General features: G+C 59.8%; 53 protein-coding genes, 1 other RNA gene and 1 riboswitch (1 of these 55 only partly in view). Of the genes, 36 read left to right on the top strand and 18 right to left on the bottom strand.

The window, feature by feature from the left end; translation table 11 throughout:
- Window positions 1-644 precede the first annotated feature (644 nt).
- Window positions 645-878 carry a hypothetical protein gene (locus tag FBY12_RS22840; RefSeq protein WP_092278113.1) on the bottom strand — a complete coding sequence of 78 codons (234 nt, stop codon included), beginning with the start codon at window positions 876-878 and terminating at the stop codon, window positions 645-647.
- 205 nt (window positions 879-1,083) lie between these two features.
- Here FBY12_RS22840 and FBY12_RS22835 point away from each other — a divergent pair, with 205 nt between their 5' ends.
- Window positions 1,084-1,668, top strand: coding sequence for a YajG family lipoprotein (locus FBY12_RS22835; RefSeq protein WP_092278115.1), 585 nt, complete (start codon window positions 1,084-1,086; stop codon window positions 1,666-1,668).
- Window positions 1,669-1,862: 194 nt separating this feature from the next.
- Here FBY12_RS22835 and FBY12_RS22830 read toward each other — a convergent pair whose 3' ends face one another.
- Window positions 1,863-2,069: a hypothetical protein gene (locus FBY12_RS22830; RefSeq protein WP_092278117.1), complete on the bottom strand. Its 207-nt coding sequence runs from the start codon at window positions 2,067-2,069 to the stop codon at window positions 1,863-1,865.
- A gap of 174 nt (window positions 2,070-2,243) precedes the next feature.
- Here FBY12_RS22830 and FBY12_RS22825 point away from each other — a divergent pair, with 174 nt between their 5' ends.
- The gene (locus FBY12_RS22825) at window positions 2,244-2,528 is read left to right on the top strand and encodes a hypothetical protein (protein ID WP_121733318.1); all 285 of its coding nucleotides are present in this window, start codon (window positions 2,244-2,246) and stop codon (window positions 2,526-2,528) included.
- Between the two features lie 318 nt (window positions 2,529-2,846).
- Here FBY12_RS22825 and FBY12_RS22820 read toward each other — a convergent pair whose 3' ends face one another.
- The gene (locus tag FBY12_RS22820; protein ID WP_178111793.1) at window positions 2,847-4,010 is read right to left on the bottom strand and encodes a 1-acyl-sn-glycerol-3-phosphate acyltransferase; all 1,164 of its coding nucleotides are present in this window, start codon (window positions 4,008-4,010) and stop codon (window positions 2,847-2,849) included.
- Between the two features lie 142 nt (window positions 4,011-4,152).
- Here FBY12_RS22820 and FBY12_RS22815 point away from each other — a divergent pair, with 142 nt between their 5' ends.
- The 4 genes from FBY12_RS22815 (at window position 4,153) to FBY12_RS22800 (ending at window position 6,246) form a co-directional block, all read left to right on the top strand.
- Window positions 4,153-4,335 carry a CPXCG motif-containing cysteine-rich protein gene (locus FBY12_RS22815; RefSeq protein WP_145256105.1) on the top strand — a complete coding sequence of 61 codons (183 nt, stop codon included), beginning with the start codon at window positions 4,153-4,155 and terminating at the stop codon, window positions 4,333-4,335.
- Window positions 4,336-4,344: 9 nt separating this feature from the next.
- A complete protein-coding gene (locus FBY12_RS22810) occupies window positions 4,345-4,605 on the top strand; it encodes a putative signal transducing protein (RefSeq protein WP_092278125.1) in 261 nt (86 codons plus the stop codon).
- A 35-nt stretch (window positions 4,606-4,640) separates the two neighbouring features.
- Window positions 4,641-5,264, top strand: coding sequence for an SOS response-associated peptidase (locus FBY12_RS22805; RefSeq protein WP_121733316.1), 624 nt, complete (start codon window positions 4,641-4,643; stop codon window positions 5,262-5,264).
- Between the two features lie 163 nt (window positions 5,265-5,427).
- Complete coding sequence (locus tag FBY12_RS22800) at window positions 5,428-6,246, top strand: M48 family metallopeptidase (RefSeq protein ID WP_121733315.1); 819 nt, start codon at window positions 5,428-5,430, stop codon at window positions 6,244-6,246.
- A 343-nt stretch (window positions 6,247-6,589) separates the two neighbouring features.
- Here the strand turns inward: FBY12_RS22800 and FBY12_RS22795 are convergent, their stop codons facing one another.
- The 3 genes from FBY12_RS22795 to FBY12_RS22785 all read right to left on the bottom strand — a co-directional run bounded on the left by FBY12_RS22795 (window position 6,590) and on the right by FBY12_RS22785 (window position 9,434).
- Window positions 6,590-7,174, bottom strand: a complete 585-nt coding sequence (locus FBY12_RS22795) for a TMEM165/GDT1 family protein (RefSeq protein ID WP_109502507.1) — start codon at window positions 7,172-7,174, stop codon at window positions 6,590-6,592.
- 89 nt (window positions 7,175-7,263) lie between these two features.
- A riboswitch (yybP-ykoY riboswitch) is annotated at window positions 7,264-7,386 on the bottom strand.
- Window positions 7,387-7,436: 50 nt separating this feature from the next.
- On the bottom strand, window positions 7,437-8,435 hold the full coding sequence (locus FBY12_RS22790) for a class I SAM-dependent methyltransferase (RefSeq protein WP_101206478.1): 999 nt from the start codon (window positions 8,433-8,435) through the stop codon (window positions 7,437-7,439).
- Between the two features lie 33 nt (window positions 8,436-8,468).
- Window positions 8,469-9,434 (bottom strand): 2-hydroxyacid dehydrogenase, encoded by a 966-nt coding sequence (locus FBY12_RS22785; RefSeq protein WP_121733313.1) that lies wholly within the window; start codon window positions 9,432-9,434, stop codon window positions 8,469-8,471.
- A gap of 144 nt (window positions 9,435-9,578) precedes the next feature.
- On the opposite strand from FBY12_RS22785, the gene FBY12_RS22780 reads away from it, so the two are divergent.
- From FBY12_RS22780 to FBY12_RS22760, 5 genes are all read left to right on the top strand, one after another.
- Window positions 9,579-10,208 (top strand): LysE family translocator, encoded by a 630-nt coding sequence (locus tag FBY12_RS22780; protein ID WP_145256102.1) that lies wholly within the window; start codon window positions 9,579-9,581, stop codon window positions 10,206-10,208.
- Between the two features lie 157 nt (window positions 10,209-10,365).
- A complete protein-coding gene (locus FBY12_RS22775) occupies window positions 10,366-12,048 on the top strand; it encodes a fatty acid--CoA ligase (protein WP_145256099.1) in 1,683 nt (560 codons plus the stop codon).
- Between the two features lie 346 nt (window positions 12,049-12,394).
- Window positions 12,395-14,284, top strand: coding sequence for a DUF1302 domain-containing protein (locus tag FBY12_RS22770; RefSeq protein ID WP_145256096.1), 1,890 nt, complete (start codon window positions 12,395-12,397; stop codon window positions 14,282-14,284).
- Between the two features lie 28 nt (window positions 14,285-14,312).
- Complete coding sequence (locus FBY12_RS22765; RefSeq protein ID WP_121733309.1) at window positions 14,313-15,677, top strand: DUF1329 domain-containing protein; 1,365 nt, start codon at window positions 14,313-14,315, stop codon at window positions 15,675-15,677.
- 555 nt (window positions 15,678-16,232) lie between these two features.
- A complete protein-coding gene (locus tag FBY12_RS22760) occupies window positions 16,233-18,980 on the top strand; it encodes a LuxR C-terminal-related transcriptional regulator (RefSeq protein WP_145256094.1) in 2,748 nt (915 codons plus the stop codon).
- 40 nt (window positions 18,981-19,020) lie between these two features.
- Here the strand turns inward: FBY12_RS22760 and FBY12_RS22755 are convergent, their stop codons facing one another.
- On the bottom strand, window positions 19,021-19,791 hold the full coding sequence (locus FBY12_RS22755; protein WP_145256091.1) for a protein phosphatase 2C domain-containing protein: 771 nt from the start codon (window positions 19,789-19,791) through the stop codon (window positions 19,021-19,023).
- A gap of 141 nt (window positions 19,792-19,932) precedes the next feature.
- On the opposite strand from FBY12_RS22755, the gene FBY12_RS22750 reads away from it, so the two are divergent.
- Window positions 19,933-20,589, top strand: a complete 657-nt coding sequence (locus tag FBY12_RS22750) for an MBL fold metallo-hydrolase (RefSeq protein ID WP_145256088.1) — start codon at window positions 19,933-19,935, stop codon at window positions 20,587-20,589.
- A gap of 98 nt (window positions 20,590-20,687) precedes the next feature.
- Window positions 20,688-21,419, top strand: coding sequence for an OmpA family protein (locus FBY12_RS22745; RefSeq protein WP_145256086.1), 732 nt, complete (start codon window positions 20,688-20,690; stop codon window positions 21,417-21,419).
- A gap of 418 nt (window positions 21,420-21,837) precedes the next feature.
- Here FBY12_RS22745 and FBY12_RS22740 read toward each other — a convergent pair whose 3' ends face one another.
- A complete protein-coding gene (locus tag FBY12_RS22740; RefSeq protein ID WP_092278153.1) occupies window positions 21,838-22,272 on the bottom strand; it encodes a YhcB family protein in 435 nt (144 codons plus the stop codon).
- Window positions 22,273-22,416: 144 nt separating this feature from the next.
- Here FBY12_RS22740 and FBY12_RS22735 point away from each other — a divergent pair, with 144 nt between their 5' ends.
- The 3 genes from FBY12_RS22735 (at window position 22,417) to zapE (ending at window position 25,612) form a co-directional block, all read left to right on the top strand.
- Window positions 22,417-23,046, top strand: a complete 630-nt coding sequence (locus FBY12_RS22735; RefSeq protein WP_145256084.1) for an alpha/beta hydrolase — start codon at window positions 22,417-22,419, stop codon at window positions 23,044-23,046.
- Window positions 23,047-23,070: 24 nt separating this feature from the next.
- Window positions 23,071-24,426 (top strand): tryptophan--tRNA ligase, encoded by a 1,356-nt coding sequence (locus FBY12_RS22730; RefSeq protein ID WP_121733304.1) that lies wholly within the window; start codon window positions 23,071-23,073, stop codon window positions 24,424-24,426.
- A 91-nt stretch (window positions 24,427-24,517) separates the two neighbouring features.
- Window positions 24,518-25,612 carry a cell division protein ZapE gene (gene zapE / locus FBY12_RS22725; RefSeq protein WP_092278159.1) on the top strand — a complete coding sequence of 365 codons (1,095 nt, stop codon included), beginning with the start codon at window positions 24,518-24,520 and terminating at the stop codon, window positions 25,610-25,612.
- A 195-nt stretch (window positions 25,613-25,807) separates the two neighbouring features.
- On the opposite strand, the gene FBY12_RS22720 is transcribed toward zapE, so the two are convergent.
- The 5 genes from FBY12_RS22720 to FBY12_RS22700 form a co-directional block, all read right to left on the bottom strand.
- Window positions 25,808-26,785, bottom strand: a complete 978-nt coding sequence (locus FBY12_RS22720; protein WP_145256081.1) for an asparaginase — start codon at window positions 26,783-26,785, stop codon at window positions 25,808-25,810.
- Window positions 26,786-26,862: 77 nt separating this feature from the next.
- Entirely contained in the window at window positions 26,863-28,065 is a 1,203-nt protein-coding gene (locus FBY12_RS22715) for a threonine/serine exporter family protein (RefSeq protein ID WP_145256077.1), read from the bottom strand.
- Between the two features lie 16 nt (window positions 28,066-28,081).
- Window positions 28,082-28,969: a nitrilase family protein gene (locus tag FBY12_RS22710; RefSeq protein WP_121733301.1), complete on the bottom strand. Its 888-nt coding sequence runs from the start codon at window positions 28,967-28,969 to the stop codon at window positions 28,082-28,084.
- 153 nt (window positions 28,970-29,122) lie between these two features.
- Window positions 29,123-31,066 (bottom strand): FAD-dependent oxidoreductase, encoded by a 1,944-nt coding sequence (locus FBY12_RS22705; RefSeq protein ID WP_145256074.1) that lies wholly within the window; start codon window positions 31,064-31,066, stop codon window positions 29,123-29,125.
- Window positions 31,067-31,357: 291 nt separating this feature from the next.
- Window positions 31,358-32,254: a GlxA family transcriptional regulator gene (locus tag FBY12_RS22700; protein WP_178111799.1), complete on the bottom strand. Its 897-nt coding sequence runs from the start codon at window positions 32,252-32,254 to the stop codon at window positions 31,358-31,360.
- 244 nt (window positions 32,255-32,498) lie between these two features.
- Here FBY12_RS22700 and FBY12_RS22695 point away from each other — a divergent pair, with 244 nt between their 5' ends.
- Entirely contained in the window at window positions 32,499-33,635 is a 1,137-nt protein-coding gene (locus tag FBY12_RS22695) for an acyl-CoA dehydrogenase family protein (protein ID WP_145256071.1), read from the top strand.
- Between the two features lie 102 nt (window positions 33,636-33,737).
- Here the strand turns inward: FBY12_RS22695 and FBY12_RS22690 are convergent, their stop codons facing one another.
- Entirely contained in the window at window positions 33,738-34,778 is a 1,041-nt protein-coding gene (locus FBY12_RS22690; protein ID WP_145256068.1) for an NADP(H)-dependent aldo-keto reductase, read from the bottom strand.
- A gap of 248 nt (window positions 34,779-35,026) precedes the next feature.
- Between FBY12_RS22690 and rplM the strand changes: the two genes are divergently transcribed.
- From rplM to FBY12_RS22655, 7 genes are all read left to right on the top strand, one after another.
- Entirely contained in the window at window positions 35,027-35,455 is a 429-nt protein-coding gene (gene rplM, locus FBY12_RS22685; protein WP_092278175.1) for a 50S ribosomal protein L13, read from the top strand.
- A gap of 14 nt (window positions 35,456-35,469) precedes the next feature.
- Window positions 35,470-35,862, top strand: coding sequence for a 30S ribosomal protein S9 (rpsI, locus tag FBY12_RS22680; RefSeq protein WP_003216038.1), 393 nt, complete (start codon window positions 35,470-35,472; stop codon window positions 35,860-35,862).
- A gap of 267 nt (window positions 35,863-36,129) precedes the next feature.
- A complete protein-coding gene (gene petA, locus FBY12_RS22675; RefSeq protein WP_007905300.1) occupies window positions 36,130-36,723 on the top strand; it encodes a ubiquinol-cytochrome c reductase iron-sulfur subunit in 594 nt (197 codons plus the stop codon).
- Window positions 36,723-37,934 carry a cytochrome bc complex cytochrome b subunit gene (locus FBY12_RS22670; RefSeq protein WP_092278179.1) on the top strand — a complete coding sequence of 404 codons (1,212 nt, stop codon included), beginning with the start codon at window positions 36,723-36,725 and terminating at the stop codon, window positions 37,932-37,934. The genes petA and FBY12_RS22670 overlap by 1 nt, the downstream gene beginning before the upstream one ends.
- On the top strand, window positions 37,934-38,713 hold the full coding sequence (locus tag FBY12_RS22665; protein WP_092278181.1) for a cytochrome c1: 780 nt from the start codon (window positions 37,934-37,936) through the stop codon (window positions 38,711-38,713). Before FBY12_RS22670 ends, FBY12_RS22665 begins: the two co-directional genes overlap by 1 nt.
- A 148-nt stretch (window positions 38,714-38,861) precedes the next feature.
- Window positions 38,862-39,479, top strand: coding sequence for a glutathione S-transferase N-terminal domain-containing protein (locus FBY12_RS22660; RefSeq protein ID WP_047303097.1), 618 nt, complete (start codon window positions 38,862-38,864; stop codon window positions 39,477-39,479).
- Between the two features lie 16 nt (window positions 39,480-39,495).
- Window positions 39,496-39,909, top strand: a complete 414-nt coding sequence (locus FBY12_RS22655) for a ClpXP protease specificity-enhancing factor (RefSeq protein ID WP_092278183.1) — start codon at window positions 39,496-39,498, stop codon at window positions 39,907-39,909.
- Window positions 39,910-39,965: 56 nt separating this feature from the next.
- Here the strand turns inward: FBY12_RS22655 and FBY12_RS22650 are convergent, their stop codons facing one another.
- From FBY12_RS22650 to FBY12_RS22635, 4 genes are all read right to left on the bottom strand, one after another.
- Entirely contained in the window at window positions 39,966-40,544 is a 579-nt protein-coding gene (locus tag FBY12_RS22650) for a BON domain-containing protein (protein WP_092278185.1), read from the bottom strand.
- Window positions 40,541-41,134 (bottom strand): phosphoheptose isomerase, encoded by a 594-nt coding sequence (locus FBY12_RS22645; protein WP_003216190.1) that lies wholly within the window; start codon window positions 41,132-41,134, stop codon window positions 40,541-40,543. The genes FBY12_RS22650 and FBY12_RS22645 overlap by 4 nt, the downstream gene beginning before the upstream one ends.
- A gap of 104 nt (window positions 41,135-41,238) precedes the next feature.
- A complete protein-coding gene (locus tag FBY12_RS22640; protein WP_092278187.1) occupies window positions 41,239-41,601 on the bottom strand; it encodes a YraN family protein in 363 nt (120 codons plus the stop codon).
- Entirely contained in the window at window positions 41,601-43,418 is a 1,818-nt protein-coding gene (locus tag FBY12_RS22635) for a penicillin-binding protein activator (protein ID WP_145256065.1), read from the bottom strand. Before FBY12_RS22635 ends, FBY12_RS22640 begins: the two co-directional genes overlap by 1 nt.
- A gap of 177 nt (window positions 43,419-43,595) precedes the next feature.
- On the opposite strand from FBY12_RS22635, the gene rsmI reads away from it, so the two are divergent.
- From rsmI to murG, 12 genes are all read left to right on the top strand, one after another.
- A complete protein-coding gene (gene rsmI, locus FBY12_RS22630; protein WP_178111792.1) occupies window positions 43,596-44,501 on the top strand; it encodes a 16S rRNA (cytidine(1402)-2'-O)-methyltransferase in 906 nt (301 codons plus the stop codon).
- A 76-nt stretch (window positions 44,502-44,577) separates the two neighbouring features.
- Window positions 44,578-44,932: RNase P RNA component class A (gene rnpB / locus FBY12_RS22625), an RNA gene on the top strand.
- 409 nt (window positions 44,933-45,341) lie between these two features.
- Window positions 45,342-45,797: a division/cell wall cluster transcriptional repressor MraZ gene (gene mraZ, locus FBY12_RS22620; protein WP_092278191.1), complete on the top strand. Its 456-nt coding sequence runs from the start codon at window positions 45,342-45,344 to the stop codon at window positions 45,795-45,797.
- On the top strand, window positions 45,794-46,741 hold the full coding sequence (gene rsmH / locus FBY12_RS22615; RefSeq protein ID WP_371927520.1) for a 16S rRNA (cytosine(1402)-N(4))-methyltransferase RsmH: 948 nt from the start codon (window positions 45,794-45,796) through the stop codon (window positions 46,739-46,741). Before mraZ ends, rsmH begins: the two co-directional genes overlap by 4 nt.
- Window positions 46,738-47,031 carry a cell division protein FtsL gene (ftsL, locus tag FBY12_RS22610; RefSeq protein ID WP_092278193.1) on the top strand — a complete coding sequence of 98 codons (294 nt, stop codon included), beginning with the start codon at window positions 46,738-46,740 and terminating at the stop codon, window positions 47,029-47,031. Before rsmH ends, ftsL begins: the two co-directional genes overlap by 4 nt.
- The gene (locus tag FBY12_RS22605; protein WP_178111798.1) at window positions 47,031-48,770 is read left to right on the top strand and encodes a penicillin-binding protein 2; all 1,740 of its coding nucleotides are present in this window, start codon (window positions 47,031-47,033) and stop codon (window positions 48,768-48,770) included. Before ftsL ends, FBY12_RS22605 begins: the two co-directional genes overlap by 1 nt.
- Window positions 48,770-50,233 carry a UDP-N-acetylmuramoyl-L-alanyl-D-glutamate--2,6-diaminopimelate ligase gene (locus FBY12_RS22600; protein ID WP_145256063.1) on the top strand — a complete coding sequence of 488 codons (1,464 nt, stop codon included), beginning with the start codon at window positions 48,770-48,772 and terminating at the stop codon, window positions 50,231-50,233. Before FBY12_RS22605 ends, FBY12_RS22600 begins: the two co-directional genes overlap by 1 nt.
- Complete coding sequence (murF, locus tag FBY12_RS22595) at window positions 50,226-51,593, top strand: UDP-N-acetylmuramoyl-tripeptide--D-alanyl-D-alanine ligase (protein WP_145256060.1); 1,368 nt, start codon at window positions 50,226-50,228, stop codon at window positions 51,591-51,593. Before FBY12_RS22600 ends, murF begins: the two co-directional genes overlap by 8 nt.
- On the top strand, window positions 51,593-52,675 hold the full coding sequence (gene mraY, locus FBY12_RS22590; protein ID WP_092278202.1) for a phospho-N-acetylmuramoyl-pentapeptide-transferase: 1,083 nt from the start codon (window positions 51,593-51,595) through the stop codon (window positions 52,673-52,675). Before murF ends, mraY begins: the two co-directional genes overlap by 1 nt.
- Window positions 52,676-52,680: 5 nt before the next feature.
- Window positions 52,681-54,027 (top strand): UDP-N-acetylmuramoyl-L-alanine--D-glutamate ligase, encoded by a 1,347-nt coding sequence (gene murD / locus FBY12_RS22585; protein WP_145256057.1) that lies wholly within the window; start codon window positions 52,681-52,683, stop codon window positions 54,025-54,027.
- Window positions 54,024-55,241: a putative lipid II flippase FtsW gene (gene ftsW, locus FBY12_RS22580; RefSeq protein WP_092278206.1), complete on the top strand. Its 1,218-nt coding sequence runs from the start codon at window positions 54,024-54,026 to the stop codon at window positions 55,239-55,241. The genes murD and ftsW overlap by 4 nt, the downstream gene beginning before the upstream one ends.
- Window positions 55,231-55,858: the 5' portion of an undecaprenyldiphospho-muramoylpentapeptide beta-N-acetylglucosaminyltransferase gene (murG, locus tag FBY12_RS22575; protein WP_092278208.1), read on the top strand. Its footprint extends 443 nt past the window's final position; only the first 628 of its 1,071 coding nucleotides appear in the window; it begins with the start codon at window positions 55,231-55,233; its stop codon lies beyond the right edge, outside the window. The genes ftsW and murG overlap by 11 nt, the downstream gene beginning before the upstream one ends.

The following is a 55,858-nucleotide window of genomic DNA, read 5'->3' as shown; positions in this document are numbered from 1 at the left end:
AGAATCGCCATGTCCGAATCTTCGCAATTTTTCGCAACTTCGACGGACGCTACCGGCCGGGTCAATGAGGTCCATGAACTCACTTCAACGCGCGACTGGCAATTCGACTTATGGTCGAGACATCCGTTTGTGCAACCAAATCCGTAGCGGACAGGCTTCAGGCTCCGGTATTCGAGGCGTACCCGGTCCTGTGTCGTTGGGCTGTTTCAGACGCTAATGGTGCATGTTCAGACGCAAAACTATTCATTTGCTCGCCACACTCTTGTGAAGTTGTGAAAACCCGTTTTTTTCACGCTCTTTTGAAGACGTGAACCTCAAAAAGGGCTGTCCCAGCCTGGCACCGTGCCCGGATGGATTGCCGCCATGTAGTACATGACAGGCAAAACGGGCAAACAGCTCAGTGACCGAGCGTATGACAGCTCTGCAGATGCGCGAAAAGTGGGGGTTTTGCTCAGGGAACAGCAAGCACGCCAGCTTCACTCGATCTGTGTGGGCGGCTCTCTGTGGGCGATTCGGGGTGCCAATGCCTGGGCATTGACGATGCTGCGAGGCCCGATCAGGAGACGTCCTTATAATCGGGGGGAGATTGTATCTAAGAAACGCAGGGAAATGGTCGCGATTAATGACTTTTATTAGGCGTCCGGTCAGATGGACAACAGCGCGTGCACTCGTGAACGGGGCTGACGCTGGCGCACACGGGCGCTTGGGGGCAGGGGATGGTGCAACCAGTTGAGGCGGATTTCTTCGATTTCGACCCAGCCATCGCCCATCGGCTGCAGGCTGCATTGTTTGAATGCCTGGCAATGACCGTTGCGATCGAGCAGGGCAAAGCTGCGGTGCAGCGGGCGTGGCGCGAACAGCGAGATCAGATAACGCATGGCGAAGTACCTTGTGGGGTGACTGCTGTGAAGGTTGCCAGTGCGCGATGACGTCAAGGTGTATGGGCGGTGACAGATGTGTGACAGGAACCGCTTTGCGCGGGGCTTGTCAGAGTTTGGGTTATTCGTTGAAGTCCCCTAGTTCGCTGCAGTGGCCCACCGCTATACTGCGGGCCTGTTTGTGCCTGATTCTGGAGAGAAGAGCATGTTGCAACGCCTGTTGTTCGGTTTGATCACTGTGACCAGTTTGACCCTGGTTGGCTGCGCCCACAGCCCGCAACAACTGAACCCGGAACCGAAGCTGACCACTCAGCTGGCACCGGTTGGCCACGGCCAGCAAGTGGTGGTGCGGGTGGTCGACGGTCGTCCATCGCCAACCCTCGGCACCCGTGGCGGTCTGTACCCGGAGACCAGCGCAATCACCGTGCAGGGCGCGCAGATCCTGCCGAAATTGCAGGCTCAGGCTGAAGCGGCCGTGCGTTTGCTCGGTTTCACACCGGTGTCCAACGGCATGAATGCGCCGCAGTTGACCGTGACCCTGGCCGAGCTGAAATACCAGTCGCCTAAAGAAGGCATGTACGTGACCGAAGCGACTATCGGCGCCACCTTCCGCTCCGACGTGCAAAACGCCAACCGCCGCTACAGCGGTCGTTACGGCGCTTCCCTGGACCAGCGTTTCGGCATGGCGCCGAACCAGGAAACCAACACCAAGCTGGTCAGCGACGTGTTGAGCGACGCACTGACGCGCTTGTTCAAAGACCCGACGGTCAGCCAGATCCTCGGCGAATAACTTTTCCGCCGATGTGAAAAAAGCCCGGTGCCAGTGATGGTCCCGGGCTTTTTCATGCCCGCTGGTTTCGCGAATACCTCCGATCCCTTGTAGGAGCGAGGCTTGCCCGCGAAAGCGGTGTGTCAGCCAACATCAATGTTGAATGTTCTGCCGTCTTCGCGGGCAAGCCTCGCTCCTACAATCCGAAAAAGGGCTCAGGCGGCTTGGGAGTAGAAATCCAGCACGCTCACCCCGGTCAGCAAATCCATCTCGGGCAAGTCCGCATGTTGGTGTCCGCCCAGCGCGCAATACACCAGCCAGTGGCGATCCTGCACATTGAAGGCGAGGCTGCCGACGAGGTTTTGCTGTTCTTCGCTTTGGGCGATGAGGTAGAGGCGGTCCTGGTTTTCGGCGTGCAGCATGGCGGGCTCAGTGTCGGTTTCGAGGGGCGACAGACTGGCGCATACAGATGACGATGACGTGACACCGATCAGCAATCGGCCAAGTGGTTCGTTATTTGTCGCAGGCTTTCGGTAGAATCCGCGACGCGGTCGTCGGTCCGGCGCCTGTCATCTCAAGTTTTGCCGAGGTCCGTGATGTCGTTGCATTTGATTTCGTTGTTCACCAACCATCCCGCCAAGTTGATCAACCTGCTGGCCTTGCTGCTGGCGTTCCCCGGCAGTTGGCTGCTGCACGCCACGCGCCGCCGCGAACAGCGCGCCCAGGCAGTGCTTGAAGCCGCCGCGCAAAACCGCCGCGTCGATGACGCGACACTGATGCACGATGGCGCGACCCAACGCATGAACCGGTTTTTCTACCGATTCGGCTTCGCCTGCCTGGGCGTGGCGCTGATCATCTCGTGGATCAGCACACAGTTCTGAATCGCTGATAACAAATTCAGCAACGCCCATTCATTTGTGGTGAAAGTCTTGCCCATGGCAAGGCGGGCTTGCCTGTGGAGAGTGGGGCTTTCCTGTGGAGGGTGGAACTTTCCTGTGGAGAGTGGGGCTTTCCTGTGGAGGGTGGAACTTTCCTGTGGCGAGCGAGCTTGCTCGCGTTCGGCTGCGCAGCAGTCGCAAGATTCTGGGGTCGCTGCGCAACCCAGCGCGAGCAAGCTCGCTCGCCACAGAAAGTCACCTGCCACGAAAGCACCTCTGCCACAGAAGCCCCTTCCCACAGGTGTAGCGCTTGACCACTGATTACAACGGCAACCCAGCCTTCACCCGATATTGATTTCTCACCGGCGTCGCATATTGCAGCACCAGGTACGGGCGATGCTCTTCCGGACAGGCCTGCAATCGGCGTTGCCATTCTTCCTGAGCCTTGGCCAGTTCGTCCGCCGCGAACACCTCGGCGGCTTTCGGCACTTGCAGCTGCGGGTCGGCGTCCTGCCATTGCGCGTAGGCCAGGTAATGCACCGGGAACAACCGGTAGCCGCCGAGAATCTGCTTGTCCATTTCGATCGCCAATTGCTTGGTGTCGTCGAACAGCTCGGTGATCGGCGCAGCAAAGTTCACGTGGACCCGGCCCTTGTAGCCGGTAATGCCCTTGGCAATGCTGACGTCATCTTCGCCCGGCGCCTTGTTGTACGTGCCGGTGGTGGCGAGGATGAACAATTCGCGGGCCTTGGCCTGATCGCACGGGTCGTATTCATAGCTGATCGACACCGGGGTCAGGTTCAGCGACTGAATGACTTCGCCGAATGGCTCGTCCTTGCGGCTCATGTGGAACATCTTGAGGATCGCCGACTCGGTACGGTCGTCGCCATCCTTGGCCCGACCTTCGGCCTGGGCGATCCAGATCGACGCGCAATCGTTGCGGATCGAGTGATTGATGTAAGCCGACAGCAACTGGTACGCGGCCATTTTCTCGCGGCGCCCGGTGATCGAGCGGTGCACGATAAAACTCTTGTTCAGACGCATCAGGTCGCTGACAAAAGGCTTTTGCAGCAAGTTGTCGCCGATGGCAATACGCGGCGTCGGCAGGCCGGCGTGGTACACCGCATAGTTGACGAAGGCCGGGTCCATGACGATATCGCGGTGGTTGGCGATAAACAGATAGGCGCTGCCGGACTTGAATTGCTCGACCCCGGTGTACGTCACGCCGTCGGTGGCGCGCTCGATGGTGTGGTCGACGTAGACTTCGACTTTGTCTTGCAAAGAGGCCACCGAATTGACGCCAGCGAACTCACGGCGCAGTCGATGAGCTATAAGAGGTTTGAGCATCCAGCCGAAAGCACCGGCATAACGCGGGAAACGGAAATGAATGAGGATATCTAGAAGCGCCTTGTCGCCGAGCAGCCGCGCCAGCACTGCTGGGACTTCGCTGTCGTCGTAAGGTCGGATGGCATCGAATTCGCCCATCATGCTCTCTTGTTGGAAACGGCTAGGGTAAGTAAAGGTTTTGATCGAAAACCAACGGGGCACGGTCTGAAAAAGTAGTCAGACAAAAATAGCCCTGCAAACAGACCGGCGATTATACGCACAAGTCACCTGGGAGACCGCGATGCTGGAAAGCGCTGAGTATGAATGTCCGTATTGTGGGGAAGCGGTAGAGACAACGGTGGATTTGTCCGCAGGTGATCAGACCTATATCGAGGACTGTCAGGTGTGCTGCCGGCCGATAACCTTTGTGCTGCAGGTCCATAGCGAGGAATGGCACCTCGAAGTGTTCAGCGAAAACGAATAAGGGGCGCCCATGCAGCGAATCTACGAGCCGGAAAACCTGATGGAAGGCGAGCTGCTGCAAGGCATGCTCGCCAGCGAGGGCGTCGAAGCGCATCTGGTGGGGCGCGATTTGCTGGGCGGCACCGGGGAATTGCCGGTGTTCGGCTTGCTCGGTTTGTCGGTGGATAACGACCAGGCCGACTACGCCCGCGAGTTGATCGCCGCGTACAATGCCGCGCTGCCGATGCCCGGCGATGAACCGGAAAGTTTTCCCGGCACGCTGGTCTGTTAGGCTGGCGTTCGTTTTATTGAGAGTCGTGTTGCCCCATGTGTGGACGTTATGCCCTGTTTCGCTGGAACCCCGCCTTCGCGGCCCTGCCTGGCTTCCCCGCCGATCAGCAGGCCCAGTGGAATATTTCCCCCAACGATTCGGTGTTAATGCTGCGCGCTGGCGCCGACGGCCAGCGTGAATTGGCCCGTGCGCGCTGGGGCTTGACGCCGCCGTGGCTGACCGACCTGTCGCGTACCCCGGCGCATGCCCGCGCCGAAACCGTGGCCGAACAACCGATGTTTCGCCAAGCCCTGCGCGAACGCCGTTGCCTGCTGCCGGCGAATGGCTTCTACGAATGGCGCGGCAACCAGCGCAAACGCCCGTACTGGCTGACGCCGGGGGAGGGCTCGGCGCTGTTTTTTGCGGCGATCTGGGAAGCCTATCCGGTGCAGGAGCAGGTGTGGCTGAGCACGGCGGTCATCACTCAAGCGGCGGCCAGTCAGCGCCGGCCGTTGATTCTGGACGAGGCGGGGCAAGCCGCGTGGCTCGATCCTGAAACCCCGTTGCACGTGCTGCAAGGCTTGCTCGCGGGTGAGCCGGCGCCGTTGCGCGAACGCGTGCTGGCGAATCTGGTGAATGATCCGAAACTCAACGGCCCGGAGTGCCTGACCCCCGGTTAGCCATTGATCGTTGCCGCGTGGGAACGAACGGCGGGGCGTAGACGTCTGAGATTTCCTGATCCTTGCGGTGCCTTTTCTGAAACTGCGTGTTACACGTCTGTTGTATCTGGCGCCGATACAATTCAACCCCTACGATACGCGGCATCTTTCAGGGAGATTTTTGATGAACAAGATTTTGGTTGTAAGCGCACTCGGCGCAGCCTTGCTGCTGGCCGGTTGTCAGTCGGTCAACACCACCAGCGGCGGCGCCGTCGGGGTGGAGCGCAAGCAGTACATGTTCAGCATGCTGTCGAGCCAGGAAGTCGACCAGATGTACGCGCAGTCTTATCAAAAGACTGTCGGCGAAGCGACCACCGCCGGTGTACTCGACAAGACCAGCACTGATGCCAAACGCATTCAGGCGATTGCCAACCGGCTGATTGCCCAGGCACCGAACTTCCGCCCGGATTCGGCGCAGTGGAAGTGGGAAGTCAACCTGATCAAAAGCGATGAGCTCAACGCCAACTGCGGTCCTGGCGGCAAGATCATTTTCTACACCGGTTTGATCGACAGCCTGAAACTCACCGACGATGAAATCGCCGCGGTGATGGGCCATGAAATCGCCCACGCCCTGCGCGAGCACGGTCGTGAAGCGATGTCGAAAGCTTATGGAATGGAAATGGCCAAGCAGGGCGCGGGTGCCTTGTTCGGTCTGGGCAAGGACAGCCTGGCGCTGGCCGATACCGTTGCCAACTATGGCATGACGTTGCCCAACAGCCGTTCCAACGAGAACGAAGCCGACCTGATCGGCCTGGAACTCGCAGCACGCGCCGGCTACAACCCGAACGCCGCAATCACCTTGTGGAACAAGATGAGCAAGGCCTCGGAAGGTTCGCCACCGGAGTTCATGAGCACTCACCCGGCGTCGACCAGTCGCATTGCCTCGTTGCAGGCAGCTATTCCGAAGGTCATGCCGCTGTACGAAAAAGCGCCGAAGTCCTGATGGTTTTGTAGCGAGGCTGCTGACGCCATCGCGAGCAGGCTCACTCCTACAAATGACCGGGTTGTCGTGAAGGACACGATCTAATGTGGGAGTGAGCCTGGATGGTTTTGTAGTGAGGCTGCTGACGCCATCGCGAGCAGGCTCACTCCTACAAGTGACCGGGGTGTCGTGAAGGACACGGTCTAATGTGGGAGCGAGCCTTGATGGTTTTGTAGTGAGGCTGCTGGCGCCATCGCGAGCAGGCTCACTCCTACAAGTGACCGGGGTGTCGTGAAGGACACGGTCTAATGTGGGAGTGAGCCTGCTCGCGATGAACGATAACGCGGTCTACCGACTTACCCCGTCAAACCCACCCACTGCTCTGCATCGCCTTGTACACCGCGACAATCGCCAGCACCAGAAACGCAGACGCCGCCAACCGGCGAATCAACGTCAGCGGCAATTTGTCCGCCGCAAAATTACCCGCCAATACCACCGGTACGTTGGCAATCAACATGCCCGCCGTGGTGCCGATAATCACCAGCCACAAATCCGGATATTGCGCCGCGAGCATCACCGTCGCGACTTGCGTCTTGTCGCCCATTTCGGCGAGGAAAAACGCAATCAACGTGGTCAGGAACGGCCCGAACTTGCGCGCGGTACTCGCTTCGTCATCGTCCATTTTGTCCGGCACCAGGGTCCACAGCGCCGTCGCGGTGAAACTCGCAGCGAGGATCCAGTGCAGCGTCGCATTCGAGAAGAAACTGCCAAACCAGGCACCTACCGCACCGGCTGCCGCGTGGTTGGCCAGGGTAGCGGCAACGATGCCGGCAATGATTGGCCAGGGTTTGCGGAAGCGCGCCGCCAGAATCAGCGCGAGCAATTGCGTCTTGTCGCCGATTTCGGCCAAGGCAACGATCGCGGTGGGAACGAGAAGAGAATCCAGCATCAGGGTTTTCCTAAGGGGCGGGTCGACACGGCTATGACACGTACGACCTCCCCGCCCCGGGTAAGGTGTTCGTGTCATAGGTCTTGTCAAACCCTGGCGATCCGTCTGTGCGGACGCTTGGGTCGCATACGCCATGGTCTGTTGACCAAGTATGTTGACGTATGCCGGACGAGCATGGCGCTCGTGGGAGACTACTCCCCTAGGACGGAGCGGATTCTGCCTAGGCAAATCCGTTTGGGCAAGCCTCTTTTTCAAAGAGTTTTTAGCTGCGTTTGGCCCGGTAGATGCGGAAACCCTGACCTTCAGCCTTGATCGCGCAGACCCCCAGGTGCTCCTCGATCAGCGGTTGATACTTCAAGAAGCTGTTGGCGACTAGCCGCAGTTCGCCACCTTTTTTCAGATGTTTGGCGGCTTTTCGCAGCAAGTTCTCTGTGGCGAAATAATCGGTGTGCACACCGACATGGAACGGCGGATTGCTCAGGATCGCGCTCAAATCCATCGGCGCTGCATCAATTCCGTCACCGGTAATCACCTCGGCTTCCAGGCCGTTGGCAGCCAACGTCAGACGGCTGCTGGCGGTGGCAAACGCATCAACATCCAGTAACGTCACCTGATTGTGTGGATAACGCCGTTTGACCACAGCGCCCAACACCCCTGCGCCGCAACCGAAGTCGAGCAAGTGGCCGCTGGGCAACTTATCCAGGTGTTCCAGCAACAATGCGCTGCCACGATCCAGCCGACCGTGACTGAATACCCCCGGCAGGCTGACGACTTTCAGCGGACCTTCGGCCAGTGGCAATTCATATTCCTGCGCCAGACTTTCCAGCGATTTGGCTACCGGAGCGTTGGCCACGGTGACCAGCCACAGTTGGCAATGGCGTGCGCTGTCGAGTTTGCGCGGTTTACCGAACGGGTTGAGTTGCTTGGCGGCGCCTTCGATGCCGCTGCGTTTTTCCCCGACCAGGTACAGCTCGCGTCCGGCCAGCCGCGAGGCGAGGGCGTTGAGAATGTAATCGGTAAGGTCTTTGGACTTGGGCAGAAACACCACCGCCGCGTCGAACTCGCGTTCCGGCGCGTTCACGCCAAAGTGGCTGCGCTCGGCGAAACGTGCGTCCAGCGCGGCTTGATCGCCGGCATGCCAGCACCAGCCGTGAGCATCGGGCAGGCGGCCGAGCAAATCGTCGGCGGGCAAACCGGCGAGCAACAGCGAACCTTGAAACAACTCGGCCTGACGAAGCAGTACTTCACTGCGCGGATCCATACTCTGCTCCTTGAAAAAAAGTGCGGCAGTTTATCAACTGACGACCCGCAGCGCTGTACCGCTGAAGAACGCTTGGGTGTTTTCGGTCAACTGACCCACGATCCGCTGCCGCGCTTCGCGACTGCCCCAAGCGTTGTGCGGAGTGACGATCAACCGCGGGATGTCCGCCGCCAGCAGCGGATTGCCGTTGACCGGCGGCTCGACGCTCAAGACGTCCGTGGCCGCACCGCCCAGGTGACCGTTGCGCAAGGCATCGGCCAGCGCCTGTTCGTCGATCAATCCACCGCGCGCAGTGTTGACCACAAAAGCACCGGGTTTCATCGAGGCCAGTTCGCGGGCGCCGATGAAGTGGCGGGTGTGTTCGTTGAGCGGGCAGTGCAGGGTCAACGCGTCGATTTGCGGCAGCAATTGCTCCAGCGGCAAACGATCCGGGCGCGCCGGGCGGCCGGGAATCTGCCCGAGCAACACGCGCATGCCAAACGCTTCGGCCAGCCGCGCGACGGCGCCGCCGAGTTCGCCGTGGCCGAGCAAACCGAGGGTTTTGCCCTCCAGTTCAACAATCGGGTAATCCAGCAGACAAAACTGTCTGGCCTGCTGCCAACGACCTTCGCCGACGGCTTTCTGGTAATCGGCCAAGCGGGTGGCGAGGTTCAGCAGCAGCATGATCGTGTGTTGCGCCACCGATGGCGTGCCGTAGCCCTGGCAGTTGCAAACGGTGATGCCGTGGGCGCGCGCGGCGGCGAGGTCGACGTTGTTGGTGCCGGTGGCGGTGATCAGGATCAGCTTCAGATCGGGGCTGGCGGCAATGGCGGCGGCGTCGATGAGGATCTTGTTGCTGATTGCGACGGTAGCGCCTTTGAGGCGCTCGATCACCTGGTCCGGCGTGGTCTGGGCGAACAGTTGCAAGTCGCTGAAGCAGTCGCGCAAAGGCGTCAGGTCAAGGTCACCGAGGTCCAGGGACGGGTGGTCGAGGAAAACGGCGCGGCGAGAGTTCGTCATCAACTGTACCTTTTGTGCAATGAACTGAAGGCGTAATCTGCCGAGCCTACCAGATGAAACATATGGTTACTCATAGCTGCATTAGTCCCTATGTAGGGGTGTATTTGCCCCGGCTCTTTATTTATCTGCCCCAAAGGACCCGCCATGTACTGGACAGAATTCTTGACCGTCGCGCTGATTCACTTGCTGGCCGTGGCCAGTCCCGGACCGGACTTTGCTGTGGTGGTGCGCGAAAGCGTGACCCACGGGCGGCGCGCCGGGACCTGGACCGCGCTGGGTGTCGGCAGCGCGATTTTCCTGCATGTCGGCTATTCGCTGCTCGGCATCGGCCTGATCGTGTCGCAATCGATCGTGCTGTTCAATGCGTTGAAGTGGGCCGCCGCCGCGTACCTTTTGTACATCGGCTTCAAAGCCCTGCGCGCGCAACCGGCGAAACCGCTGGTGGACGATTTGCACAAGGAAGTCGGCGAACGCACCGCGCGTGGCGCCTTCACTTCAGGCTTCGTCACCAACGGCCTGAACCCGAAAGCCACGCTGTTTTTCCTCTCGCTGTTCACCGTGGTCATCAACCCGCACACACCGCTGGCGGTGCAGGCCGGTTACGGGATTTATCTGGCCGTGGCGACGGCCATCTGGTTTTGCCTGGTGGCCATGTTGTTCAGCCAACAACGGGTACGCGCCGGGTTCGCGCGCATGGGCCACTGGTTCGACCGGGCCATGGGCGCGGTGCTGATCGCCATCGGCGTCAAACTCGCGTTCACCGAAATGCATTGATCGCCCACCAGCGGTGACAAATCCTGCAAATGCTGGCGCAGAGCTAGCATTTGTACGGCTCTGCAAATCATTCCTTTGGCTGATTTGGCGGCAATCCAACGGCTTTAGAGTGCTCATCTTTCCAAGCCAAGACCGAGCAGTCAGAAAAGGGATTCTTATGTTGCAGACTCGCGTTATCCCGCCAGCCGAAGGCGCTTACCAGTATCCGCTGCTGATCAAACGACTGCTGATGTCCGGCGCTCGTTACGAGAAAACCCGCGAGATCATCTACCGCGACCAGTTGCGCTACAGCTACCCGACGCTGATCGAGCGCGTCGCGCGGCTGGCCAATGTGCTGACGGCGGCGGGCGTCAAGGCCGGGGATACCGTGGCGGTGATGGACTGGGACAGCCATCGCTATCTGGAATGCATGTTCGCCATCCCGATGATCGGCGCGGTCATCCACACCATCAACGTGCGCCTGTCACCGGAACAGATTCTCTACACCATGAACCACGCCGAGGACCGCTTTGTGCTGGTCAACAGCGAGTTCGTGGGCCTCTATCAAGCCATCGCCGGGCACCTGACCACCGTCGATAAAACCCTGCTGCTGACTGACTTGCCGGAGAAAACCGCCGACCTGCCCAACCTGGTTGGCGAATACGAGCAACTGCTGGCGGCGGCGAGCCCGCACTACGACTTCCAGGACTTCGACGAAAACTCGGTCGCGACCACGTTCTACACCACCGGCACCACCGGTAACCCGAAAGGTGTGTATTTCACCCACCGGCAACTGGTGCTGCACACCATGGGCGTGTCGACGATCATGGGTTCGATCGACAGCGTGCGCCTGCTCGGCACCAACGACGTGTACATGCCGATCACGCCGATGTTCCACGTTCACGCCTGGGGCCTGCCGTACGTGGCGACGATGCTCGGGCTCAAGCAGGTTTATCCCGGCCGGTACGACCCGGAATACCTCGTCGAGTTGTGGCGCAAAGAAAAGGTCACCTTCTCGCATTGCGTGCCGACCATCCTGCAAATGGTCCTCAACGCCAAAGCCGCGCAGAGCACTGATTTTGGTGGCTGGAAAATCGTCATTGGCGGCAGTGCGCTGAACCGCTCGTTGTACGAAGCGGCGAAGTCTAGAGGCATTCAACTGACCGCCGCGTATGGCATGTCGGAAACCGGGCCGCTGGTGTCCTGCGCGCACCTTAACGACGAATTGATGGCCGGCAGCGAAGACGAACGCACCACGTACCGGATCAAGGCCGGCGTGCCGGGGCCATTGGTCGAAGCGGCGATTGTCGACAGCGAAGGCAACTTCCTTCCCGCCGACGGCGAAACCCAGGGTGAATTGGTGCTGCGCGCGCCGTGGCTCACCGAAGGTTATTTCAACGAACCGCAGAAGGGCGCAGAACTCTGGGCGGGCGGCTGGCTGCACACCGGCGACGTCGCCACGCTCGACAGCATGGGCGTGATCGATATTCGCGACCGGATCAAGGACGTGATCAAGACCGGCGGCGAGTGGATTTCCTCGCTGGACCTCGAAGACCTGATCAGCCGTCACGCAGCGGTACGCGAAGTAGCAGTGGTGGGCATCGCCGATCCGCAGTGGGGCGAGCGCCCGTTTGCGCTGCTGGTGATCCGCGAGGGCCACGAGATCGGGGCAAAAGAACTCAAGGAACACCTCAAGCCGTTCGTCGAGTTGGGCCACCTGAGCAAGTGGGCGATCCCGAGCCAGATAGCCCTTGTTACGGAAATTCCCAAGACCAGTGTCGGCAAGCTCGACAAGAAGCGCATCCGCCTCGACATCACTGAATGGCAGGCCAACAACAGCACCTTCCTCTCGACGCTTTAAGCGCGTTTTATGCCCCGCTGGCGTGCCAAAAACGGCACGTCAGCCCCACCAAGCAAGCGCTTGGCTTGTGAAATCCGAATTTTCAGCCATCCTTGCCGTGCCGACACCTGTCGGACTGGCGAAAGGACTGTTCCAGAGTGGCCGGCAGCTGCAAATCACACTTTAGAGGGATCAAGCAGTACTACCTGCTGGCTATAGTCCGCTCAAGGATTTTTAAGAACGGAGCAAACGCACTAACGGGGCGATGCACATTGGGATTGAATTCGGGATGCGTTGGCTTCCGGTCATCCACAACGTTTTTAAAAGTACTCACTGCCATAACAATAATGCACATGGAGTAGCGTCGATGACATCAGTAAACCAGTTCTGGCGCCGGGCAAAACTGCCCCTGGCGGTCAGTCTCGCCTCTTCGCTCGCCGGGCCTGCATTCGGCGTCAGTTTCAACGTCGGTGAAATCGAAGGTCAGTTCGACTCATCCCTGTCGATCGGTGCCAGTTGGTCTACTGAGAGTCCGAACAAGAACCTCATCGGCGTCAACAACGGCGGTCGCGGTTTGTCGCAGACCTCCGATGACGGCCACAACAACTTCAAGAGCGGCGAAACCTTCTCGAAGATCTTCAAGGGTATTCACGACCTCGAACTGAAGTACGGCGACACCGGCGTGTTCGTCCGTGGCAAATACTGGTACGACTTTGAACTGAAGGACGAGAGCCGCCAGTTCAAGGACATCAGCGACAGCAACCGCAAGGAAGGCGCCAAGTCCTCCGGCGGGCAGATCCTCGACGCCTTCGTCTACCACAACTACTCGGTTGCCGATCAGCCGGGCTCCGTGCGTCTGGGCAAGCAAGTCGTCAGTTGGGGTGAAAGTACCTTCATCGGCGGCGGCATCAACTCGATCAACCCGATTGACGTGTCTGCGTTCCGTCGTCCGGGCGCCGAGATCAAGGAAGGCCTGATCCCGGTCAACATGTTCTACGTCTCGCAGAGCCTGACCGATAACCTCTCCGGTGAAGCGTTCTACCAGCTCGAATGGGACCAGACCGTCGTCGATAACTGCGGCACGTTCTTCTCGCAGCCAGACATCGTTGCCGACGGTTGCACCGACAACCTGCGCGTACTGAACAAGCGTTCGCAGATCCCGGCGATTGCCTTGGGCCCATTGGCCGGCGCGGGCGTCAACGTCAACGAGGAAGGCGTGCTGGTACGTCGTGGCGCCGACCGCGATGCGCGCGACAGCGGCCAGTGGGGCGCGTCGTTGAAGTACATGTTCGACCCGCTGGACACCGAGTTCGGTGCCTACTTCATGAACTACCACAGCCGCGCGCCGATCTTCAGCGCCACCGGTGCGCCACAGTCGGTCTACAACACCGCTGGCGCGCTGCCAGGACCGTTCGCTGCGCTCGCGCCGCTGCTGGTCGCGGGTAACTCGAAATACTTCATCGAATACCCGGAAGATATCCGCCTGTACGGTTTGAGCTTCTCCACCACCCTGCCTACCGGTACGGCGTGGAGCGGTGAACTGAGCTACCGTCCGAACGCGCCGGTGCAACTCAACTCCACCGACATCCTGTTCGCCGGCGTCCGTCCGCTGGGCGGCGCGCTGTCCAACGCTTCGCTGCTCAACGGCGTACCGGGTCAGGACCTGCACGGTTATCGTCGCAAGGAAATCACCCAGTTCCAGACCACCCTGACGCACTTCTTCGACCAAGTCATGGGCGCCAGCCGTCTGACCGTTGTCGGTGAAGTGGGTGTGACCCACGTCGGCGGCCTGGAAAGCACTTCCGATATCCGCTACGGCCGCGATCCGGTCTACGGTCCGGGTGAATTGCCAGCCACCGGCACCGCCAATACCTGCGCCAACATCCTCAACGCCAGCACCATCAACGGCGCGGGCGCCGGTTCGCCACAGAACAACCGCAGCCGCAATTGCAACGACGAAGGTTTCACCACCTCCACTTCGTGGGGCTACCGTGGTCGCGCCATCTGGGAATACAACGACGTATTCGCCGGGGTTAACCTCAAGCCGAACGTGGCCTGGTCGCACGACGTCAGCGGTTACTCGCCTGGCCCTGGCGGCAACTTCGAAGAAGGTCGCAAAGCGGTCAGCCTGGGTGTCGACGCCGAATACCAGAACACCTACACCGCGAGCCTGGCCTACACCAACTTCTTCGATGGCAAGTACACCACCGTGGATGACCGCGACTTCCTCGCACTCAGCTTCGGCGTGAACTTCTAAGCACTGTTTTTTCAGGACGAACACACATATGAAAATAACAAAGAGTCTGTTCCACGCCGGTGTTCTGGGGCTTTCGCTGCTGGCGACAAGTGTCATGGCTGCGGTGCCTGCCGCCGAAGCCGACAAGCTCGGCAAAAGCCTGACGCCAATGGGCGCCGAGATGGCCGGCAACGCCGACGGTTCGATCCCGGCGTGGAAACCGCTGGCGAAGAATGCCGGCACCGTCGACAGCAAGGGCTTCCTGTCTGACCCGTACGCCAGTGAAAAACCGCTGTTCACCATCACCGCGCAGAACGTCGATCAGTACAAAGCCAAGCTTGCGCCGGGCCAGTACGCGATGTTCAAGCGCTACCCGGAAACCTTCAAGATGCCGGTTTACCCGTCGCATCGCGGCGCTACCGTGCCGGATGACGTGTTTGCCGCCATCAAGAAAAACGCCACCAACACCAATCTGGTGTCTGGCGGCAACGGCCTGGAAAACTTCGAAACGGCCGTGCCGTTCCCGATCCCGAAAACCGGCGTCGAAGTTATCTGGAACCACATCACCCGCTATCGCGGCGGCAGCGTGACCCGTCTGGTAACCCAGGCGACCCCGCAGCCGAACGGCTCGTACAGCCTGGTGTACTTCCAGGATCAGTTCGTGTTCCGCGACAAGATGAAGGATTACGATCCGGCCAACCCGGGCAACATTCTGTTTTACTTCAAGCAGAAAGTGACCGCGCCGGCACGTCTGGCCGGTGGCGTGCTGCTGGTGCACGAAACCCTCGATCAGGTGAAGGAGCCGCGTTCGGCGTGGGTTTACAACGCCGGTCAGCGTCGTGTGCGCCGTGCTCCGCAAGTGTCGTATGACGGGCCGGGGACTGCGGCTGACGGCCTGCGTACTTCCGACAACCTCGACATGTATAACGGCGCGCCGGACCGCTACGACTGGAAGCTCGAAGGCAAAAAAGAGATGTACATCGCCGCCGACAGCTACAAGCTCGACGATCCGAAGCTGAAGTATTCCGACATCATCAAGGCCGGCCACATCAACCAGGACCTCGCACGCTACGAGCTGCGCCGCGTCTGGCACGTGGTTGCAACCTTGAAAGAAGGCCAGCGCCACATCTACGCCAAACGTGACTTCTACATCGACGAAGACACCTGGCAAGCAGCGGTGATCGACCACTACGACGGTCGTAACCAGCTGTGGCGTGTGGCAGAAGCGCATGCCGAGAACTACTACGACAAGCAAGTGCCGTGGTATGCCCTGGAAACCTTGTATGACCTGCAATCGGGTCGTTACCTGGCGCTGGGCATGAAGAACGAAGAGAAGTCGGCTTATGACTTCGGCTTCACCGCCACCACCAGCGACTTCACCCCGGCCGCACTGCGCCAGGATGGTGTTCGCTAAGCGCGCTACCCAAGAGGCCGCACCCTCGAAAAACGCCCCGACTGGTTCGGGGCGTTTTTTTTGCGTTGAGAAAAGTGGGGTGATGCTGATGGCCTCATCGCGAGCAAGCTCGCTCCCACAATTGATCGCATTCTTATGAAGGAGCGCGTTTCCTGTGAGAAAAGGTTGGGTGATGCTGAGGGCCTCATCGCGAGCAGGCTCGCTCCCACAATTGATCGCATTCTTATGAAGGAGCGCGTTCCCTGTGGGAGCGAGCTTGCTCGCGATGGCGTCCTCAAATCCAGCATCATTGCACCTGACACACCGATATCGCGGGCAAGCCTCGCTCCTACAGGACACTAGGTAGTTCCGTGTGTACTCGATCCCTGTAGGAGCGAGCCTGCTCGCGATGGTGACGGCGCGGTCTGCCAGGGAAGCCGTGTCGCGGGCCGACTACACCTTCGTCTGTAGTCTTTTTGTAGCCATTTGTAGCAACAACCTTCAATACCTCTGCGTTTACCGCTAGTCTGCGGACATCTGCAACGCCGCCATCAGCCTTTCAAACAAGAGCCGGCCATGACTGATCTGTCCCCACTCGCGGGTCCTGCAAGCGTTGCCGTCGCGGCACTGGATGGCCGTTTCTTCCGGCCACCGCTGCCTGACGGCCATGTGCTGCGACCGCGCCTTTGCGAGCGCCTCAGCCAGGGGTTGAACGGTCGATTGCTGTTGGTCAGCGCCCCGGCCGGGTTCGGCAAGAGTTCGCTGGCGGTGGAGTTCTGCCAGAGCCTGCCGGCGCATTGGCAGAGTCTGTGGCTGGGCTTGAGCCCGCGCGACAACGATCCGGGGCGTTTCCTCGAACGTCTGCTCGAAGGCCTGCAAGACTATTTTCCGCAACTGGGCAGCAAGGCACTTGGCCTGCTGAAAATGCGCCAGCGCCATCAACCCTTTGCGTTCGAAGAATGGCTCGACGGCTTGCTCGATGAACTGGCCGTGCACCTGTCCCCTACGTCGCCACTGTTACTGGTCCTCGACGACTATCACCTGGCCCAAGGCCCGGTGCTTGATCGCTGTCTGCAATTTTTCCTCAATCATCTGCCCGAAGGCCTGCTGGTCATGGTCACCAGCCGGCAGCGCCCGGACTGGCACCTGGCGCGGCTGCGCCTGTCGCGGCAATTGCTCGAACTGCATGAACAAGACCTGCGCCTGACCCACGACGAAGCCCTGACCTTGCTTGATCGCCACAGCAGCTCACTGCGTGGCGAAGCGCTGGAGAACCTGATCCAGCGCAGCGAAGGTTGGGTCGCCGGGCTGCGGTTCTGGCTGCTCGCGGCGTCCGAGGCCGGCAGCAATGGCAACAACAGCGCACTGCCGCAGTCGCTGCACGGCGGGGAAGGGCTGATCCGCGATTACCTGCTCGAAGAAGTCATCGATTGCCTGCCCGCCGAAGTGCAGGCCTTCCTCTACGACACCGCGCCGCAAGAGCGTTTTTGCAGCGAACTGTGCGACGCCGTGCGCGAGGCCCACGACAGCGCGGAAATCCTGCGTTTCCTGCTCGCTCATCAAGTTTTCCTCGTACCGCTGGACGAACACGGCCACTGGTATCGCTATCACCATTTGTTTTCCGATCTGCTGCGCACCCGTCCAACCACGCAGGCGTTGGTCCCGGCTGCGAGCCTGCATTTGCGCGCGTGCCGTTGGTTCAACGCGCAAGGCCTGCTCGATGAAGCAGTAGAGCAAGCCTTGCGCGCCGGGCATTTGGATGTCGCGGCAAACCTGGTGCAAAACCTCTCCGAAGAACAACTGCTGGCCGAGCAAAACGTCGGCATGCTGCTGCGCTGGAAAATGGATTTGCCCGACAGCCTGCTGATCAGCACGCCGCGCCTGATCGTGCTCTACAGCTGGGCGCTGGGGCTCGCTTGTCAATTGGACGCCGCCGAAGAGTTGGCCAATCACCTCAGTCGCTTCTTGCCGGCACCCTCGGCCACTGCGCAAAAATCGATGCTGGCGCAATGGCTGGCGCTCAGCGGAATCATTGCCCGAGGTCGCGGCCAGCGTGAATTGACCTTGCTGTATTGCAGCGAGGCGCTGGAAAGCCTGCCGGCGAAACGTTACGGCCAACGCCTGATGTGCCTGTCGACTTTGTCCAATCTGGCGATTGCCGATGGCGATTTATGGCGCGCGCGCGGGTTGAATCGCGAATCGCTGGAGTTGGCGCAACGCGTCGGCAATCCGCTGTTCGAAGCGCTGGCGCATTACGACCGCGCCCGCGTGTTGCAGGCGCGGGGCGAGATTTTGCGTTCGCTGGATGAAGTCCGTCAGGGCCTGCAACGCCTGCACGGTTTGTCGCCGCAACGCCTGTATGCGGTGCGCGCGCGGCTGATTTTGTACGAAGGTTTTCTGTTGGCGCTGCGCCTGCAACCGCAAGCCGCGCGGTTACGTCTGCAAGCTGGATTGGGCGAGGCGCGGGCGTGTCGCGACATCAGCGTGTTGATCGGCCATTGCGTGATCGCCCGGCTCGAAGGCAACAGTGGCGAATTCGCCAAAGCCTTCGCCGAACTCGCCGAAGCCGAGCGGCTGATGCACATCTGGGACGTTCCGCCGATCTACTATCTGGCGATGATCACGCTGGTCAAATGCGAATTGTGGCTGGCACAGGGCCGCACCGATCTGGCCGAAGCCTGGCTCGCGCGACTGGGCCAGACCTACAACGGCGAACGGGCCGCCGCGCCACCGGAATTTCATCCACAGCTGCCGCTGCACATCGAATTGCAGCAAGCCTTGCTCGACGTGATCAAAGGTCAGCCGATGTTGGCGGAAGGGCGGCTGAATGCGCTGCTGGAACATGGCCAACAAACCGGCCGGCAGATGCTCAGCGTGATGGCGCTGACGCAGAAAATCAGTCTGTTGCTGGCGGGTGGGCGTGAGCCCGAGGCGCGCAAGGCGTTGGCGCAAGCGCTGGAAGCGGCGGCGGGCGGCGTGCTGCAACCATTCGAAGGCTTGCTGGCCGAACACCCGGATTGGCTGCGCGGGCAACTTCAACTCACTGCGCCAACCGCTGTTACGCAAACCCTCATCGAGCAATTGCCTGCGGTTGTCGCGCGTCCGGCCGTGGAGTTATCCCCAGGCGCGGATCACCTCAGCACTCGTGAACTGGCAGTTCTGCGCCTGATCGCCCGAGGTTGTTCGAATCAGGAAATCAGCGATCAGCTGTTTATTTCCCTGCACACCGTGAAAACCCACGCCAGCCATATCAACAGCAAACTCGGCGTGGAACGGCGCACGCAGGCGGTGGCGCGGGCGAAAGAGTTGGGGGTGTTGCAGTAAAGCCTCTGACCGGGCGAAACCCTCAGTCAGAGGCTTTCACCTATTGAGGCAGCGCTTCGCGCAGGCGCAGCGACAACAGACCGATGGCGCTGTCGTGATCGGAGGCGAGTTGCTGCAAGTTGTCGGCGAGCGCGGATTTGATTTTCTTGCGCGGCAACGTCGCATTCGACTCCAGCCATTGCAGGATCGCCGGGGCCGGAACGCCATCGTCACAAAGGCTTTGCGCGCTGCCCTCGCTGATGAGCGCGAAGCCGGTCAGGGCCTCAATCGGCCCACGCATCAACTTGAGACGCGACGCCGCTTTCGGCTCGGTCAGCAACGGCTTGGCAGCGGCATGCTCGGCGGTTTCTGCGGCAAACAGGGTTTGCAGTTGTCCCGCAGCATCAACGCTCACCATCAAGCCGTCGCTCAAATGGCCGGCCAGATAACGTCCGCCGGAATAGGCGACAAACGACAAACTGCAGCCCAGTTCGCCGCTATCGCAGGCGAGCTTGTTCGATTTGCGTCGAAATGCATCTAGGCAGCGATTGACCAGGCGCTGGGCGGCTTTGGCGTTATGCTTGTCCATGTTTTGCCAAAGGCTTTCGAAGTTCTTGCAGACGAAACCCAGCGCTGCGGTGACCGCAACCTGCGCGCCGATGGCGGAGTGAGCCCTGAAGCTCGCGCCGTCGGCCGCGGCAATGCACGTCACGTCGTTGGATTCGCGGGCGGCGGCGTAGGCCCGGCCAGGCGTGTCAGTCTGAAGCTGCGCGCGACCTGCAACAAATGCACAGGCGGTTTTGGTACTGAAGTTCATCGTGAGCTCGGACATGGTCGGATCGTTTCCAGCGCGGGGCAAAACAGCGCGCGTGCTTGCTGCCGTCTTGTATCAAAACAGGCGGGGCGCGAGGATACCCTATCAATTTTGCGGATCACAACCGCAGCACCGCGCTCAGGCACCAGGATCAAACCCATGCAGCCCACCACCCAAACCCCGAATACCGCGCTTATCCGCGAAACTTTCCCCGTCGGTCCGTTGCAGTGCAACTGCACGATCATTGGCGACCCGATCAGCAAAAAAGCCATCGTGGTCGATCCGGGCGGCAATCACGAACTGATCCTCGCACGCCTTGATGCCCTGGGTTTGCGGGTGGTGAGCATCATCCACACCCACGCGCACCTGGATCACTTTCTCGCCTCCGGGCAGTTGAAGGAGAAAACCGGCGCGACCCTGCACCTGCACAAGGAAGATCAATTCCTCTGGGACAACCTGGAAATGCAATGCCAGATGTTTCGCGTGCCTTACGTGCCAGTGCCGTCGCCGGACCGCTGGCTGGACGACGATGAGGAACTGGCGTGCGGTTGTGGCGTGGCGATTCACACGCCGGGGCATACGCCTGGGTCGATGAGCTTCTGGTTTTCCGAGGCGAAACTGTTGATTGCCGGGGACACGCTGTTTCGGCGCGGGGTAGGGCGCACGGATTTGTGGGGCGGCGATCAGGCGACTATCGTGCGTTCGATCAAGCAGCGTTTGTACACGCTGGACGAGGACGCGACCGTGGTCACCGGGCATGGCCCGGACACGCGTCTGGGCGATGAGATGCGCGAGAACCCGTTTGTGCGGGCATGACCGGGCAGCAGGGAATTTTTGCCCGCGACGACGATCAAAAGCCCGCATAGGCCGATGCCTTGGTCCTGCATATCAGAATGCAAAAGTAGGAGCTCTTCATGTTCACCAAGCAGCGTTTGATTATTGTCGCAACTGCTGTGGCCCTGTTGTCCGGCTGCGCTTCACCTAATCCTTACGACAACCAGGGACAAGCCGATGGCGGTTCCCAAGGCGTGAGCAAAACCGCCAAATACGGTGGCCTCGGGGCTCTCGCGGGCGCATTGGCCGGCGCGGCGATTGACCATAACAACCGTGGCAAAGGCGCGCTGATTGGCGCTGCGGTGGTGGGTGCATCGGCGGCCGGTTACGGTTATTACGCCGACCAGCAAGAGAAGAAACTGCGCGCGAGCATGGCCAATACCGGCGTTGAAGTGCAGCGTCAGGGTGATCAGATCAAGTTGATCATGCCGGGTAACATCACGTTCGCCACTGATTCGGCGAATATCGCTTCGAGCTTCTATCAGCCGCTGAACAATCTGGCGGGTTCGCTTAAAGAGTTCAGCCAGAACCAGATCGAAATCGTCGGCTACACCGACAGCACCGGCAGCCGTCAGCACAACATGGACCTGTCGCAGCGTCGCGCGCAGAGCGTAGCGACTTACCTGACCTCGCAAGGTGTCAGCGGCGCCAACCTCTCGGCCCGCGGCGCCGGCCCGGACAACCCGATTGCCAGCAACGGCGACGTCAACGGCCGCGCGCAAAACCGCCGCGTCGAAGTCAACCTCAAAGCCATCCCGGGCCAGCAATACGGCGCCGACCAGCAGCAAGGCTCCGTGCAGCAATACCCGTAACGTACCCATGGACAAATGCCATACCTGTAGGAGCAAGGCTTGCCCGCGAAGGCATCGTGTCAGACGACAACACTATCGCCTGACACGGCCCCATCGCGAGCAGGCTCACTCCCACAGGGACCGAGTAGTCATGGACGAACGCCATTCCTGTGGGAGCAAGGCTTGCCCGCGAAGGCATCGTGTCAGACGACAACAATATCGCCTGACACGGCCCCATCGCGAGCAGGCTCGCTCCCACAGTGGATCGAGTAGTCATGGACGAACGCCATTCCTGTAGGAGCAAGGTTGACACGACTCCTGTGGGAGCAAGGCTTGCCCGCGATGAGGCCCGACAGGGCAGCGCAGATTTCGGATCAACCACAAAAAAGCCCTCGGACGAGTGATCATCCGAGGGCTTTTTGTATCGCGCGAAACCTGCTTACTTCTTCAGGCCGTAATGCTCATCGAGCATGCCCGGTGCGTTCGGGGCTTTTGGAGCGTAGTCGCGAGGCGGTTCCTGATTGCGCGGCGGCGTCAGGCGTTCCCGTGGCGCCACAGCAGCGTCGGCGTGCAGCGCAGCCAGCAAGCGTTGGCGAGTCTGCTCGTCCAGGGCCAGACGGTTGGCACCCTCGGCGAGATGATCCTGCACTTCCTGGTAGCTCGCAGTCAGTTTCTTGACCAGCGTGGCAGTGCTGTTGAAGTGGGTAACCACCTCGTTCTGATAACTGTCGAAACGTTCCTGAATATCATCCAGCTGACGTTGCGTGCGGTTAGGCGCGGCGTTCGGCACCAGACGAGCGATCAGGAATCCAATGGCGACACCCACAACCAGGGCAAGAGTCGGCAACAACCAAACTAAGAGCGAGTGTTCCACGAGTCCTTCCTCTATAAACGGCTTTGCTTTACGTTAACGGCTCGAACCTGCGCTGTATACCGCGATGTACTCGCAATAGATCGGCACAGACAATTTGCTAGACGAGTCGACCCGATTCGAGGTCACGGAGTTCCTTCCTTGCTTATGCGCGAAACCCCTGTAGTGATTGATGGCCCCGTCGGCCAACTGGAAGCCCTTTACCTGGGCAGCGACGAACCTCGCGGCATCGCGCTGATCTGCCATCCGAACCCGGTGCAGGGCGGCACCATGCTCAACAAAGTTGTGTCGACGTTGCAGCGCACGGCGCGCGACGCCGGGCTGATTACTTTACGTTTCAACTATCGTGGCGTCGGCGCCAGCGCCGGCACGCACGACATGGGCACCGGCGAAGTCGACGATGCCCAAGCCGTCGCCGCGTGGCTGCGGGCCAAACACCCGGATCTGCCGCTGACGCTGTTCGGTTTCTCTTTCGGTGGATTTGTTGCAGCAAGTCTCGGCGGACGCCTGGAAGCGCAGGGCGAACAGCTGAAACATCTGTTCATGGTCGCACCCGCAGTTATGCGCCTCGGTGATCACGATCAGCTGCCGCAACACGGCGAGGTGACTCTGATCCAGCCTGAAACCGACGAAGTCATCGATCCGCAAATTGTCTACGACTGGTCCGAGCAACTCGAACGCCCCCATGAGCTGCTGAAAGTGGCAGAATGCGGACACTTTTTTCATGGCAAGCTGACCGATCTCAAGGATCTTATCCTGCCGCGTCTTTCGAATTGATTGCAGTCTGACAAGCGATTACCCATGACGACCCGTACCCGAATTCTCACCGGCATCACCACTACCGGCACGCCGCATCTGGGCAACTACGCCGGCGCTATCCGCCCGGCGATCCTCGCCAGCCGCGACAGCAATGCCGATTCGTTCTATTTCCTGGCCGACTACCACGCCCTGATCAAATGCGATGACCCGCTGCGCATCCAGCGCTCGCGTCTGGAAATCGCCGCGACCTGGCTGGCCGGTGGCCTCGATGTCGACCGCGTGACCTTCTACCGCCAGTCCGACATCCCGGAAATCCCCGAGCTGACCTGGCTGCTGACCTGCGTTGCGGCCAAAGGCCTGCTCAATCGCGCGCATGCCTACAAGGCTTCGGTGGACAAGAACGTCGAGACTGGCGAAGACCCGGACGCCGGCATCACCATGGGTTTGTACAGCTACCCGGTGCTGATGGCGGCCGACATTCTGATGTTCAACGCGCATAAAGTGCCGGTCGGTCGTGACCAGATCCAGCACGTGGAAATGGCCCGCGACATCGGCCAGCGCTTCAACCATCTGTTTGGTCAGGGCAAAGAATTCTTCACCATGCCCGAAGCGCTGATCGAAGAAAGCGTCGCCACGCTGCCAGGCCTCGACGGTCGCAAGATGTCGAAGAGCTACGACAACACCATTCCGTTGTTCAGCAGCGCCAAGGAAATGAAAGACGCGATTTCGCGGATCGTCACCGATTCGCGCGCGCCGGGCGAAGCCAAGGACCCGGACAATTCGCACCTGTTCACCTTGTTCCAAGCCTTCGCCACCCCGGCGCAGTCCGACGAATTCCGCAGCGAACTGTTGCAGGGCCTGGGCTGGGGCGAAGCGAAAAATCGTTTGTTCCAGCTGCTCGACAGCGAACTGGGTGAGTCCCGCGAGCGTTATCACCAGTTGATCGAACGCCCGGCAGACCTCGAAGACATGCTGCAAATCGGCGCCAAAAAGGCCCGTTCGGTGGCCACGCCGTTCCTTCAGGAATTGCGTGAAGCGGTCGGCCTGCGGTCTTTCGTGGCGCAGACCCAAGTCGCGGCGACCACTAAGAAGAAAGCCGCGAAAGCCGCGCGTTTTGTCAGTTTCCGCGAGGACGACGGCAGTTTCCGCTTCCGTTTGCTGGCCGCCGATGGCGAGCAGTTGCTGCTGTCGCGCAACTTCGCCGACGGTAAATCCGCCGGTCAGGTGACCAAACAACTTCAAGCCGGCCAACCACTGGACGTGCGCAGCGAGGACTTGAGCTTCAGCGTCTGGCTGCAAGGCGAGTGTGTCGGCGACAGCCCAGAGTTTGCTGACAGCGCCGCACGCGACGTGGCCATCGAGGCCTTGCGCGTTGCACTGACACCGGTTCAGGAATAAATCAGCGGCTCGACCCGACCAAGGGCCGATTGCCATATCCCCGGGCCGTCGCTACAGTGACGGCCCGTTTTTGTTGCCTTGCTAACGAATTATGACGCCCCTAGAACGATATCAAGCTGATCTGAAACGCCCGGACTTCTTCCATGACGCCGCGCAGGAAACTGCCGTGCGTCACTTGCAGCGCCTGTACGACGATCTGGTCGCGGCCTCGAACGTCAAGCCGGGCCTGTTCGGCAAACTGTTTGGCAAGAAAGATCAGGCGCCGGTCAAGGGCCTGTACTTCTGGGGCGGCGTTGGCCGTGGCAAGACTTACCTGGTCGATACGTTCTTCGAAGCGCTGCCGTTCAAGGAAAAGGTGCGGACGCACTTCCACCGCTTCATGAAACGCGTGCACGAAGAAATGAAAACCCTCGGCGGCGAGAAAAACCCGCTGACCATCATTGCCAAGCGTTTCTCCGATGAAGCGCGGGTGATCTGTTTCGATGAATTCTTCGTGTCCGACATCACCGACGCGATGATTCTCGGCACGTTGATGGAAGAACTGTTCAAAAACGGCGTGACCCTGGTCGCGACCTCGAACATTGTTCCCGACGGTTTGTACAAGGACGGCCTGCAACGCGCGCGCTTCCTGCCGGCGATTGCGCTGATCAAGCAGAACACCGACATCGTCAACGTCGACAGCGGCGTCGATTATCGTCTGCGCCACCTCGAGCAAGCGGAGCTGTTCCACTTCCCGCTCAACGAGGAATCCAACGAAAGCCTGCGCAAAAGCTTCCGCGCGCTGACGCCGGAATGCACCGCTGCCATCGAAAACGATGTACTGATCATCGAAAACCGCGAAATCCGTGCCTTGCGCACCTGCGATGACGTGGCGTGGTTCGACTTCCGCGAACTCTGCGACGGCCCGCGCAGCCAGAACGATTACATCGAACTCGGCAAGATCTTCCACGCCGTGCTGCTCAGCGGCGTCGAGCAGATGAGCGTCACCACCGACGACATCGCCCGGCGTTTCATCAACATGGTCGACGAGTTCTACGACCGTAACGTCAAGCTGATCATCTCGGCCGAAGTCGAACTCAAAGACCTCTACACCGGCGGTCGCCTGAACTTCGAATTCCAGCGCACGCTCAGCCGTCTGCTGGAAATGCAATCGCACGAATTCCTGTCGCGCGCGCACAAGCCTTAGGGCATCTTCGGAACATGAAAAAGGCCTGCACATGCAGGCCTTTTTTTATGTCGAAATTCCCGATCCAGCACCGCCCCCTGTAGGAGCGAGGCTTGCCCGCGAAAGCGCGGTGTCAGGCAAAAAAGTTTCGACTGACACACCGCCTTCGCGGGCAAGCCTCGATCCTACTTTGGCGAATGGGTTCGCTGGGAGATCTCACTCATCTTTAAGGTAACGCGCCAAATCCCCCTGTCGCTGGCAACCGATCAGCAGCCACAACAGGATTCGCGCCTTGCGCGGGCACAGAAATCCGGCCATTGCTGCACCTTTGCGGATCAAGTCCATCTCGCCGCCGATAAAACCATAAGAGCACTGCGCGGTTGAGCCCGACCCCGTGCGCGTGGCGACGATCACCGGGATTTTCTGCGTAATGCCTTCGATCACCGCCGCCCATTGCCCGGAAACATGCCCGGCGCCGAAACCCGCGATTACCAAACCGTCGTAGCCCAGATCGACAATGTTCTCGAGTAACAACGTGTCGGCGGACAGCGACGCTTCCAGCAGTGCGACTTTGGCACAGCGTTGCGGCATCGGCAAAACCCGTCTCTGCGCGGGAGGGCGCAGATAGCGCACGGTGTTTTCGATGAGCAGGCCGACCGGGCCGGACACCGGTGAGGCGAACGCCTGCAGCGCCAGCGAATCGATTTTACGCACCGCATTGGCTGCGTGAATCTGCCCGTTCATCACCACCTGAACACCGCGATGACGACTGTTTTCTGCCAGTGCGACGCGGCAGGCATCCTGCAAGTTCGCCGGGCCATCCGCGCCGGCCTGGGCGGCTGAACGCATGGCGCCGGTCACGACCAACGGCTCATTGTGGTTCCACAGGTAATCGAAGAACGTCGCGGTTTCTTCGAGCGTGTCGGTGCCTTGGGTGATGACCACACCCACCGCACCTTGGCTGATTTGCTCATTGGCCCAGTGCAACACGCTCAACAGGAACTCGAAATCCAGTGAAGCGCTGGGCAGCAGGCCGAGGGTTTCCACGTTGATCCGGGCCAGCGTCGATAACTCTGGCAACGATTGCAGCAAGGTTTCCCCGCTGACGGTCGGGATAACCCCTTCACCGGCATGGCTGGCTTGCATGCTTACGGTGCCGCCGAGCGCTGCGATGGCCAGTTTGGGCAGGTCCATGTGATACCTCGATTGCCTGTCAGGAGAAGGAACTGTATCCGCAGTGTCTGCGAGATACAGCCCCAGGGCGACGCGCATCATTGAGCGATCAGCATTCCGATAAACGGAATGATCAGCAGTGTGCTGATGGCCATCGACAACACATTGCCGATAAAACCGTGCATGTACGACGGCAGGCGTTTACTGATCGCGCAGGCGAGCGGAGGCGCGATCAATGCGCCGAGCAGCGCGCCCATCACCATGACCTCCAGAGTGCCGCCGTGGGTCAGAACCGCGGCCGGCACCACCGAGACCAATGGAACGTAGGTGGGATACCAGCCGAGCACCATCCAGTGGCGACGCCAGATCAGCACGCCGATCAGCGAGGTCAACGCCTGCGCCGCGAGCAATTGCGGGAGCAGACCTGTGCCATACACCGGACTGGTCGGGTTCAAGGTGAACGCCAGCAAGGCGCCCGCGATCAACCCGAGGCTGGCCCATTCATTGCCGAAGAACGGCGCTTCGGAAAAGTCCGCCAATACCCGGCGTAACGTCCATACAACGCCGTAGTCGGGTGTTTTCGCGACGACGGGCGAGGGCGCAGCAGTGGCTGGCTCTGCGCTCCAGTCGGACTTCACCAACCCCGGCACGTAACGACAGAGCAAAAAAGCGCCGACGCTGGCGACAGCCATGCCCGTGACGTTGCCGATTACCACCGGCAGCCCCAGCGGATTGCACACGTAATTGACGATCAGCAAACACAACGGCGTGACAAACACCGCGCCCATGATTGCGCCGTTGATCGCGACCTTCCAACCGCCGCCGAATATCAGCACCATCGCTGCCGGCAACGACACAAACGCGGCAAATGTCGGTTGCCAACTGGTGGCCGTAACGGTCCAGCCCCACAGCAGGTTGCTCAGCAGCAGCCCGAGCAACGAACTGGTGACCAGCCATGGCCATAAGCCGCTGCCGTAGCTGATCGCAAAGCCTTGCCAGGCTTTACCGGTGCGATTGGCCCAATAGGCGAGGTAGGCGCCTGCGAGCAATCCGATTGAAGCGAACTCATGTTTGTAGAAGGCGACCTCGCTGATGTCGCCGATGATCCAGCGCAACCAGGCACTCGGCTCCGGCAGGCTCGTTACCATGTGACTGTAGTCCGGCCAATGCGCGGACCAGGTTGTGCGGTAAGTGAATGAAAGCCAGGTGATCAACAGGGCGGTACCGATCAACAACCAGATGATCGTTACGTCCAGCGGTGACCTGCCGGCCAGGCGGTTCTGCGCTTTTGTGTTTTCCATCAGTCATGGCCCCTTATCAGCGCGGCAGACAAGGGTGCTGGGTGTAACCGAGCATCGCGTCATACAGGTCGGCGCGGCGATCGCGATGCAAATCGTTGAGACTGTTCCAGATCGGCGCACTGCGCGAACTGGTGAGGTCGATGTCGGCAAACAGGATTTCCTGCTGGTCCGCCGACGCGACCTTACCAATCGGCCAACCGTTGGTGCCGGCGATCAGCGAGCAACCGAGGTAACGCGCCCCGCGCTCTTCGCCAATCCGGCTCGCCGCCGCGATAAACACATTGTTGACGTGCGCCGCGGTCATCGTCAGGTACGACGCCATGCACTTGCCGGCGTCATCGAACAGCGGCGGCGGGGTCCATACCCAATTGTTCAAACTGCAAATAATGTCGGCGCCTTGCTGACTCAAAATGCGCGGCACTTCCGGGAACCAGATGTCCCAGCAAATCAACAGACCGATGCGGCCGATCGGTGTGTCGAACACCGGGAAACCCGTGTTGCCAGGGGTGAACCAGAGTTTTTCCAGGTTCCACAAATGCGCCTTGCGGTACTTGCCGATAAAGCCGTCAGGCCCGACCAGCACGCCAGTGTTGAACAGCTGCGCGCCGTCGCGTTCGGTCAACCCGGCGACCAGGTAAACGTTGTGCTGGCGAGCAAAATTCACCCAGCTCTGCACGGTCGGGCCAGCGGGTACGGCCTCTGAATGCGCAAACGCATCCTGCCGATTGTTGAAAAAGTAACCCGTGGTTGAAAGCTCCGGCAGCACGATCAGATTTGCGCCGTCATTGGCTGCTTGCAGCGCTAAATCCAGGGTGTTGCGCAGATTGGCTTCGCGGTTCTCTAGCCCGACTTGTGGATCGAATTGCACGACTGCTACACGAACAGGGCTGGTTGGCTCACTCATTCCCGATGACCTCTTTTTATTGTTGTTCACGCTGTTGGATTGGCGTGTTCATAAGAGTCGAATCGGCAAAAGCGTGTAAGTCAGCCACTTCCGTTTAACTTGTAGTCCTTATCCTTAAGTACAAATTGTTCTGCGGGCAGTGCGTCAGGGCGATTAGCTCCTGACGACGTAATGCGGGTAGTCACTCAGCGCAAAACCACCGTTAAAGGTCGCGGCGGTCTTGCTGCAAATATGGATGACCGCATCCACGGCACCGCGAAAACACGGTTCGGTCCAGCCGGCATCCACCGAGAATGATTCACCGGAAAAATACAGGCCCGACACGTGCCCGAAGTCGCGGTTGTACTTCATCAGGCTCACCGCATCGTAGTAAGTGCCAGGCCGGTACAACTTGGCACAACCCAGCGCATTTTTATCGCTCATCCAGCGATGCACTACGGCTTGATCAAGGCCAATGTACGGCGAGATTTTTTCCTGGACATTGGCCGAGTTCATCAGAATGCGGTCCAGTTCATTGGCGCAGCGGGTGACCAGCTCCTTGTCGCTGAAGAGGGCGAGTTTGCTGGCGTCATCCTCCCAGGTGTAACTGAGCAAAATGCAGTCGTAGCTGTAGTTGTCGTTGTAGCGATAGGTGTAGACATCGTGGATGAAGCTGTCGGTGACGATGGCTTGCGGGATATTGGTGTTCTTCGACAGGAATGATTTTTTTAACGGTGCGAAGACTTTGCAACTGGTCTCCCAGTGCGCGGTTTTATAGGCGTTGATGGTCGCGAAGGGCAGCATCTGCTCGGTGAAGTTTTCGAGCCGGATCCGGGTTTCGATCAGCCAGGAGGGCAGGGTCATGATCACTGAGTCGAAGTCATCGAACTGCTCCAGCGCGTGCTCGGGTTGGCTGTGTTTCCAGTCGTAGTAAACGCGGATTTTCTGGTTCGGCAATTTTTGCAGTTTCGTCACGGAGGAGTCGGTGAGCAAGCCGTTGCCTCGTTCCGCGCAGTGTTCGTAGAAAGACTTCGCGGTTTCCTCGGTTCGCATGAACAGCAGGCATTCGTTGAGCGCGGCGAGCCCGATGTAGCGCGGGCGTTCGAAGCTCAGGCCTCTGGAGTCGAAAACCGCTTCGTCGTGCAAACTTGGCGAATCCAGCGGCTCGCCCATCGCGTCCACACGGCCGAGGATCAATTGCAATCGGCTGCTGAACCCGAAAATGGCGGTGCGCAATGGATAGAGCGAGCAGACGTCGTAAAACGCTCCCCAACTGCCGTCGCCGATGCCGATGGCGTAGAAAATCGCCGACTCTTCTGGTGACATGCCCATTCCACCGAAATCCCCCGGCGCGTGCTCATCGCAGGCTGACAGGACCGGAAGGCGTACCAGATCGCGGAAAGATACACCTTGGTATTTTTCGACAATGGCGGCCCACATTGCTTCCCACGCTTCGCTGGCGTAAACGTTTGCAACGTGGCGGGTCATGCGGTCGGCGAAGGCTTTCCACTTCGCATAAACCCTTTGCAGGTCTGCGCCGGGTGGCGGTGTCTGGCCATCAGCGTTCTTCCAGATCAGCATGTGTGGGCTCGGCCCGTCGCCCAGGCTGCCTTCGCGCAGATAGATCCCGGTCGAGCTGACCCATTGGCTGCCGGGATTGGCGAAGTCTGCATGCGCGAGGTCGAAGGCTTTGGCGTAGTAAGCCATCAGCGAGCGGCCTTCCGTGGCTGCTTCGCCAGCGCGGTTGAAGAAGGGCATACGCATCGCGCCCATTTCAAACGGTGTATGCGGTTTGCTCGATTTCGCGCTTCCGGCAACCGTCAGGTGGCGGCCGCCGATGCGTCGGGCTTGCTCGATCAAGGTGATGTCGGTGAAGCCGCATCGGTACAGTTCGCGTGCCGCCGTGAGCCCAGTGACACCGGCACCGATGATGCAGATTTTGTGTTGCAGGTCAGTTGCCTTGGCGATGCCGTTTTCCTGTTCGACCAGTGCTCGATAGTCGAAACACAAGTCGGGTGGATTGGGAAAACGCGCTTTCCACTTGTCTTTGGCCGAGCGCTTGGTTCGATGGCTGCCGAGTACGGATGACGGGTAGCTGTAGCCTGAGCCGATGGTCATTGTCGATCTTCCCTGATGATGTTGACTGGGGAAGATCTTGAGGGATCGAGCGGGCGGCGGATATCAGCCAAGTGCCGCGCGTAGAGGGTCTGAATTCCGTTTGTTATGTGGGAAAAATACCTCTTCAGGCGCGCTGCGAAGTCACCCTGTAGGAGCAAGGCTAGCCCGCGAAAGCGCAGTGTCAGGCGATAAAGTTTCGACTGACACACTGCCTTCGCGGGCAAGCCTCGCTCCTACGTTGAGAGCGTTTGCGGGCAGCCTCGCTCCTGCATTTCTGGAGGGTGGTTGGCCTCAAGCCGCTTGCTGGAACTGCTGCCGGTACTGGTTCGGCGACAGTTCTGTGTGCTGACGGAACAGGCGCGCGAAGAAGCTGGCGTCGTCGTAGCCCACTTCGTAGCTGATGGTTTTGATGCTTTTGCGGCTGCCGGACAGCAAACCCTTGGCGGTTTCGATGCGCAGGCGTTGCAGGTAATGCAGCGGTTTGTCACCGGTGGCGGTCTGGAAGCGGCGCATGAAGTTGCGGATGCTCATGCCGTGTTCGCGCGCGACGTCTTCGAAGCGGAATTTGTCGGCGAAGTGTTCTTCGAGCCAGTGCTGGATCTGCAGGATGATTACGTCCTGATGCAGCTTCTGCCCGCCGAAGCCGATGCGGCCCGGCGCATAACTGCGCTGCACTTCGTAAAGAATGTCGCGGGCCACGGCTTGGGCGACGTTGGCGCCGCAGAAGCGTTCGATCAGGTAAATGTAGAGGTCGCACGCCGAGGTGGTGCCGCCGGCGCAGAACAGGTTGTCGGCGTCGGTCAGGTGTTTGTCCTGATTGAGTTGAACGCGCGGGAAGCGCTCGGCAAATGCGTTGAAAAAGCGCCAGTAAGTGGTCGCTTCCTTGCCGTCGAGCAGCCCGGCCTCGGCGAGCCAGAACACCCCGGTGGCTTCGCCGCACAACACTGCGCCGCGTGCGTGTTGCTCGCGCAGCCACGGCAGCACTTGTGGATAACGTTTGCAGAGTGTGTCGAAGTCATCCCAGAACGCCGGGAGGACGATGATGTCAGCGTTTTCGAGGCCGCCGTCGACCGGCATGATCACGTCGCTGAAGCTGTTCACCGGTTTGCCGTCGGGGCTGACCAGCCGCGTTTCGAACGCCGGTGTCAGGCCGTGGCCCAGCTGTTTGCCGTAGCGCAGGCTGGCCAAGTGGAAGAAATCCTTGGCTTGCATGAGGGTGGAAGCGAAAACCCGGTCGATAGCCAGGATACTGACGCGCCGCAGGGGCGTGGAGACTTGGTTAGACATAATTCAACTTTATTCTTATAGGGGAAAGTGGTCACCAGACGGCTGGATCGTCTTATTTTTTGTCTGATGTGTCCAGTGTCCTGTCGCGCACGCGCGGCTTAGGCTCTGGAGGTCCATCCCGGCTAATAAAAACCACAGGTGCCGCATGATCCCCAGAACCTTGTTCAGCTCCGAGCACGAACTCTTTCGCGACAGTGTGCGAACGTTCCTCGAAAAAGAGGCCGTGCCGTTCCATGGGCAATGGGAAAAACAGGGCTACATCGACCGCCAACTGTGGAACAAGGCAGGGGAGGCGGGGATGCTCTGTTCGCATCTGCCGGAGGAATATGGCGGGCTCGGCGCGGACTTTCTCTACAGCGCAGTGGTGATTGAAGAAGTTGGCCGTCTGGGCCTGACCGGGATCGGTTTTTCGCTGCATTCGGATATTGTCGCGCCGTACATCCTGCATTACGGCAGCGAAGCGCTGAAGCACAAATACCTGCCGAAACTGGTGTCTGGGGAGATGGTTACGGCGATTGCCATGACCGAGCCGGGCGCCGGTTCCGACCTGCAAGGGGTGAAAACCACCGCGGTGCTGGACGGCGATGAGTACGTGATCAACGGTTCGAAAACCTTCATCACCAACGGTTATCTCGCGGACCTGGTGATCGTCGTCGCCAAGACCGATCCGAAGGCCGGCGCCAAGGGCACCAGCCTGTTTCTGGTAGAAGCCGACACGCCGGGTTTTGCCAAGGGCAAACGTCTGGAAAAAGTCGGAATGAAGGCGCAGGACACCTCGGAATTGTTCTTCCAGGACGTGCGCGTGCCCAAGGAAAATCTTTTGGGTCAGGCCGGGATGGGGTTCGCTTATCTGATGCAGGAATTACCGCAGGAACGCCTGACGGTGGCCATTGGCGGCTTGGCTTCGGCCGAGGCGGCGCTGCAGTGGACGCTGGATTACACCCGCGAGCGCAAGGCGTTCGGCAAGGCAATTGCGGAATTCCAGAACACCCGTTTCAAACTCGCCGAGATGGCCACCGAGATTCAGATTGGTCGGGTTTTCGTCGACAAGTGCCTGGAGTTGCACTTGCAGGGCAAGCTCGATGTGCCGACCGCAGCGATGGCCAAATACTGGGGCACTGACCTGCAATGCAAGGTTCTCGATGAATGCGTGCAGTTGCATGGCGGTTACGGATTTATGTGGGAGTACCCGGTCGCGCGGGCGTGGGCGGATGCGCGGGTGCAGCGGATTTACGCGGGGACCAACGAAATCATGAAGGAGATTATTGCGCGGTCGCTTTGACCTGAGGTGGCTGGGCGGGCGCCTTCGCGAGCAAGCTCGCTCCCACATTGATCGCATTCCAATGGGGGAGCGAGCTTGCTCGCGATTGGGGCTATGAATCGATCAAGGCGCCGGGTTCGGATGATCCTTGTGAATCGCTTCGATCCCCGCCAGCACTTCATCGGAAAGTTTCAGGTCGAAACTGGCGATGTTGCTGTCGAGTTGCTCCAGCGTGGTCGCGCCAATAATGTTGCTGGTCACGAACGGTTGCTGGGTGACGAAGGCCAACGCCATCTGCGCCGGATCCAGACCGTGCTCCCGCGCCAACGCCACGTAACGGCTGCACGCTGCCTCGGATTGCGCATTGAAATAGCGGCTGAAGCGGCTGTAGAGGCTCAGACGGCCCTTCGGCGGACGCGCGCCACCTTCGTACTTGCCCGACAGGAAACCAAACGCCAGCGGCGAATAGGCCAGCAAGCCGCACTGTTCGCGAATGGCGATTTCCGCCAGGCCGACTTCGAAGCTGCGGTTCAGCAGGTTGTACGGGTTCTGGATCGACACCGCGCGCGGCCAGCCACGGGCTTCGGCCAGGGCGAGGAAGCGCATGGTGCCCCACGGCGTTTCGTTGGACAGGCCGATGTGGCGGATTTTGCCGGCTCTGACCTGTTCGTCGAGCGCTTCGAGGATGTCTTCGAGCGGCGTCAGGTTGGCTTCAATCTTGTGCTTGTAGCCCAACTGGCCGAAGAAATTGGTGCTGCGTTCCGGCCAGTGCAATTGATACAGATCGATGTAGTCGGTCTGCAGGCGCTTGAGGCTGGCGTCCACGGCTTCGGTGATGTGCTGGCGGTTGTGGCGCAGGTTTTTGTCGCGAATGTAGTCGATGGTGTTGCCCGGGCCGGCGATCTTGCTGGCGAGGATCCAGTCGGCACGATCGCCGCGACTCTTGAAGTAATTGCCGATGTAGCGCTCGGTGGTGGCGTAGGTTTCGGCCTTGGGTGGCACGGGGTACATTTCGGCGGTATCGATGAAATTGATCCCGGCGCTTTTGGCCCGTTCAATCTGGGCGAAGGCTTCAGCCTCGCTGTTTTGCTCGCCCCAGGTCATGGTTCCGAGGCAGATTGCACTCACGTTCAGATCGGTTCGGCCTAGCTGTCGATAATCCATCGGGTGCTCCTTGGGCAAAACAATCATAAAAGCAGGTTGAATATTTTTTCGCAATCTGCATAATTGCCCACCTCTTTATGCAGTGGAAGTGATGCGCCGCCTGCGGAAGAGATCTTGCCGTTGAACGGACGCGCCGACCCGAGCCCCCGATAGCGTCTGTATCCGGCTGCCTTTGACTTGTCAAAGCACGCACTATTCAGTAAGATCCGCCGTCTAATTTACAGGGCGGCCCCTGAGGCTATTAAAGAATGACAACTTTTACTGCAAAACCAGAAACAGTTGTGCGCGACTGGTTTGTCGTCGACGCCGCTGGTCAGACCCTGGGTCGTCTGGCTACCGAAATCGCGAGCCGTCTGCGTGGCAAGCATAAAGCCGAGTACACTCCTCACGTTGACACCGGCGATTACATCGTCGTTATCAATGCCGAGCAGGTTCGTGTAACCGGTGCTAAAACCACCGACAAAATCTACTACTCCCACTCCGGTTTCCCGGGTGGCATCAAGTCGATCAGTTTCGAAAAACTGATCGCCAAGAAGCCTGAATCCCCGATCGAGATCGCGGTTAAAGGTATGCTGCCGAAGGGCCCACTGGGTCGCGACATGTATCGCAAGCTGAAAGTCTATGCGGGCGCTGCTCACCCTCATGCTGCTCAGCAGCCCCAAGAACTGAAGTTTTAACGGAATAGTTCATTATGTCGGCGACTCAAAATTACGGCACTGGCCGTCGCAAGACCGCAACCGCACGCGTTTTCCTGCGTCCGGGTACTGGTAACATCTCCATCAACAACCGCACCCTGGAAAATTTCTTCGGCCGCGAAACTGCCCGCATGGTAGTTCGTCAGCCGCTGGAACTGACTGAGACTGTCGAGAAGTTCGACATCTACGTCACCGTGATCGGTGGTGGTGTAAGTGGTCAAGCTGGCGCAATCCGCCACGGTATCACTCGCGCACTGATGCAGTACGACGAAACCCTGCGTGGCGCTCTGCGCAAAGCTGGCTTCGTTACTCGCGATGCTCGTGAAGTTGAACGTAAGAAAGTTGGTCTGCGTAAAGCGCGTAAGCGTCCGCAGTACTCGAAGCGTTAATTCGCTTACACGTTCAAAAAGAACGCCCTGCTCCTCACGGAGCCGGGCGTTTTTTTATGCCTGCGTTTTATCAAAGAATTGCGCTGTGACAACTTGCCACAGCCGTAGAGCCCCTATACTGCAAGGCTTGGCACTGGAGCCCTTGGGTAATTACCTTGTCAGGATTGGGGCTTTTCATTACCATTCGGCAAAATTTTTATAAGTACATAGATTTAACTTAGTAGATGCCTGATTTAACAGGCCACAAAGCTGATGGGAGAGGACTGAATGAGCAATGACGGCGTGAATGCAGGCCGGCGTCGCTTCTTGGTAGCAGCCACATCCGTGGTGGGTGCTGCAGGAGCGGTGGGGGCTGCGGTCCCGTTCGTGGGGTCATGGTTTCCCAGTGCCAAGGCGAAAGCCGCAGGTGCACCGGTGAAGGTGAATGTCAGCAAAATCGAACCAGGTCAGCAGATGATTGCTGAGTGGCGCGGTCAGCCGGTGTTCATTGTCCGCCGAACCGAGGAAATCCTGGGCAATCTGAAAAAGATCGAGGGCCAGTTATCTGACCCGACCTCCAAGAACTCGACACAACCGACCTACGTCGATCCAGAAACGCGTTCGATCAAGCCAGAGGTCCTGCTGCTGATCGGTATCTGCACGCACCTGGGTTGCTCGCCGACTTTCCGCCCTGAAGTGGCACCTGCTGATCTGGGCAAAGACTGGGTAGGCGGTTATTTCTGCCCTTGCCACGGTTCCCACTACGATCTGGCTGGCCGCGTCTACAAGTCGCAACCTGCGCCTTTGAACCTGCCAGTTCCCCCGCATTCCTATGAGACCGATGACATCATTGTCATTGGCGTCGATACGGAGAAAGCGTGATGAGCAAGTTCATGGATTGGGTTGATGCGCGCTTTCCCGCGACCAAAATGTGGGAAGACCATCTCAGCAAGTACTACGCCCCGAAGAACTTCAACTTCTTCTATTTCTTTGGTTCCCTCGCACTGCTCGTTCTGGTCAACCAGATCGTCACCGGTGTCTGGCTGACCATGAGCTACACCCCGTCGGCGGAAGAAGCGTTTGCCTCCGTCGAATACATCATGCGCGACGTCGAGTACGGCTCGATCTTGCGTCTGTTGCACTCCACCGGCGCCTCGGCGTTCTTCATCGTGGTCTATCTGCACATGTTCCGTGGCTTGCTCTACGGTTCGTATCAGAAGCCGCGGGAGTTGGTGTGGGTCTTCGGCATGTTGATTTACCTGGCGCTGATGGCTGAAGCGTTCATGGGTTACCTGCTGCCGTGGGGCCAGATGTCGTACTGGGGCGCCCAGGTGATCATCTCGCTGTTCGGCGCGATTCCGGTGATCGGCAACGATCTGACCCAGTGGATTCGTGGTGACTACCTGATTTCCGGGATCACCCTGAACCGCTTCTTCGCGCTGCATGTGGTCGCCCTGCCGATCGTGATTCTCGGTCTGGTGGTGTTGCACGTTCTGGCGCTGCACGAAGTCGGTTCGAACAACCCGGACGGCGTCGACATCAAGAAATTCAAGGACGAGAACGGCGTACCACTGGACGGCATTGCCTTCCACCCGTACTACACCGTGAAAGATATCGTCGGTGTCGTGGTGTTCCTGTTCATCTTCTGTTCGATCGTGTTCTTCTTCCCGGAAATGGGCGGTTACTTCCTCGAGAAGCCGAACTTTGAAGTGGCCAACGCCTTCAAGACCCCAGAGCACATCGCTCCGGTCTGGTACTTCACGCCGTTCTACGCAATCTTGCGGGCGATCCCGGACAAGCTCCTCGGCGTTATCGCCATGGGCGCGGCGATTGCGGTGCTGTTCGTCCTGCCGTGGCTCGACCGAAGTCCGGTCAAGTCGATGCGCTACAAAGGCTGGCTGAGCAAGATCTGGCTGTGGTTGTTCTGCATTTCGTTCGTGATCCTCGGTGTATTGGGCGTATTGGCCCCGACGCCAGGGCGCACGTTGCTGTCGCAGGTGTGTACCTTCCTGTACTTCGCCTACTTCATTCTGATGCCGTTCTACACCAGGCTCGAGAAGACCAAACCGGTTCCGGAAAGGGTGACTGGCTGATGAAAAAGCTATTTGCTGTACTGATTCTTGCTGCTTTGCCTGTGTTTTCTTTCGCTGCCGAACATGGTGCGGAACTGGAAAGTGTCGACATCGACGTTTCCGATAAAGCGGCCATGCAGGATGGCGCACGTACGTTCGCCAACTATTGCATGGGTTGCCACAGTGCCAAGTTCCAGCGCTATGAGCGCGTGGCCGACGATCTGGGCATTCCTCACGATCTGATGCTGAGCAATCTGGTGTTCACCGGCGCCAAGATCGGCGACCACATGAACATCGGCATGCAGCCGGCAGACGCCAAGACCTGGTTCGGTGCCGCACCGCCAGACCTGACGCTGGTGGCCCGTGTACGTGGCACCGACTGGCTCTACGGTTACCTGCGTTCGTTCTATGAAGATCCATCGCGTCCGTGGGGCGTGAACAACAAGGTGTTCCCGAACGTCGGCATGCCTAACGTGCTCGTCGGCCTGCAAGGTCGTCAGGTGATCGGCTGCAAACAGGTGCAGGTCGTCGAGGATGGCAAGAAGCAATATGATCCGCTGACCGGTACACCTCTGACCCATGAAGCGTGCGATCAAATGACCATCGTGCCGAAAACCGGGACCCTGACCGAAGAGCAGTTCGATGAGAAGGTCAAGAATCTGGTAACCTTCCTCGCTTACTCGGCTAACCCGGTTAAGCTGCAGCATCAGCGCATTGGTACGTATGTTCTGTTATACCTCGCGTTCTTCTTCGTATTCGCTTACTTGCTCAAGCGCGAATACTGGAAAGATGTGCACTGATAAAGCTTCAAGCAATTGCTGTTAATCGCGCGCGCCCAAGGGCGCCTCTGAAAGTGTAACGAGTCTGCATGCAGACGTTACGGGAGGCGCCCTCTGGGCGCGCTCGTTTTTCCGCTTACGATAATTTCTACAAGCGAGGAGGACCGCCATGGGCGTGACCAATCGGTTGGCCTGTTACTCCGACCCCGCCGACCACTATTCCCACCGAGTACGCATCGTGCTCGCAGAGAAGGGTGTCAGCGCCGAGATCATTTACGTGGAGGCTGGTCGTCAGCCGCCTAAACTGATCGAAGTGAACCCTTACGGCAGCTTGCCCACCCTGGTCGATCGTGACTTGGCGTTGTGGGAGTCGACCGTGGTGATGGAATATCTGGATGAGCGTTACCCGCACCCGCCTTTACTGCCGGTTTACCCTGTAGCGCGTGCGAACAGTCGTCTGTTGATTCATCGGATTCAGCGTGACTGGTGTGGCCTGGTGGATCTGATCCTGGATCCCAAGTCCAAGGAAGCCGCTCGCGTTGTTGCTCGCAAAGAGCTGCGCGAAAGCCTGACAGGTGTGTCGCCGTTGTTCGCCGACAAGCCGTTTTTCCTCAGCGAGGAACAAAGTCTGGTGGATTGCTGCCTATTACCAATACTCTGGCGTTTGCCGATTCTGGGTATTGAACTGCCGCGGCCAGCCAAGCCGCTGCTTGATTACATGGAGCGCTCTTTCGCGCGTGAGGCTTTCCAGGCGAGTCTGTCTGGCGTCGAACGCGATATGCGCTAAGGCTTAAGGAGCCGCTATGAACTCCAGTCGACCTTATCTGGTCCGCGCGCTCTACGAGTGGATTGTTGATAACGATTGCACCCCGCACATGCTGGTCAATTCCGAATATCCGTCGGTGCAGGTGCCACAGGGTTTTGCCAGTGACGGCCAGATTGTCCTGAACGTATCGCCGGCAGCCGTGCGTCACTTGCACATGGACAACGAAGCGGTCAGCTTCGAAGGGCGCTTCGGTGGCGTTCCGCATACTCTGTTCGTGCCTATCGCTTCGATCCTGGGCATTTACGCCCGGGAGAATGGCCAAGGCATGGTGTTCGATCTGGAGTCGCCTCTGGAAGACGACGACGAGATCGAGCCGGATGATGAACTGCCGCCACCCGACAACGAACCGCCGCGTCCCAGCGGTCGACCCAGTTTGAAAGTGGTGAAATAAAAAAAGGCGATCCGCGAGGATCGCCTTTTTTTATTTCGGTAGGAGCCAGGCGGATGTCAGTCGATGTATTCGAATAATTTGACGATCTTCTGCACACCGGCAACGCTCTGCACCAGATTGGTCGCCTGAGTGGCTTCCTGTTTGGTCAGCAGGCCCAGCAGATAAACGATGCCGTTTTCCGTCACAACCTTGATGCGCGAGCCGGGGATGTTGGCGTCGGCGAGCATCTGGGTTTTGATTTTGGTGGTCAGCCACGCGTCATTCTGACGCGCGATGAAGCCGGACGGCGGCAGCACTTGCAGCTCGTTGTGGACTTTCTTCACGCGTTGCACGGCGGAAGCCGCCTGTTCAGCCTTGGCTTTCAAGTCGGCGGTAGGCGTTTGCCCGGCCAGCAGCACCACGCCGTTGAAGCTGGTGACGACGATGTGCGAGTCGTTATCGAGTGCCGGATCGGCCTTGGCGACGTTGACGCCGACCTTGGTGTCGATCAGCGAGTCGTCGATTTTGCTGCCGAAGGTGCGCGTGCCACGGTCATCTTCGATCGGCGCTTCACGGCTGGCTTTAACCACCGAGGTGCAGCCGCTGATGCCGAGGCACAGGGTCAAGGCCAGAAGGCCTAGGCGATTAGGGGTCATTCTTCACTCCCGAACAGTTGGCTGTCGATCAAGTCGCATAAGCAATGGATCGCCAGCAGGTGAACTTCCTGGATACGTGCAGTGACGTTGGCCGGGACGCGAATCTCCACGTCCTCGGGCAAAAGCAGCGACGCCATGCCGCCGCCATCGCGACCCGTCAATGCTACGACAATCATTTCGCGATCATGTGCGGCCTGGATCGCTTGAATAATATTTGCCGAGTTGCCGCTGGTGGAAATCGCCAGCAACACATCGCCCGGCTGGCCGAGCGCGCGGATCTGTTTGGAGAAGATTTCGTTGTAGCTGTAATCGTTGGCAATCGAGGTGATCGTCGAGGTGTCGGTGGTCAGCGCGATGGCTGGCAGGCTCGGACGTTCGCGCTCGAAGCGGTTGAGCAGCTCCGAAGAGAAGTGCTGGGCATCACCGGCAGAACCGCCGTTGCCGCAGGAAAGCATTTTGCCCTCGTTGAGCAGGGCGTTGACCATCACCTGGCTGGCTTGCTCGATGTGCGGTGCAAGTACGTCCATCGCCTGCTGCTTGGTGTCGATACTGGCCTGAAAAAGCTGGCGAATTCGGGATTGCATGTCCATCTGTGTGACCTTAATTAGCGCGGCTACCTGGCACAAGAATGTGCAGCCCGCAAAGCAAAGAGCAAAAGTGTTGGGTGAAGGTGTCCGGTTCGGGGTGCAAGCGATCAGCTGTCGAAGGCATTCTGCAACCAGTTCAACTGATCAAGGCTGCTGTCGATGGCAACCACGTCGAAGCGGCAAGGGGAATTGGCCCAACGCGACTCGCGCTGAAGAAAATACTGCGCGGCGAAAATCAGTTTCTGCCGTTTGCGCCCATCGATGCTATCGAGCGCGCCGCCCCATTGAGTGTTTTTTCGGTAGCGGACTTCAACGAATACTACTGTATCGCCATCAAGCATGACCAGATCAAGCTCGCCGCGTTTGCACAACCAGTTCTGCGCCAGCAGGCGCAGACCGTGTTGTTGCAGATGCTCGAGCGCATGGCGCTCGGCATCCTTGCCGCTTTGCTGGCGTGACCTGTCAGGCATCAGCGCGGGGTGTCCGGCAGGCGTTGAACCTGACCGCTGACAAACTGCGCCCAAGGCAACTGGCGGACTACGCGTTGGTTCTGCGTCATGCCGAGGCTGCCCGACTCACCTTCGATGCGGCTGTCCGGCAGGGCCTTGAGTTGGCCCAGGCGTGGCGCCAGGCGATATGCGTCAACGCCCATCGCGTAGAGGCGGCCGAGGCTGCCAGCGGCTTGTGGCCATTGTGCGGTGACCTGTTTGCGCAACGGATCGTTGGCATCCAGCAGCCAAGGCGTTTCGCAGAAGCGCACGCCGTTCATGTCGTTGTACTGATTGACGTCGCCGCTGGCGCTGAACACGTGGGAAGTGGCGTAGACCGGCACGTCGCCCGCGTATTGGAAGTTCAGGGTCGGTTTGATCTGTTGCGCCTGTTGCGGAGTGGCAGCGAGGAAGATGAACTCGATGTCCTGGCTGCGCGATGGCTGGGCCGCGACTTGCGAGCCAACTGTGCTTTGCAGCGACTTGGCGCGACCTTCGCTCTGACGCAGCTTGAACATGTCAGCGATCTGCTGGGCCAGTTGCACCGGCTGATCAACCCGTTCGACGGCGACGATGCTGCCACCGTTGGCCTGCCAGTCCTGGCTGAATGCCTTCAGTACGCGGTCGCCCCATTCGCCTTTCGGCACCATGGCGGCAGCGCGATGCAGACCGTCGGCGCGAGCACGACGCGAAACTTCGCGCGCTTCGTCTTCAGCCGCCAGACCAAACTGGAACAACTGCGCCGGACCTTGTTCACCTTCGCTGTAGTTCAGCGCGAGGGTGGTGATCGGCAATTGCGGGCGAGCGCTGAGCTGTTTGACCAGCGGCTTCTCCAGCGGACCGACAACCAATTGCACGCCGTCAGCCTGAGCCTTGCGGTAGAAATCATCCATCGAGGTCAATTTCGACGTGTCATAAAAAACAATCGCTGGCGGTTGCTGCCCGGCCTGTTGCGCCTGGTAATGCGCGGCCATGAAGCCCTCGCGCAGTGCCTTGCTGACTGCTGCCAGCGGACTGTCCGGCGCTTGCGGCAACAGCAGGGCGATTTTGCTCAGCGGCTGGCTCGCCAGTTCCTTGAGTTTGCTCAGCGGCAGCGGCAATTGCACGGCGGCGGGGTGTTTTGGATTCTGCGCGCGCCAGGTGTCGATCGCCGCTTGCTGCTGTTCCAGCGTGCCGGCCGTTTTCACCGCCAGCGCCAGGCTCATCCAGCCGCCGAGATCATCGGTGGTGGTCGGCTGCAATTGATCGGTAGGCAACGAGGCGATCAAGGTCCAGATCGCTTCGTGGTTCTTGGCGGCGGCTTCACCTTCGAGCATCGGCGCAATAAAGATGCGCTCGCGTGCAGCGGCGAGGGTCTGGCCATCAGCTTCAAGGGCACGGGCGTGAACGGTGCCAGTGCGTACTTGTTGCTCGACCGGCAGTTCACCCAGGCGTTGCAGGCTCGGATGGCTGAGGGCGGTCAGCGCTGCTTTCGGCTGATTGCGCGTCATTGCCAGCTCGGCCGCCAGCGTACTGGCGAACACCTGTTGGCCCGGCTTCAGTTGCTCGATTGGCACCTGTTGCAGGATTTGCGCGGACTGGCCGGCATTCCCCTGTTTGTAAGCCAGGTCTGCCGCGCTCAGGCGAAACAGCGCAGCTTGTTCCGGGGTTTTGCTTTGCGCAGCTTTTTCGAGCAGTTGCTCGATGCTGGCGTCCGGGGTCCGTGGAAGTTCGCCAAGGCTGGAGGAGGGCGAGCTGGCGCAAGCCGCCAGCAAGGCAGCGAGGCAGAGGGCAGATAACAGCCGCAGGCAAGCGATCATGTAAGTGTTCCCGATACTCGATCAAATTAGCGTGGAATTGTACCCAAGCACTGGCCGGGGCGCGATGTTAGTGGTGTGAAACGGTCAATTTAGCTCGTGTAAATGTTGCAGCGCTGCACAAAGGGTCGCAAAACCGAGGTCGGCTGGTGTCTGTCGCCAGCGTCACTACGCGTTACAATGCCGGCTTTTACCGATCATGAGGTGTGCGCTTTGACTGCTCCAGGTGCTTTGAATTCCGCTGCTGGCTCGCTTTATGTGGTGGCGACGCCCATCGGCAACCTGGATGACATCAGTGCCCGCGCGCTGAAAATCCTCCGCGACGTCGCGTTGATCGCCGCCGAAGACACGCGGCACTCGCAACGCCTGATGCAGCATTTCGGTATTCCGACGCCGCTGGCCGCCTGCCATGAACACAACGAACGGGATGAAGGTAGTCGCTTTATCACGCGTCTGCTGGCCGGCGACGATGTAGCGCTGATTTCCGACGCAGGCACGCCGCTGATCTCCGATCCGGGTTATCACCTGGTCCGTCAGGCGCGCGCGGCGGGCATCAACGTGGTGCCGGTGCCGGGCGCCTGCGCGCTGATTGCCGCACTGTCGGCGGCGGGGCTGCCGTCGGACCGCTTTATTTTCGAAGGTTTCCTGCCGGCCAAGGCAGTCGGCCGTCGCGCACGTCTGGAGCTGGTCAAGGAAGAGCCGCGCACGCTGATCTTCTATGAAGCGCCGCACCGTATCCTTGAATGCCTGCAAGACATGGAGCTGGTGTTTGGTGGCGAGCGCCCGGCGCTGCTGGCCCGCGAAATCACCAAAACCTTCGAAACCCTCAAAGGCCTGCCGCTCGCCGAATTGCGCGAGTTCGTCGAGTCCGACAGCAATCAGCAGCGCGGCGAGTGCGTGGTGCTGGTCGCAGGTTGGTCGGCGCCGGAAACCGAAGATGCGGTCAGCAGCGAAGCGATGCGTATCCTCAATCTGTTGCTCGAAGAAATGCCGCTCAAACGCGCCGCTGCGCTGGCCGCGCAAATTACCGGCGAGCGCAAGAATGTGCTCTACCAGGTCGCGCTGGATAAACAGAAGGGCGAGTGAAAACCCGACGCACAGGCGCGGCCCAAGGCGTTTAGCGCTTGTTCTTCGGGCGCTGTGCCGTTAACCTTCGCGCCGGAGAGTCGATTGGACAGTCGCTGCCCTCTATGAAAATTAGGGGGGGGAGGAAAGTCCGGGCTCCATAGGGCGAAGTGCCAGGTAATGCCTGGGAGGCGTGAGCCTACGGAAAGTGCCACAGAAAATAACCGCCTAAGCGCGCAAGCGACGGTAAGGGTGAAAAGGTGCGGTAAGAGCGCACCGCGCGACTGGCAACAGTTCGTGGCTTAGGTAAACCCCACTTGGAGCAAGACCAAATAGGGTCCCAAGGCGTGGCCCGCGCTGGGACCGGGTAGGTTGCTAAAGATGTCCAGTGATGGCCATCGTAGACGAATGACTGTTCAAGACAGAACCCGGCTTACAGATCGACTCTCCACTTTTTCTTCCTGCTTGAATCATCAGGCAGGTGCTTGTAGCGGGCTTTCGTGATATCGATTAGCCTTCGCTGCAAGTCATTGAAAAACCTCCGGTGTCACTTCGGTTTTCCCCGCGAACATAAACACCAGCAGACCTCTTTCGTAATACCAAAAAAATCTTACTCTTAACAAATCACTTTAACTTTCGAGCGCAGCCATCCGTGCTGAATCAAGTTATTGAGATGAAACATACGTCAGATTCTCGTTACCCCTCCTTTTACGTCGCTAAATCTCCGTTCTGTAAGGCTTTTCCTTGAATACGCGCCTTGACGGTGTGGTGGGCGCATTCCTATAGTGTGCGCAAGTGGCGGAAAGTGGCATGAAGTGGGTTTTTTGAGCTCAAAACGATAAAAATTGGAGAAACGCTGACGTGTTTCGCGGAGCTAACGCTATCAATCTCGATGCAAAGGGCCGTCTCGCTATGCCGAGCCGGTACCGTGACGAGTTGGTTTCGCGTAGTGCCGGCCAATTGATCGTGACCATTGATGCCGTTGATCCATGTTTGTGTGTTTACCCCCTCGATGAGTGGGAAATTATTGAAACCAAACTGCGCGCCTTGCCTTCGCTTCGCGAAGAAAACCGTCGCCTGCAACGTTTGCTGATTGGTAATGCCGTCGACCTCGAGCTCGATGGCAGTGGTCGTTTTCTGGTTCCGCCGCGTCTGCGCGAATATGCCAAGTTGGATAAACGCGCAATGTTGGTAGGCCAACTGAACAAGTTCCAATTATGGGACGAGGATGCCTGGGATGCGGTTTCTGCCGCTGACCTGGCTGCCATTCAACAACCGGGCGCCATGCCTGATGAACTGCGTGATTTGATCCTGTGACTATTGATAGCGGCTTTAACCACATCACCGTACTGCTTGACGAAGCCGTGGAGGCTCTCGCCGTACGTCCTGATGGCTGCTATCTGGACGGCACGTTCGGGCGCGGCGGGCACAGTCGGTTGATCCTCAGTCAGCTCGGTCCCGATGGTCGGTTGCTCGGATTCGATAAAGATCCTCAAGCGATTGCCACCGGGCAAACGCTAGCGGCCGAAGACGGCCGCTTTGTCGTTGTGCAGCGCAGCTTTGCCGAGCTCGGTTCGGAAGTTGCCGAACGCGGTCTGGCCGGCCAGGTCAGCGGCGTGCTGCTCGACCTCGGCGTGTCGTCGCCACAACTCGACGACCCGGAACGCGGCTTCAGTTTCCTCAACGATGGCCCGCTGGACATGCGCATGGACCCGTCTCGCGGGATCAGCGCTGCCGAATTCGTCAACACCGCGCCGGTGGAAGAAATCGCCAGAGTGTTCAAGGAATATGGCGAAGAACGTTTCTCCGGGCGTATGGCCCGCGCCGTCGCCGAGCGCCGCGACATCAAGCCGTTCGAGCGCACCGCCGATCTGGCCGAAGTGCTGAAAGTGGCCAACCCTGCGTGGGAAAAAGGCAAGAACCCGGCAACCCGCGCGTTTCAGGGCCTGCGTATTCACGTCAACAACGAACTGGGCGATCTGGAAGCCGGCCTCGAAGCCGCGCTCGAAAGCCTGGAAGTCGGCGGTCGTCTGGTGGTGATCAGCTTTCACTCGCTGGAAGACCGCATCGTCAAACTCTTCATGCGCAAACTGGTGAAAGGCGAGGCCGACAATTTGCCGCGCAACCTGCCAGTGCGTCACGTCGCGTTTGAACCGAAAATCAAAGTCCATGGCAAAGCGCAGTCCGCCTCCGAAGCCGAACTCAAAGCCAACCCACGTTCCCGTAGCGCCATCATGCGTGTCGCGGAGAAGTTGCGGTGAGCAAGCTTTTCGCCAAGCCACTGCCTGGCGGCAGCTTTTTCATGATGCTGCTGTTCATCGGCGTGCTCGTGTCGGCCATCGGCGTGTCGTACAGCGCGCACTGGAACCGTCAGCTCTTGAACTCGCTGTATAACGAATTGAGCGTGCGCGACAAGGCGCAAGCCGAATGGGGCCGTCTGATTCTTGAACAGAGCACCTGGACTGCGCACAGCCGTATCGAAGTGCTGGCCACCGAACAACTGAAGATGCGCATTCCCGGCGCCGCCGAAGTACAGATGGTGGCGCCATGATGAAACTCGAAGGTGCACTGTTCCCTTGGCGTTTCCGTGTGGTCATGGGCTTGCTCGGGATCATGGTGGCAGCGATCGGCTGGCGCATCATCGACCTGCAAGTGGTCGACCGTGACTTCCTCAAAGGTCAGGGCGATGCGCGCAGCGTTCGACACATTCCGATTCCGGCTCACCGTGGTCTGATCACCGACCGTAACGGCGAGCCGTTGGCCGTCAGTACCCCGGTCACCACGCTGTGGGCGAACGCCAAAGAAATGCAACTGGCCAAAGAGAAGTGGCCGGCACTCGCCGCTGCGCTGGGTCAGGACCCGAAAGCCCTGAGCGAGCGTCTTGAAGCGCAGGCCAATAAAGAATTCATCTATCTGGTGCGCGGTTTGACCCCCGAGCAGGGCCAGTCGGTGCTCGACCTGAAAGTGCCCGGCGTCTACGGCATTGAAGAGTTCCGCCGTTTCTACCCGGCCGGCGAAGTCACCGCGCACATGGTCGGCTTCACCGACATCGACGATCACGGGCGCGAAGGCGTCGAACTCGCTTATGACGAATGGCTGGCCGGGGTCCCGGGCAAGCGCCAGGTGATCAAGGATCGGCGCGGTCGGCTGATCAAGGATGTCCAGGTCACCAAAAACGCCAAGGCCGGCAAGCCCTTGGCGTTGTCGATTGACCTGCGTCTGCAATACCTGGCCAACCGCGAACTGCGCAACGCGATCATCGAGAATGGCGCCAAGGCCGGCAGCCTGGTGATCATGGACGTGAAAAGCGGCGAGATCCTCGCCATGGTCAACCAGCCGACCTACAACCCGAACAACCGTCGCAACCTGCAACCGGCGATGATGCGCAACCGCGCAATGATCGACGTGTTCGAGCCGGGTTCGACCATGAAAGCCATCTCCATGAGCGCCGCCCTGGAAACCGGGCGCTGGAAGCCGAGCGACACCGTCGAGGTGTATCCGGGCTCGCTGCAGATCGGCAGATACACCATTAAGGACGTTTCGAAAAGTGAAGGGCCGGTGCTCGACCTGACCGGCATCCTGATCAACTCCAGTAACGTCGGCATGAGTAAAGTCGCTTTCGATATCGGCGGCGAAACGATTTTCCGTCTCGCGCAAAAAGTCGGCCTCGGCCAGGACACCGGCCTCGGCTTCCCCGGCGAGCGCGTGGGCAACCTGCCGAACTACCGCGAATGGCGCAAGGCTGAAACCGCTACGCTGTCCTACGGCTACGGTATTTCGGTGACGGCGATTCAGCTGGTGCACGCCTTCTCGGCGCTGGCCAACAACGGCCGCCTCGCGCCGCTGACATTGATCAAAACCGACAAGCCGCCGCAGACCACGCAAGTGCTGCCGGAAAACGTCGCGAAAACCATGCAAGGCATGTTGACCCAAGTGATCGAGGCCCCGCGCGGCGTATTCCGTGCGCAAGTGCCGGCGTATCACGTGGCCGGCAAGTCCGGTACTGCGCGCAAGACTTCCGTGGGCACCAAAGGCTACGCCGAGAATTCCTACCGCTCGCTGTTCGCCGGTTTCGGGCCGATGAGCGATCCGCGTTTTGCCATCGTCGTGGTGATCGATGAACCGACCAAAGCCGGTTACTTCGGTGGTCTGGTTTCGGCGCCAGTGTTCAGCAAAGTGATGTCCGGGACCCTGCGCCTGATGAACATCACGCCGGACAATCTGCCGCCAACCCAACAAGCCAACGCTGCACCGGTCGTTCCGCTGAAAGCCAATGGAGGGCGCGGCTGATGTCTCTTAGTCTGAACAAGATTTTTCCGCATGCCGGTCGTGATCTGTTGATCCGCGAACTGACGCTCGACAGTCGCAATGTGCGCGCCGGCGATTTGTTTCTCGCGGTGCCGGGCGGCAAGTTTGACGGCCGTGCGCACATCGCCGATGCCTTGCAACGCGGCGCGGCGGCAGTGGCGTATGAAGTCGAAGGCGCGACCGTGCTGCCGATCACCGATGTGCCGCTGATTCCGGTCAAAGGCCTGGCGGCGCAGTTGTCCGATATTGCCGGGCGCTTTTACGGCGAGCCGAGCCACCACCTGAATCTGGTGGGCGTCACTGGCACCAACGGCAAAACCAGCGTGACTCAATTGGTCGCGCAGGCACTGGATTTGCTCGGCCAGCATTGCGGCATCGTTGGCACCTTGGGCACGGGTTTCTACGGCGCGCTGGAAAGCGGCCTGCACACCACGCCGAACCCGATTGCCGTGCAAGCGACCCTCGCCGACCTGAAGAAGGCCGGGGCCAAAGCCGTGGCCATGGAAGTTTCGTCCCATGGTCTGGATCAGGGCCGGGTCAGCGCATTGGCGTTTGACGTGGCGGTGATGACCAACCTGTCGCGCGATCATCTGGATTACCACGGCACCATGCAGGCCTACGGCGAAGCCAAGGCCAAATTGTTTGCCTGGAACGATCTGAAATGCCGGGTAATCAACCTCGACGACGAATTCGGTCGGCAACTGGCCGCTGATAAACGTGAGTCGCGCCTGATCACCTACAGCCTGGAAGATTCCAGCGCCTATCTTTATTGCCGTGAAGCGCAGTTCGACGACGAGGGCGTGCGCGCCACGCTGGTCACGCCGCAAGGTCAGCATCACCTGCGCAGCACTCTGCTCGGGCGATTCAACCTGAGCAACGTCCTCGCGGCGGTCGGCGCCTTGCTCGGCCTCGACTACGCGCTCGACGAAATTCTCAAGGTTCTGCCAAAACTCGAAGGTCCGGCCGGGCGCATGCAGCGTTTGGGCGGCGGTACTCAGCCGCTGGTGGTGGTCGATTACGCGCACACGCCGGACGCACTGGAAAAAGTCTTGATGGCCCTGCGTCCACACGCCAAGGGTCGGTTGCTGTGCCTGTTTGGATGCGGCGGTGATCGCGATCGCGGCAAGCGTCCGCTGATGGCCGAAGTGGTCGAGCGTCTGGCCGATGGCGTGCTGGTCACCGACGACAACCCGCGCACTGAAGATCCTTCAGTGATCTTCGATGACATTCGCGCCGGTTTCAGCGCTGTGGATAAAGTCAGCTTCGTTGCCGGGCGTGGTCAGGCGATTGCGCAGTTGATCGCCAGCGCCTCGGCCGATGACGTGATTGTCCTGGCCGGTAAAGGTCACGAGGACTATCAGGAAATCAACGGCCAGCGCCACGCCTTTTCCGATCTGGTCGAGGCTGATCACGCCTTGACCGCGTGGGAGGTGGCCCATGCTTAAAGCCCTCAAGCTTAGTGAACTGACCGGCGCACTGAACGCTCGTCTGATCGCTGCCGACGCCAGTTTCGACGGTGTCAGCATCGACAGCCGCGCGATCAAACCGGGCCAACTGTTTATTGCGTTGACCGGTCCACGCTTCGATGGTCATGACTATCTGAACGACGTCGCTGGCAAAGGCGCGGTGGCGGCTTTGGTCGAGCGCGAAGTCGCCGACAGCACGCTGCCGCAATTGCTGGTCGCGGACACCCGCCAGGCCCTTGGCCAACTGGGTGCGCTGAACCGTGCCGCGTTCAACAATCCGGTTGCGGCAGTCACCGGTTCCAGCGGTAAAACCACGGTCAAGGAAATGCTCGCGAGCATCCTGCGCACGCGCGGTCCGGTGCACGCGACCCGTGGCAACCTGAACAACGACCTCGGCGTGCCGCTGACCTTGCTCGAACTCGCGCCGGAACATAGCGCCGCAGTCATCGAACTCGGTGCCTCGCGCCTCGGCGAAATTGCCTACACCGTGGCCATGACCAAACCCCACGTGGCCATCCTCAATAACGCCGGGACCGCCCACGTTGGCGAATTCGGCGGGCCGGAAAAAATCGTTGAAGCCAAAGGCGAGATTATCGAAGGGCTGGATGCCGGTGGCGTCGCCGTGCTCAATCTCGACGACAAGGCTTTCGGCATCTGGAAGGCCCGTGCTGGCGAACGCCAAGTGCTGACCTTCGCACTGAACAATCCAAGTGCCGACTTTTATGGCAGCGAGCTGGACCGCGATGCGCGCGGTTGCCCGTCCTTCAATCTGCACAGCCCTGACGGCGTGGAACGCGTGCAACTGAACCTGCTCGGCGTGCACAACGTTGCCAACGCCATGGCCGCCGCCGCTGCCGCGCACGCCTTGGGCGTGTCGCTGTTCGGCATCGCCACCGGACTTGGCGCGGTGCAACCGGTCAAGGGCCGCACCGTGGCGCAACTGGCCACCAACGGCATGCGCGTGATTGACGACACTTACAACGCGAACCCCACCTCGATGTGCGCCGCCGTTGATATACTCGCCGGCTTTTCCGGCCGCACCGTTCTGGTGCTCGGGGATATCGGCGAGTTGGGCGACTGGGCGGAGCAGGGGCACCGCGACGTGGGCGAATATGCCCGTGGCAAGGTTTCCGCGCTTTACGCAGTCGGCCCTCTGATGGCTCACGCCGTGAACGCATTCGGCCCGCAGGCTCGGCACTTCAGCACTCAGGCTGAGCTGATCGAAGCCCTCGGCGCCGAGCAAGACCCAAACACCACCATTTTGATCAAGGGCTCGCGCAGCGCGGCGATGGAAAACATCGTCGCCGCTTTGTGCGGGTCCAGTCTGGAGAATCATTAATGCTGCTGCTGCTAGCGGAGTATCTGCAACAGTTCTACAAAGGCTTCGCGGTCTTTCAGTACCTGACCCTGCGCGGGATCTTCGGTGTGCTGACCGCGCTGGTTTTGTCGCTGTGCTACGGCCCGTGGATGATCCGCACTCTGCAGAACCGTCAGATCGGCCAGTCCGTTCGCAACGATGGTCCGCAATCGCACCTGTCCAAATCCGGCACCCCGACCATGGGCGGTGCGCTGATCCTGTCGTCCATCGGCATCAGCACTTTGCTGTGGGCTGACCTGAGCAACCGTTACGTCTGGACCGTGTTGCTGGTGACCTTGCTGTTCGGCGCCATCGGCTGGGTCGACGACTACCGCAAAGTCATCGAGAAAAACTCCAAGGGCTTGCCGAGCCGCTGGAAGTACTTCTGGCAGTCGGTGTTTGGCCTCGGCGCGGCGATCTTCCTTTATATGACCGCCCCGAGCGCTGTGGAAACCACGCTGATACTGCCAATGCTCAAGGATCACAGCATCCCGTTGGGCATCGGTTTTGTGGTGCTGACCTATTTCGTGATTGTCGGCTCGAGCAACGCGGTCAACCTGACTGACGGCCTCGACGGCTTGGCGATCATGCCGACCGTAATGGTCGGCGGTGGCTTGGGGATCTTCTGCTACCTGTCGGGTAACGTGAAGTTCGCTGAATACCTGCTGATTCCTTACGTGCCCGGCGCCGGTGAATTGATCGTGTTCTGCGGCGCCTTGATCGGCGCGGGCCTGGGCTTCCTCTGGTTCAACACCTATCCGGCGCAAGTGTTCATGGGCGACGTCGGCGCGCTGGCGCTCGGCGCCGCGCTGGGCACCATCGCGGTGATCGTGCGTCAGGAAATCGTCCTGTTCATCATGGGCGGCGTGTTCGTGATGGAAACGCTGTCGGTGGTCATCCAGGTGGCCTCCTTCAAATTGACCGGGCGCCGCGTGTTCCGCATGGCGCCGATTCACCACCACTTTGAACTCAAGGGCTGGCCCGAGCCGCGCGTAATTGTGCGCTTCTGGATCATCACCGTGATTCTCGTACTGGTTGGCCTTGCCACCCTGAAGCTGAGGTAGAACGAGTGTCTCTGATCGCTTCTGACCACTTCCGCATCGTTGTCGGCCTCGGCAAGAGCGGCATGTCCCTGGTTCGCTTCCTGGCGAACCGGGGCACGTCGTTTGCCGTCGCCGACACGCGGGAAAATCCACCGGAACTGGCCACGCTCAAGCGTGACTATCCGCACGTGGAAGTGCGTTGTGGCGAGCTCGACGTCGAATTCCTCTGCCGTGCCGACGAGCTCTACGTGAGCCCCGGTCTGGCGCTAGCGACTCCGGCGTTGCAGGCCGCCGCCGCCCGTGGCGTGAAATTGTCCGGCGACATCGAGCTGTTCGCGCGTAACGCGAAAGCGCCGATTGTTGCGATCAGCGGCTCCAACGCCAAAAGCACCGTCACCACGCTGGTTGGCGAGATGGCAGCGGCGGCGGGCAAACGCGTCGCGGTTGGCGGCAACCTCGGGGTGCCGGCGCTGGACTTGCTCAGCGACGACGTCGAGTTGTACGTCATGGAACTGTCGAGCTTCCAGCTCGAAACCACGGACCACCTCGGCGCTGAAGTGGCGACCGTGCTTAACGTCAGCGAAGACCACATGGACCGCTACAGCGGCCTGCCGGCCTATCACTTGGCCAAGCACCGGATCTTCCGTGGCGCCAAGCAGTTTGTGGTCAACCGTCAGGACGCCTTGAGCCGTCCGTTGATGGGCGAGGGCCAGCCGTGCTGGACCTTCGGTCTGAGCAAACCTGATTTCAAGGCATTCGGCATCCGCGAAGAAGACGGCGAGAAGTACCTGGCTTTCGAATTCCAGAACCTGATGCCAGTGCGCGAATTGAAAATCCGCGGCGCGCATAACCAGTCCAATGCCCTCGCGGCACTGGCGCTGGGGCATGCGGTCGGCCTGCCGTTCGACGCCATGCTCGCCAGCCTGCGCACCTTCGCCGGGCTTGAGCATCGCTGCCAGTGGGTCCGCGACCTGAATGGCGTGAGCTATTACAACGATTCCAAAGCCACCAACGTCGGCGCCGCACTGGCTGCCATCGAAGGTTTGGGCGCGGACATCGACGGCAAGCTCGTGCTGATCGCCGGTGGCGACGGCAAGGGCGCCGAATTCAAGGATCTGCGCGATCCGGTGGCGGCCAACTGCCGCGCCGTGGTGCTGATGGGCCGCGACTCCGACTTGATCGGCCAGGCCATTGGCGACGGCGTGCCGCTGATTCGCGTCCACTCGCTGGCCGAAGCTGTCGCCCAATGCCGCGCCATCGCCGAACCCGGCGACGCGGTGCTGTTGTCGCCGGCCTGCGCCAGTTTCGACATGTTCAAGAATTATGAAGACCGTGGTCACCAGTTCGTCCGCGCTGTGGAGGAATTGGCATGAGCCTGCGAAATATCATCAAACCGTATCCGTCGCCGATCATTACCGGGCGCGGTATCGACCTCGACTTCCCGATGCTCGTTGGTTGCCTCGCCCTGATCGGCCTCGGCCTGGTGATGATTGCCTCGGCTTCCACCGAAGTCGCCGCTGTGCAGTCGGGCAGCGCGCTGTATTACATGACCCGGCACTTGATCTACATCGTTCTGGGCCTCGGTGCCTGCATCGTCACCATGATGATTCCGATCGCCACGTGGCAACGCCTCGGCTGGCTGATGCTGCTCGGCGCGTTTGGCTTGCTGGTGATGGTGATCATCCCGGGCATTGGCCGCGAAGTGAACGGCTCGATGCGCTGGATCGGCTTCAGCTTCTTTAACGTGCAGCCATCCGAAATCGCCAAGGTGTTCGTGGTGATTTACCTCGCCGGTTATCTGGTGCGTCGGCAGAAAGAAGTGCGCGAGAGCTGGATGGGCTTCTTCAAGCCGTTCATCGTGCTGCTGCCAATGGCCGGTCTGTTGCTGATGGAGCCGGACTTCGGTGCCACCGTCGTAATGATGGGCGCGGCGGCAGCGATGCTGTTCCTTGGCGGGGTCGGGCTGTTCCGGTTCTCGCTGATGGTGGTGTTGGCGGTTGGCGCGGTGGTGTTGCTGATTCAGGTACAGCCCTATCGAATGGCGCGTCTGACCAACTTCGCCGACCCGTGGGCCGACCAGTTCGGCGCCGGTTATCAGTTGTCGCAAGCCCTGATCGCGTTTGGTCGCGGTGAATGGCTGGGCGTGGGCCTGGGCAACAGCGTGCAGAAACAGTTTTATCTGCCGGAAGCGCACACCGACTTCGTGTTCTCGGTACTGGCCGAAGAGCTCGGCGCGGTGGGTTCGCTGTGCACCGTCGCGCTGTTCGTGTTCGTGTGTATTCGCGGTATGTACATCGGTTTGTGGGCAGAGAAAGCCAAGCAGTTTTTTGCCGCTTACGTGGCTTACGGTTTGTCGTTCCTGTGGATTGGTCAGTTCCTGATCAACATCGGCGTGAACGTCGGCCTGCTGCCGACCAAAGGCCTGACCTTGCCATTCCTCAGTTACGGCGGCAGTTCGTTGGTGATCTGCTGTGCCTGTCTCGGCTTGTTGCTGCGCATCGAGTGGGAGAGTCGGACCCACTTGGGCAGCGAAGAGATGGAGTTCCATGAGAGCGACTTCGCCGAGGAGCCGACTCATGGGCGCTAACGTTTTGATCATGGCCGGCGGCACTGGCGGGCACGTGTTCCCGGCGCTGGCCTGCGCGCGGGAATTCCAGGCACGCGGCTACACCGTGCATTGGCTCGGCACGCCGCGCGGCATCGAAAATGACCTGGTCCCGGCGGCCGGTCTGGAACTGCATCGGATCAATGCCAGCGGCTTGCGCGGCAAAGGCAAGCTGTCGCTGCTCAAGGCGCCATTGATGTTGCTCAAATCGATCTGGCAGGCGCGGGCGATCATTCGTCGGCTGCGGCCGGTGTGCGTGGTCGGCTTCGGTGGTTATGTGACCGGCCCCGGCGGCGTCGCAGCGAAACTGTCTGGCGTGCCGGTCATCGTTCACGAGCAGAACGCCGTCGCCGGTACCGCCAATCGGTTGCTGATGCCGTTGGCCGCCCGAGTCTGTGAAGCGTTCCCCGACACCTTTACCCTGTCGAACAGCCGTCGGACCACCGGTAATCCGGTGCGCACCGAGCTGTTCCTCGAAACACCGCGACCAGCCCTGGCCGGTCGCAAGGCGCGTTTGCTGATCCTCGGCGGAAGCCTGGGCGCAGAACCGTTGAACAAGTTGCTGCCTGAAGCCCTGTCGCAAGTCGCCGCCGACCTGC

This window comes from Pseudomonas sp. SJZ131, assembly GCF_007828705.1.
Taxonomy (GTDB): Bacteria; Pseudomonadota; Gammaproteobacteria; order Pseudomonadales; family Pseudomonadaceae; genus Aquipseudomonas; species Aquipseudomonas prosekii.
This window is presented reverse-complemented; position numbering and strand designations above follow the sequence as displayed.

What these genes read in the sequence shown, in the direction of transcription:
- FBY12_RS22840 (WP_092278113.1), bottom strand. Translation starts at nt 878, where the DNA reads ATGCGTTATCTGATCTCGCTGTTCGCGCCACGCCCGCTGCACCGCAGC.
- FBY12_RS22835 (WP_092278115.1), top strand. Translation starts at nt 1,084, where the DNA reads ATGTTGCAACGCCTGTTGTTCGGTTTGATCACTGTGACCAGTTTGACC.
- FBY12_RS22830 (WP_092278117.1), bottom strand. Translation starts at nt 2,069, where the DNA reads ATGCTGCACGCCGAAAACCAGGACCGCCTCTACCTCATCGCCCAAAGC.
- FBY12_RS22825 (WP_121733318.1), top strand. Translation starts at nt 2,244, where the DNA reads ATGTCGTTGCATTTGATTTCGTTGTTCACCAACCATCCCGCCAAGTTG.
- FBY12_RS22820 (WP_178111793.1), bottom strand. Translation starts at nt 4,010, where the DNA reads ATGGGCGAATTCGATGCCATCCGACCTTACGACGACAGCGAAGTCCCA.
- FBY12_RS22815 (WP_145256105.1), top strand. Translation starts at nt 4,153, where the DNA reads ATGCTGGAAAGCGCTGAGTATGAATGTCCGTATTGTGGGGAAGCGGTA.
- FBY12_RS22810 (WP_092278125.1), top strand. Translation starts at nt 4,345, where the DNA reads ATGCAGCGAATCTACGAGCCGGAAAACCTGATGGAAGGCGAGCTGCTG.
- FBY12_RS22805 (WP_121733316.1), top strand. Translation starts at nt 4,641, where the DNA reads ATGTGTGGACGTTATGCCCTGTTTCGCTGGAACCCCGCCTTCGCGGCC.
- FBY12_RS22800 (WP_121733315.1), top strand. Translation starts at nt 5,428, where the DNA reads ATGAACAAGATTTTGGTTGTAAGCGCACTCGGCGCAGCCTTGCTGCTG.
- FBY12_RS22795 (WP_109502507.1), bottom strand. Translation starts at nt 7,174, where the DNA reads ATGCTGGATTCTCTTCTCGTTCCCACCGCGATCGTTGCCTTGGCCGAA.
- FBY12_RS22790 (WP_101206478.1), bottom strand. Translation starts at nt 8,435, where the DNA reads ATGGATCCGCGCAGTGAAGTACTGCTTCGTCAGGCCGAGTTGTTTCAA.
- FBY12_RS22785 (WP_121733313.1), bottom strand. Translation starts at nt 9,434, where the DNA reads ATGACGAACTCTCGCCGCGCCGTTTTCCTCGACCACCCGTCCCTGGAC.
- FBY12_RS22780 (WP_145256102.1), top strand. Translation starts at nt 9,579, where the DNA reads ATGTACTGGACAGAATTCTTGACCGTCGCGCTGATTCACTTGCTGGCC.
- FBY12_RS22775 (WP_145256099.1), top strand. Translation starts at nt 10,366, where the DNA reads ATGTTGCAGACTCGCGTTATCCCGCCAGCCGAAGGCGCTTACCAGTAT.
- FBY12_RS22770 (WP_145256096.1), top strand. Translation starts at nt 12,395, where the DNA reads ATGACATCAGTAAACCAGTTCTGGCGCCGGGCAAAACTGCCCCTGGCG.
- FBY12_RS22765 (WP_121733309.1), top strand. Translation starts at nt 14,313, where the DNA reads ATGAAAATAACAAAGAGTCTGTTCCACGCCGGTGTTCTGGGGCTTTCG.
- FBY12_RS22760 (WP_145256094.1), top strand. Translation starts at nt 16,233, where the DNA reads ATGACTGATCTGTCCCCACTCGCGGGTCCTGCAAGCGTTGCCGTCGCG.
- FBY12_RS22755 (WP_145256091.1), bottom strand. Translation starts at nt 19,791, where the DNA reads ATGTCCGAGCTCACGATGAACTTCAGTACCAAAACCGCCTGTGCATTT.
- FBY12_RS22750 (WP_145256088.1), top strand. Translation starts at nt 19,933, where the DNA reads ATGCAGCCCACCACCCAAACCCCGAATACCGCGCTTATCCGCGAAACT.
- FBY12_RS22745 (WP_145256086.1), top strand. Translation starts at nt 20,688, where the DNA reads ATGTTCACCAAGCAGCGTTTGATTATTGTCGCAACTGCTGTGGCCCTG.
- FBY12_RS22735 (WP_145256084.1), top strand. Translation starts at nt 22,417, where the DNA reads ATGCGCGAAACCCCTGTAGTGATTGATGGCCCCGTCGGCCAACTGGAA.
- FBY12_RS22730 (WP_121733304.1), top strand. Translation starts at nt 23,071, where the DNA reads ATGACGACCCGTACCCGAATTCTCACCGGCATCACCACTACCGGCACG.
- zapE (WP_092278159.1), top strand. Translation starts at nt 24,518, where the DNA reads ATGACGCCCCTAGAACGATATCAAGCTGATCTGAAACGCCCGGACTTC.
- FBY12_RS22720 (WP_145256081.1), bottom strand. Translation starts at nt 26,785, where the DNA reads ATGGACCTGCCCAAACTGGCCATCGCAGCGCTCGGCGGCACCGTAAGC.
- FBY12_RS22715 (WP_145256077.1), bottom strand. Translation starts at nt 28,065, where the DNA reads ATGGAAAACACAAAAGCGCAGAACCGCCTGGCCGGCAGGTCACCGCTG.
- FBY12_RS22710 (WP_121733301.1), bottom strand. Translation starts at nt 28,969, where the DNA reads ATGAGTGAGCCAACCAGCCCTGTTCGTGTAGCAGTCGTGCAATTCGAT.
- FBY12_RS22705 (WP_145256074.1), bottom strand. Translation starts at nt 31,066, where the DNA reads ATGACCATCGGCTCAGGCTACAGCTACCCGTCATCCGTACTCGGCAGC.
- FBY12_RS22695 (WP_145256071.1), top strand. Translation starts at nt 32,499, where the DNA reads ATGATCCCCAGAACCTTGTTCAGCTCCGAGCACGAACTCTTTCGCGAC.
- FBY12_RS22690 (WP_145256068.1), bottom strand. Translation starts at nt 34,778, where the DNA reads ATGGATTATCGACAGCTAGGCCGAACCGATCTGAACGTGAGTGCAATC.
- rplM (WP_092278175.1), top strand. Translation starts at nt 35,027, where the DNA reads ATGACAACTTTTACTGCAAAACCAGAAACAGTTGTGCGCGACTGGTTT.
- rpsI (WP_003216038.1), top strand. Translation starts at nt 35,470, where the DNA reads ATGTCGGCGACTCAAAATTACGGCACTGGCCGTCGCAAGACCGCAACC.
- petA (WP_007905300.1), top strand. Translation starts at nt 36,130, where the DNA reads ATGAGCAATGACGGCGTGAATGCAGGCCGGCGTCGCTTCTTGGTAGCA.
- FBY12_RS22670 (WP_092278179.1), top strand. Translation starts at nt 36,723, where the DNA reads ATGAGCAAGTTCATGGATTGGGTTGATGCGCGCTTTCCCGCGACCAAA.
- FBY12_RS22665 (WP_092278181.1), top strand. Translation starts at nt 37,934, where the DNA reads ATGAAAAAGCTATTTGCTGTACTGATTCTTGCTGCTTTGCCTGTGTTT.
- FBY12_RS22660 (WP_047303097.1), top strand. Translation starts at nt 38,862, where the DNA reads ATGGGCGTGACCAATCGGTTGGCCTGTTACTCCGACCCCGCCGACCAC.
- FBY12_RS22655 (WP_092278183.1), top strand. Translation starts at nt 39,496, where the DNA reads ATGAACTCCAGTCGACCTTATCTGGTCCGCGCGCTCTACGAGTGGATT.
- FBY12_RS22650 (WP_092278185.1), bottom strand. Translation starts at nt 40,544, where the DNA reads ATGACCCCTAATCGCCTAGGCCTTCTGGCCTTGACCCTGTGCCTCGGC.
- FBY12_RS22645 (WP_003216190.1), bottom strand. Translation starts at nt 41,134, where the DNA reads ATGGACATGCAATCCCGAATTCGCCAGCTTTTTCAGGCCAGTATCGAC.
- FBY12_RS22640 (WP_092278187.1), bottom strand. Translation starts at nt 41,601, where the DNA reads ATGCCTGACAGGTCACGCCAGCAAAGCGGCAAGGATGCCGAGCGCCAT.
- FBY12_RS22635 (WP_145256065.1), bottom strand. Translation starts at nt 43,418, where the DNA reads ATGATCGCTTGCCTGCGGCTGTTATCTGCCCTCTGCCTCGCTGCCTTG.
- rsmI (WP_178111792.1), top strand. Translation starts at nt 43,596, where the DNA reads ATGCCGGCTTTTACCGATCATGAGGTGTGCGCTTTGACTGCTCCAGGT.
- FBY12_RS22605 (WP_178111798.1), top strand. Translation starts at nt 47,031, where the DNA reads ATGAAACTCGAAGGTGCACTGTTCCCTTGGCGTTTCCGTGTGGTCATG.
- FBY12_RS22600 (WP_145256063.1), top strand. Translation starts at nt 48,770, where the DNA reads ATGTCTCTTAGTCTGAACAAGATTTTTCCGCATGCCGGTCGTGATCTG.
- murF (WP_145256060.1), top strand. Translation starts at nt 50,226, where the DNA reads ATGCTTAAAGCCCTCAAGCTTAGTGAACTGACCGGCGCACTGAACGCT.
- mraY (WP_092278202.1), top strand. Translation starts at nt 51,593, where the DNA reads ATGCTGCTGCTGCTAGCGGAGTATCTGCAACAGTTCTACAAAGGCTTC.
- ftsW (WP_092278206.1), top strand. Translation starts at nt 54,024, where the DNA reads ATGAGCCTGCGAAATATCATCAAACCGTATCCGTCGCCGATCATTACC.